Origin of the sequence: Thalassotalea sp. LPB0316, from assembly GCF_014898095.1 — a bacterium.
Lineage (GTDB): Bacteria > Pseudomonadota > Gammaproteobacteria > Enterobacterales > Alteromonadaceae > Thalassotalea_G.
Window position 1 is genome coordinate 2,941,240 of the sequence record NZ_CP062946.1, and the last position, 57,671, is coordinate 2,998,910.

General features: G+C 41.5%; 55 protein-coding genes and 1 other RNA gene (2 of these 56 only partly in view). 14 read left to right on the forward strand and 42 right to left on the reverse strand.

Annotation, left to right across the window (positions count from 1 at the left end; translation table 11 throughout):
* The 3 genes from dapB to LP316_RS13240 form a co-directional block, all read right to left on the reverse strand.
* Positions 1 to 54, reverse strand: the 5' end (the start) of a protein-coding gene (dapB, locus tag LP316_RS13230) for a 4-hydroxy-tetrahydrodipicolinate reductase (protein WP_193021619.1). It extends 753 nt beyond the left edge of the window; only the first 54 of its 807 coding nucleotides appear in the window; it begins with the start codon at positions 52 to 54; its stop codon lies off the left edge, out of view.
* Positions 51 to 494 (reverse strand): hypothetical protein, encoded by a 444-nt coding sequence (locus LP316_RS13235; protein ID WP_193021620.1) that lies wholly within the window; start codon positions 492 to 494, stop codon positions 51 to 53. Before LP316_RS13235 ends, dapB begins: the two co-directional genes overlap by 4 nt.
* Positions 495 to 568: 74 nt before the next feature.
* Positions 569 to 1,189: an FKBP-type peptidyl-prolyl cis-trans isomerase gene (locus tag LP316_RS13240; protein WP_193021621.1), complete on the reverse strand. Its 621-nt coding sequence runs from the start codon at positions 1,187 to 1,189 to the stop codon at positions 569 to 571.
* A 261-nt stretch (positions 1,190 to 1,450) separates the two neighbouring features.
* On the opposite strand from LP316_RS13240, the gene LP316_RS13245 reads away from it, so the two are divergent.
* A complete protein-coding gene (locus tag LP316_RS13245; RefSeq protein ID WP_193021622.1) occupies positions 1,451 to 2,761 on the forward strand; it encodes a Na+/H+ antiporter NhaC family protein in 1,311 nt (436 codons plus the stop codon).
* 58 nt (positions 2,762 to 2,819) lie between these two features.
* On the opposite strand, the gene LP316_RS13250 is transcribed toward LP316_RS13245, so the two are convergent.
* The 12 genes from LP316_RS13250 to LP316_RS13305 form a co-directional block, all read right to left on the reverse strand.
* Positions 2,820 to 3,629 (reverse strand): M48 family metallopeptidase, encoded by an 810-nt coding sequence (locus LP316_RS13250; RefSeq protein ID WP_226960748.1) that lies wholly within the window; start codon positions 3,627 to 3,629, stop codon positions 2,820 to 2,822.
* Positions 3,630 to 3,704: 75 nt separating this feature from the next.
* Positions 3,705 to 4,634: a sensor histidine kinase gene (locus LP316_RS13255; RefSeq protein ID WP_193021623.1), complete on the reverse strand. Its 930-nt coding sequence runs from the start codon at positions 4,632 to 4,634 to the stop codon at positions 3,705 to 3,707.
* Positions 4,631 to 5,176 (reverse strand): hypothetical protein, encoded by a 546-nt coding sequence (locus LP316_RS13260; protein WP_193021624.1) that lies wholly within the window; start codon positions 5,174 to 5,176, stop codon positions 4,631 to 4,633. Before LP316_RS13260 ends, LP316_RS13255 begins: the two co-directional genes overlap by 4 nt.
* Positions 5,173 to 5,889 carry a response regulator transcription factor gene (locus LP316_RS13265; RefSeq protein ID WP_193021625.1) on the reverse strand — a complete coding sequence of 239 codons (717 nt, stop codon included), beginning with the start codon at positions 5,887 to 5,889 and terminating at the stop codon, positions 5,173 to 5,175. Before LP316_RS13265 ends, LP316_RS13260 begins: the two co-directional genes overlap by 4 nt.
* 47 nt (positions 5,890 to 5,936) lie before the next feature.
* Positions 5,937 to 6,659 carry a spondin domain-containing protein gene (locus LP316_RS13270; protein ID WP_193021626.1) on the reverse strand — a complete coding sequence of 241 codons (723 nt, stop codon included), beginning with the start codon at positions 6,657 to 6,659 and terminating at the stop codon, positions 5,937 to 5,939.
* Positions 6,660 to 6,667: 8 nt separating this feature from the next.
* Entirely contained in the window at positions 6,668 to 7,363 is a 696-nt protein-coding gene (locus LP316_RS13275) for a spondin domain-containing protein (RefSeq protein ID WP_193021627.1), read from the reverse strand.
* A 269-nt stretch (positions 7,364 to 7,632) separates the two neighbouring features.
* On the reverse strand, positions 7,633 to 8,046 hold the full coding sequence (locus tag LP316_RS13280; protein ID WP_193021628.1) for a hypothetical protein: 414 nt from the start codon (positions 8,044 to 8,046) through the stop codon (positions 7,633 to 7,635).
* 814 nt (positions 8,047 to 8,860) lie between these two features.
* The gene (locus LP316_RS13285) at positions 8,861 to 9,247 is read right to left on the reverse strand and encodes a hypothetical protein (protein WP_193021629.1); all 387 of its coding nucleotides are present in this window, start codon (positions 9,245 to 9,247) and stop codon (positions 8,861 to 8,863) included.
* A gap of 109 nt (positions 9,248 to 9,356) precedes the next feature.
* A complete protein-coding gene (locus tag LP316_RS13290) occupies positions 9,357 to 9,842 on the reverse strand; it encodes a hypothetical protein (protein WP_193021630.1) in 486 nt (161 codons plus the stop codon).
* Between the two features lie 75 nt (positions 9,843 to 9,917).
* The gene (locus LP316_RS13295) at positions 9,918 to 10,373 is read right to left on the reverse strand and encodes a hypothetical protein (RefSeq protein ID WP_193021631.1); all 456 of its coding nucleotides are present in this window, start codon (positions 10,371 to 10,373) and stop codon (positions 9,918 to 9,920) included.
* 678 nt (positions 10,374 to 11,051) lie between these two features.
* A complete protein-coding gene (locus tag LP316_RS13300; protein ID WP_193021632.1) occupies positions 11,052 to 13,151 on the reverse strand; it encodes a M13-type metalloendopeptidase in 2,100 nt (699 codons plus the stop codon).
* Positions 13,152 to 13,710: 559 nt separating this feature from the next.
* Complete coding sequence (locus tag LP316_RS13305) at positions 13,711 to 14,331, reverse strand: hypothetical protein (protein WP_193021633.1); 621 nt, start codon at positions 14,329 to 14,331, stop codon at positions 13,711 to 13,713.
* 57 nt (positions 14,332 to 14,388) lie between these two features.
* Between LP316_RS13305 and LP316_RS13310 the strand changes: the two genes are divergently transcribed.
* Positions 14,389 to 14,784: a hypothetical protein gene (locus LP316_RS13310; protein ID WP_193021634.1), complete on the forward strand. Its 396-nt coding sequence runs from the start codon at positions 14,389 to 14,391 to the stop codon at positions 14,782 to 14,784.
* A complete protein-coding gene (locus LP316_RS13315; RefSeq protein ID WP_193021635.1) occupies positions 14,781 to 15,494 on the forward strand; it encodes an NAD-dependent epimerase/dehydratase family protein in 714 nt (237 codons plus the stop codon). Before LP316_RS13310 ends, LP316_RS13315 begins: the two co-directional genes overlap by 4 nt.
* 10 nt (positions 15,495 to 15,504) lie before the next feature.
* On the opposite strand, the gene LP316_RS13320 is transcribed toward LP316_RS13315, so the two are convergent.
* The 4 genes from LP316_RS13320 to smc form a co-directional block, all read right to left on the reverse strand.
* Positions 15,505 to 15,840 (reverse strand): DUF3392 domain-containing protein, encoded by a 336-nt coding sequence (locus tag LP316_RS13320; RefSeq protein WP_193021636.1) that lies wholly within the window; start codon positions 15,838 to 15,840, stop codon positions 15,505 to 15,507.
* Positions 15,840 to 17,891, reverse strand: a complete 2,052-nt coding sequence (gene ligA, locus LP316_RS13325) for an NAD-dependent DNA ligase LigA (protein ID WP_193021637.1) — start codon at positions 17,889 to 17,891, stop codon at positions 15,840 to 15,842. The genes LP316_RS13320 and ligA overlap by 1 nt, the downstream gene beginning before the upstream one ends.
* An 84-nt stretch (positions 17,892 to 17,975) precedes the next feature.
* The gene (zipA, locus tag LP316_RS13330; protein WP_193021638.1) at positions 17,976 to 19,178 is read right to left on the reverse strand and encodes a cell division protein ZipA; all 1,203 of its coding nucleotides are present in this window, start codon (positions 19,176 to 19,178) and stop codon (positions 17,976 to 17,978) included.
* A 13-nt stretch (positions 19,179 to 19,191) separates the two neighbouring features.
* A complete protein-coding gene (gene smc, locus LP316_RS13335) occupies positions 19,192 to 22,689 on the reverse strand; it encodes a chromosome segregation protein SMC (RefSeq protein ID WP_193021639.1) in 3,498 nt (1,165 codons plus the stop codon).
* Between the two features lie 166 nt (positions 22,690 to 22,855).
* Here smc and cysZ point away from each other — a divergent pair, with 166 nt between their 5' ends.
* Entirely contained in the window at positions 22,856 to 23,620 is a 765-nt protein-coding gene (gene cysZ, locus LP316_RS13340) for a sulfate transporter CysZ (RefSeq protein WP_193021640.1), read from the forward strand.
* 62 nt (positions 23,621 to 23,682) lie between these two features.
* Entirely contained in the window at positions 23,683 to 24,012 is a 330-nt protein-coding gene (locus LP316_RS13345) for a hypothetical protein (RefSeq protein ID WP_193021641.1), read from the forward strand.
* A gap of 85 nt (positions 24,013 to 24,097) precedes the next feature.
* Here the strand turns inward: LP316_RS13345 and yeiP are convergent, their stop codons facing one another.
* Positions 24,098 to 24,670 carry an elongation factor P-like protein YeiP gene (yeiP, locus tag LP316_RS13350; RefSeq protein ID WP_193021642.1) on the reverse strand — a complete coding sequence of 191 codons (573 nt, stop codon included), beginning with the start codon at positions 24,668 to 24,670 and terminating at the stop codon, positions 24,098 to 24,100.
* A 17-nt stretch (positions 24,671 to 24,687) separates the two neighbouring features.
* Positions 24,688 to 25,446, reverse strand: a complete 759-nt coding sequence (gene miaE / locus LP316_RS13355; protein ID WP_193021643.1) for a tRNA isopentenyl-2-thiomethyl-A-37 hydroxylase MiaE — start codon at positions 25,444 to 25,446, stop codon at positions 24,688 to 24,690.
* A 100-nt stretch (positions 25,447 to 25,546) separates the two neighbouring features.
* Between miaE and LP316_RS13360 the strand changes: the two genes are divergently transcribed.
* Both LP316_RS13360 and LP316_RS13365 read left to right on the forward strand, forming a co-directional pair.
* Entirely contained in the window at positions 25,547 to 25,822 is a 276-nt protein-coding gene (locus LP316_RS13360) for a hypothetical protein (protein WP_193021644.1), read from the forward strand.
* 186 nt (positions 25,823 to 26,008) lie between these two features.
* Positions 26,009 to 26,605 carry a Yip1 family protein gene (locus LP316_RS13365; protein ID WP_193021645.1) on the forward strand — a complete coding sequence of 199 codons (597 nt, stop codon included), beginning with the start codon at positions 26,009 to 26,011 and terminating at the stop codon, positions 26,603 to 26,605.
* Between the two features lie 92 nt (positions 26,606 to 26,697).
* On the opposite strand, the gene purF is transcribed toward LP316_RS13365, so the two are convergent.
* The 10 genes from purF to fabB form a co-directional block, all read right to left on the reverse strand.
* Positions 26,698 to 28,218 (reverse strand): amidophosphoribosyltransferase, encoded by a 1,521-nt coding sequence (gene purF / locus LP316_RS13370; protein WP_193021646.1) that lies wholly within the window; start codon positions 28,216 to 28,218, stop codon positions 26,698 to 26,700.
* A gap of 24 nt (positions 28,219 to 28,242) precedes the next feature.
* Positions 28,243 to 28,725 (reverse strand): CvpA family protein, encoded by a 483-nt coding sequence (locus LP316_RS13375; RefSeq protein ID WP_193021647.1) that lies wholly within the window; start codon positions 28,723 to 28,725, stop codon positions 28,243 to 28,245.
* Positions 28,726 to 28,797: 72 nt separating this feature from the next.
* On the reverse strand, positions 28,798 to 29,427 hold the full coding sequence (locus LP316_RS13380; RefSeq protein ID WP_193021648.1) for an SPOR domain-containing protein: 630 nt from the start codon (positions 29,425 to 29,427) through the stop codon (positions 28,798 to 28,800).
* 9 nt (positions 29,428 to 29,436) lie between these two features.
* Positions 29,437 to 30,696: a bifunctional tetrahydrofolate synthase/dihydrofolate synthase gene (folC, locus tag LP316_RS13385; RefSeq protein ID WP_193021649.1), complete on the reverse strand. Its 1,260-nt coding sequence runs from the start codon at positions 30,694 to 30,696 to the stop codon at positions 29,437 to 29,439.
* Positions 30,697 to 31,557: an acetyl-CoA carboxylase, carboxyltransferase subunit beta gene (accD, locus tag LP316_RS13390; protein ID WP_193021650.1), complete on the reverse strand. Its 861-nt coding sequence runs from the start codon at positions 31,555 to 31,557 to the stop codon at positions 30,697 to 30,699. It lies immediately after the preceding gene.
* A 277-nt stretch (positions 31,558 to 31,834) separates the two neighbouring features.
* Positions 31,835 to 32,629: a tRNA pseudouridine(38-40) synthase TruA gene (gene truA, locus LP316_RS13395; protein ID WP_193021651.1), complete on the reverse strand. Its 795-nt coding sequence runs from the start codon at positions 32,627 to 32,629 to the stop codon at positions 31,835 to 31,837.
* Positions 32,630 to 32,717: 88 nt separating this feature from the next.
* Positions 32,718 to 36,110 (reverse strand): FimV/HubP family polar landmark protein, encoded by a 3,393-nt coding sequence (locus tag LP316_RS13400; RefSeq protein ID WP_193021652.1) that lies wholly within the window; start codon positions 36,108 to 36,110, stop codon positions 32,718 to 32,720.
* Positions 36,111 to 36,341: 231 nt separating this feature from the next.
* On the reverse strand, positions 36,342 to 37,361 hold the full coding sequence (locus LP316_RS13405) for an aspartate-semialdehyde dehydrogenase (protein ID WP_193021653.1): 1,020 nt from the start codon (positions 37,359 to 37,361) through the stop codon (positions 36,342 to 36,344).
* Positions 37,361 to 38,497 (reverse strand): 4-phosphoerythronate dehydrogenase, encoded by a 1,137-nt coding sequence (locus LP316_RS13410; RefSeq protein ID WP_193021654.1) that lies wholly within the window; start codon positions 38,495 to 38,497, stop codon positions 37,361 to 37,363. The genes LP316_RS13405 and LP316_RS13410 overlap by 1 nt, the downstream gene beginning before the upstream one ends.
* Before the next feature lie 70 nt (positions 38,498 to 38,567).
* Positions 38,568 to 39,779 carry a beta-ketoacyl-ACP synthase I gene (gene fabB, locus LP316_RS13415; protein WP_193021655.1) on the reverse strand — a complete coding sequence of 404 codons (1,212 nt, stop codon included), beginning with the start codon at positions 39,777 to 39,779 and terminating at the stop codon, positions 38,568 to 38,570.
* 275 nt (positions 39,780 to 40,054) lie between these two features.
* Here fabB and mnmC point away from each other — a divergent pair, with 275 nt between their 5' ends.
* Positions 40,055 to 42,103: a bifunctional tRNA (5-methylaminomethyl-2-thiouridine)(34)-methyltransferase MnmD/FAD-dependent 5-carboxymethylaminomethyl-2-thiouridine(34) oxidoreductase MnmC gene (gene mnmC / locus LP316_RS13420; RefSeq protein WP_193021656.1), complete on the forward strand. Its 2,049-nt coding sequence runs from the start codon at positions 40,055 to 40,057 to the stop codon at positions 42,101 to 42,103.
* Between the two features lie 102 nt (positions 42,104 to 42,205).
* Here the strand turns inward: mnmC and LP316_RS13425 are convergent, their stop codons facing one another.
* The 4 genes from LP316_RS13425 to nhaA form a co-directional block, all read right to left on the reverse strand.
* On the reverse strand, positions 42,206 to 42,469 hold the full coding sequence (locus LP316_RS13425; RefSeq protein WP_193021657.1) for a YfcL family protein: 264 nt from the start codon (positions 42,467 to 42,469) through the stop codon (positions 42,206 to 42,208).
* A 15-nt stretch (positions 42,470 to 42,484) separates the two neighbouring features.
* Complete coding sequence (locus tag LP316_RS13430; protein ID WP_193021658.1) at positions 42,485 to 43,630, reverse strand: ATP-NAD kinase family protein; 1,146 nt, start codon at positions 43,628 to 43,630, stop codon at positions 42,485 to 42,487.
* Positions 43,617 to 44,213, reverse strand: a complete 597-nt coding sequence (locus LP316_RS13435) for an elongation factor P hydroxylase (RefSeq protein ID WP_193021659.1) — start codon at positions 44,211 to 44,213, stop codon at positions 43,617 to 43,619. Before LP316_RS13435 ends, LP316_RS13430 begins: the two co-directional genes overlap by 14 nt.
* Before the next feature lie 95 nt (positions 44,214 to 44,308).
* Positions 44,309 to 45,493 (reverse strand): Na+/H+ antiporter NhaA, encoded by a 1,185-nt coding sequence (gene nhaA, locus LP316_RS13440; RefSeq protein WP_193021660.1) that lies wholly within the window; start codon positions 45,491 to 45,493, stop codon positions 44,309 to 44,311.
* Between the two features lie 214 nt (positions 45,494 to 45,707).
* On the opposite strand from nhaA, the gene LP316_RS13445 reads away from it, so the two are divergent.
* The gene (locus LP316_RS13445) at positions 45,708 to 46,178 is read left to right on the forward strand and encodes an Lrp/AsnC family transcriptional regulator (protein ID WP_193021661.1); all 471 of its coding nucleotides are present in this window, start codon (positions 45,708 to 45,710) and stop codon (positions 46,176 to 46,178) included.
* 98 nt (positions 46,179 to 46,276) lie between these two features.
* Here the strand turns inward: LP316_RS13445 and dnaJ are convergent, their stop codons facing one another.
* From dnaJ to grpE, 3 genes are all read right to left on the reverse strand, one after another.
* Complete coding sequence (gene dnaJ / locus LP316_RS13450; protein ID WP_193021662.1) at positions 46,277 to 47,416, reverse strand: molecular chaperone DnaJ; 1,140 nt, start codon at positions 47,414 to 47,416, stop codon at positions 46,277 to 46,279.
* Positions 47,417 to 47,872: 456 nt separating this feature from the next.
* Positions 47,873 to 49,798: a molecular chaperone DnaK gene (gene dnaK, locus LP316_RS13455; protein WP_193021663.1), complete on the reverse strand. Its 1,926-nt coding sequence runs from the start codon at positions 49,796 to 49,798 to the stop codon at positions 47,873 to 47,875.
* Positions 49,799 to 50,027: 229 nt separating this feature from the next.
* Positions 50,028 to 50,654: a nucleotide exchange factor GrpE gene (gene grpE, locus LP316_RS13460; RefSeq protein WP_193021664.1), complete on the reverse strand. Its 627-nt coding sequence runs from the start codon at positions 50,652 to 50,654 to the stop codon at positions 50,028 to 50,030.
* 150 nt (positions 50,655 to 50,804) lie between these two features.
* Between grpE and nadK the strand changes: the two genes are divergently transcribed.
* From nadK to LP316_RS13475, 3 genes are all read left to right on the forward strand, one after another.
* On the forward strand, positions 50,805 to 51,686 hold the full coding sequence (gene nadK / locus LP316_RS13465; protein ID WP_193021665.1) for an NAD(+) kinase: 882 nt from the start codon (positions 50,805 to 50,807) through the stop codon (positions 51,684 to 51,686).
* A 137-nt stretch (positions 51,687 to 51,823) separates the two neighbouring features.
* Positions 51,824 to 53,488 carry a DNA repair protein RecN gene (gene recN / locus LP316_RS13470; RefSeq protein ID WP_193021666.1) on the forward strand — a complete coding sequence of 555 codons (1,665 nt, stop codon included), beginning with the start codon at positions 51,824 to 51,826 and terminating at the stop codon, positions 53,486 to 53,488.
* A 95-nt stretch (positions 53,489 to 53,583) separates the two neighbouring features.
* Positions 53,584 to 53,934, forward strand: coding sequence for an outer membrane protein assembly factor BamE (locus LP316_RS13475; RefSeq protein WP_193021667.1), 351 nt, complete (start codon positions 53,584 to 53,586; stop codon positions 53,932 to 53,934).
* Positions 53,935 to 54,011: 77 nt separating this feature from the next.
* Here the strand turns inward: LP316_RS13475 and LP316_RS13480 are convergent, their stop codons facing one another.
* Together LP316_RS13480 and LP316_RS13485 are read right to left on the reverse strand one after the other, a co-directional pair.
* Positions 54,012 to 54,365, reverse strand: coding sequence for an RnfH family protein (locus LP316_RS13480; RefSeq protein ID WP_193021668.1), 354 nt, complete (start codon positions 54,363 to 54,365; stop codon positions 54,012 to 54,014).
* Positions 54,366 to 54,797 carry a type II toxin-antitoxin system RatA family toxin gene (locus tag LP316_RS13485; RefSeq protein WP_193021669.1) on the reverse strand — a complete coding sequence of 144 codons (432 nt, stop codon included), beginning with the start codon at positions 54,795 to 54,797 and terminating at the stop codon, positions 54,366 to 54,368. It abuts the gene before it with no gap.
* A 127-nt stretch (positions 54,798 to 54,924) separates the two neighbouring features.
* On the opposite strand from LP316_RS13485, the gene smpB reads away from it, so the two are divergent.
* Positions 54,925 to 55,413, forward strand: a complete 489-nt coding sequence (gene smpB / locus LP316_RS13490; RefSeq protein ID WP_193023907.1) for an SsrA-binding protein SmpB — start codon at positions 54,925 to 54,927, stop codon at positions 55,411 to 55,413.
* Positions 55,414 to 55,599: 186 nt separating this feature from the next.
* Positions 55,600 to 55,951, forward strand: a transfer-messenger RNA (tmRNA) gene (gene ssrA, locus LP316_RS13495).
* Between the two features lie 262 nt (positions 55,952 to 56,213).
* On the opposite strand, the gene LP316_RS13500 is transcribed toward ssrA, so the two are convergent.
* The gene (locus LP316_RS13500) at positions 56,214 to 56,831 is read right to left on the reverse strand and encodes a hypothetical protein (RefSeq protein ID WP_193021670.1); all 618 of its coding nucleotides are present in this window, start codon (positions 56,829 to 56,831) and stop codon (positions 56,214 to 56,216) included.
* A gap of 258 nt (positions 56,832 to 57,089) precedes the next feature.
* Positions 57,090 to 57,671 carry the 3' portion of an amidohydrolase family protein gene (locus tag LP316_RS13505; protein ID WP_226960749.1) on the reverse strand. 462 nt of this gene lie beyond the right edge of the window, so the window shows 582 of its 1,044 coding nt (coding positions 463-1,044); the start codon falls outside the window, past its right edge — the gene reads right to left on this strand; the stop codon is at positions 57,090 to 57,092.

Consider the following 57,671-nt stretch of genomic DNA (forward strand, 5'->3'; position numbering starts at 1 on the left):
TAGGTTTCGACCCATACGGCCATTACACCCTAAAATTGCTACCTTGATTGTCATTGTTGTGATTCTCTTGGGATCTCAAATGTGTGTGAAAGTGAAGTATATTCAGATGCCTGATGTGAAATAACGTTACTAATTTGAAGTTTATCGCCTTGACCAACAAGGTGATACAGTGCAGTAAAATCAGTAAACATCTGATTATTGTTATCAAAAAATTGCCAGTGAATTATCACTAAAACTAACGTTGAGTTGAGTGGCTCAAAGCTCGCTTGTTTGGCCTCAACACGGGTAAACCCCAAATTTTGTAGTTGACCAAAGATATCAGTGAACTCATTTGCTAACGCACTATTATTACTCAGAATTTTTAAATCATCTGGTGTTGATAAACTGCAAGGCACCTGATAACACGCCATGGCAGCGTCAACGTCAAAATGTTCAAATGCGCGTACGTATGCCTGAAATAGTTGACCTAAATTGTTTTTACTTGCTAATTTCACTGTTAGTTATTATCTGGGGTTAATATCTGGCAAAAGCTCATTCATAAAAAAGCCGGGGAAACCCGGCTTAATCATTATAAAATATCTAATAACTCAACATCGAAGACTAATGCTGAGTATGGTGGGATAGCACCTTGAGAGCCACGCTCACCGTACGCTAAGTTATACGGAATGTATAAACGGTACTTAGCGCCAACAGGCATTAGCTGAAGTGCTTCAGTCCAACCCGCGATAACGCCACCTACTGGGAATTCAGCCGGTTGACCGCGATCGTATGAGCTATCAAACACGTCACCATTGATGAAGGTACCGTGGTAGTGTGTACGAACCGTGCTAGCCGCTGTTGGCTTTTCACCATCACCAGCTGCTAAGATTTCATATTGTAAACCTGATTCAGTAACTGTCACTTCTTCGCGTTTAGCATTTTCAGCTAAGAACGCTTCACCTTCAGCTGCTTTTTCTTTAGCTGCTGCTTGCTCTAACTCTTGTAACTTTTGAGAAACGATAGAAAATGCTTCGTTTAATGCTTCGTCGCTTACTTGGCTTGCTTCGCCAGCTAATGCATCGGCTAAACCAGCTTGTACTGCTGTTACATCGAAGTCTTTGAAAGGGTTGTTTCGCAATTGGTCACCTAATTGACGACCTACACCGTAACTTACACGTTGTTCAATTGATTCAAATTTTGTATCAGACATTATTTTTCTTCACTTAAAAATTTCGGCGCAGATCTTAGCACAATCCTAGTGGCGAATGTAGTCATTTCACCAGAAATTATCGAACTTAATCTAATAACTTATGATAACAACTTAAAACACTTTAGCCATCTAAACATCTAGATTGACACATCGTATTACGCCACTATAATGCTCACACTTTTACACCTTTGTTTAATTTTTACCTCACCGAAAAAAGATGCTACAAAGGTACGCAAGTAGATAATAGTTAATGGAAACTCGATGGCAAACCAAAATCAAAATCGCGCCAGCTTTAAAGCGCTAATACCATTTCTGGTCTTTTTAGGCCTGTTTTTAGGCACCGGTATGTATTTAACTTACCAAGGTCAAGATTTTGCGTTTTACCAACTTCCCGCCAGTATTGCGATAATACCCGCTATTTTTGTCGCGCTCTATTTAGGTAAAGCACCGATAGAGGAAAAAATTGGTCAGTTTATTCGGGGTGCTGGTCACGAAAACATCATTACCATGTGTATGATTTACCTACTTGCCGGCGCTTTTGCCGTTGTTGCTAAAGCTACAGGTAGTGTCGATGCCAGTGTTCAGTTGGGGTTAGCACTATTTCCTGAATATCTGCTGCTACCGGGTTTATTTATTGTTTCAGCCTTTATTGCTACGGCAATGGGTACGTCGATGGGAACAATCGCGGCAATCGCCCCTATTGCGTTAGGTTTTGTTGAAACAGCTGATGTTAGCCCTGCTCTAATAGCCGGTGTTATCATCTCTGGTGCTATTTTTGGTGATAACTTGTCGATTATTTCTGATACCACCATCGCCGCGACACGAAGCCAAGGCGCTCATATGAAAGACAAATTTAAAGCCAACTTTAAGTTTGCTATGCCAGCTGCGATCATCTGTTTAGTGATTTTTACTCTACTTGGCGAGAGCATTAGTTATCAAACATCAAGTGATATTGAATTTATTGGCTTGATACCTTACCTGTTAATCCTGACCTTAGCTCTGTTAGGCATAAACGTATTTATCGTATTAACTGTTGGTATTTTAACTGCGGCTTTAATTGGTTATATGACTTCAGGTTACGAAGTTTTTGCCTTTATTAGCGATATCAATACTGGGTTCAGTAACATGCAAGACATCTTCATCTTATCGCTATTTATCGGTGGTTTGAGTGCTTTGGTTAAGGCGCAAGGCGGCTTAACGGCGCTAACGCATAAGATTGAATCAATTACCCGTTCAATGAGTAAAAACAATGAGAAAAGAGCCGCCGGTATTGGTATTGGTATGTTAGCGTTTTTTACCAACTTTTTTACCGCCAATAATACAGTTTCAATTATTGTGACCGGTGATACCGCGAAAGAATTAGCAACGGATGCTGAGTTAACACCAGCGCAATCGGCGAGTTTATTGGATATTTTTGCTTGTATTAGCCAAGGGTTAATCCCCTATGGTGCGCAAGCATTGTTACTCGGCACGACCATGAAGATTTCTCCCGTTGATGTAGTGACCTACTCTTTTTATCCTATGGTGCTGTTTGTGGTTGTCTTATTAATGTTTAATAAAGCGACCAAGTAATGTGTTGGGCTAATTTGTAGGGTCAGAGTCAACTGACTCTGACCCCTAAAGTTTAAAATCACGCCTTGATAGGGTTTACACAATTAGGCTTTGCCGTTGCTTTTTTATATAGCGGGGACGAGTTACTTAAGTTACCACGCAACTCTTTAATTCGACTTTGATTTGACGGGTGAGTTGATAAAAACTCAGGCGGTTGATTGCCTCCGCTCGCTTTCGCCATGTTTTGCCATAACTTAATTGACGCTTCAGGATTAAAACCGGCTTTGGCCATTAAATCTTGACCAACGATATCGGCTTCCGTTTCATGTGAGCGGCCGTAAGGCATTAACACACCATACTCGGCAAAAATACCTAATGCTGCGATCGTTAGTGCCTTGTGTTCAACATTCATATCACCTATGGCAACACCCGTAGCAATCAAGCCTAGGCCTGCTAATTGTTCAGCAGAAATTCGCTCATTAGCATGCTCTTCAATCACGTGAGCTACCTCATGCCCCATAATTGCAGCAAGCTGGTGTTGATCTTCAGCGACTTTTAAAATTCCCTTATAAACGCCAATTTTGCCACCGGGCAGTGCGAAAGCATTAATTTGGTCTGAATCAAAGACAACAACTTCCCATTCGCCATCATGTGCACTTTTAGGTACGTGAACGGTTATAAAATCGGCAACGCATTGAACGTAGTCGTTAGTTTTCTTATCGGTACTGACTTTTTGCTTCTTTTTCATTTCTTCAAAAGATTCAGCGCCCATGGCATTGAGTTGGTTTTGGTCCATAAAGGCGATTTTGTTGCGTCCCGTCGAAGAAGTGCTGCATCCAGCGGCAGTTAAAGCAAGCAATAGTGCCGAAGTGATCAATGTGCGTTTCATGATAATCCCTAGAATCGATTCAGTCTTGGCTAATATTCTATGGCTCGATGAGGAAATTGACAATAAATTAATGGCTTATACCAATTTAAAACTAAACTCACTGCCAACACCTAATTTACTGGTCACTGAAATTTGGCTACCAAGCAGCTCGCAGAGTTTTTGACTAATGGTTAAGCCAAGGCCAATATTTTTTTGTTCACTGGTTTTCGCACTATTACTGGCTTGAAATCTGGCGTTAAAGATATTAGCTAATTCCTCTGACGCAATACCAACGCCACTATCTTTAACTGAAACCTGATACCCACCATTGTTAATGGCTAGCGCACATAGCACTATGGTTCCATTGGCCGGAGTATGGCGCAGTGCGTTATCGATTAAATTGCTAATTATTCGCTCTAGTTTATTTAAGTCACTTTCTACCATCATATAATGAGTTTCAGGCTCGAACACTAATGTGATGTTGTGTTGCTGAGCTTTCAACGCGAACTTTTCAACAATATCGTAAAGCACTTCCACTAGGTTAAAGCGTTCATTAATCACTTTTACATGGCCACTTTCAATATGAGCGAGTTCAAAAACTTGATCAATTAACTGGCGTAGTTGGCAACTATTTCTGAGCGCTGTTGCGATATAAACTTGCTCTTGCTCAGGTGTCAGTTCAGACTTATTCAACTGTAACGTTTCTAAATAGCCGTACAGTGATGTTAACGGGGTGCGTAAATCGTGTGATATTTCAGCAAGCAGTGTTTTGCGTTGGCTATCGACCTGTTGCAGTTGATTAAATTGCCGTTCAATGTGGGACATCATATCGGTAAAGATAACACCGAGTTGATGTACTTCATTTTTTGCATCATTGCGCCAATGGCTTAATGCGACATTGCTGCGATTAAAGCCCTGCTCTGTCACTAACTTCATTTCCTTATTGAGTAGACGCAATGGCGAGGTAATATTTCGAAATAGCCACAGCATTAAAATAAACAAAGCGATTAGACCAATAACGATCATGGCGATAGAGACCGCAAGCCGAGAGCTCTTTTGGCCTGCTCATAGGTATCAACGTAACGCTCGCCCGCTACAATAATGTAGAGATAGCCCATCAAAGTTGAACCACTAAAAATCGGGGTTGCTGAAAAGATTTTTTGTCGAGATGGGTGTTTAGGATCATCACCATAAACCGGCAGAGGGTGGCGATATTGAATGAGGTTATCAATGGGCTCAAGACTCACCTTCTTGCGTTTGACCAAGGCGTTATCGGCTGAGTAGGTTAAAATATTGCCCTGCTTATCAAGCAGGTAGAATTCAAATGCCGGCCCTAAGATCATCAAGGTATGAAAAAGATTATTCAGGCCGTCGTAATCATAAACGCCTTGCTGCAATACTGGGTTATCTCTCACTAGGCTGGGCGCTAGTGACAAATGCAAGCGTTGCTGAGATTCAAAGCGTGTTTTTTCCTCTAAATGTGCTCCCCAAAAATAAAATACGCTACCGATAAAAACAAATAGCACACTCAATACTACCGTGAGTTTTTGATAGAGCGATAGATTCACGCACAAACACCGCGTCGATTAAATTTATAGCCAACGCCCCAGACGGTTTGGACGATTTCAGGTTTAGTCGCATTGCGCTCAAGTTTTGCTCTTAAACGATTGATATGTGAGTTAACGGTATGCTCGTAACCACTGTGATGATAGCCCCAAACGGAAGAAAGTAGTTGCGAGCGTGAAAAGACTTGATCGGGGTGCTTGGCCAAATGATGAAGTAATTCGTATTCCGTTGCCGTTAGTTCAACCACTTCGTCTTTATAGATAACTTGGTGGGTTAAATGATTGATTTGTAAATCGCCCAAGCGAATTGATTGTTCGGTTTGCTCTGTTGATTTTAGTGTTTTAAACAGCGCTAGTTTTCTCAATTGCGCTCGAACTCGTGCTTGTAATTCACGGACACTGTAAGGCTTGCTGATATAGTCATCTGCGCCTAACTCTAGGCCAAGTACCCTATCGGTTTCAGAATCTCTTGAAGTTAACATAATAACGGATAACTCCGGTTGCTTGGTTTTGAGTTCACGACAAACATCTAAGCCTGATATGCCCGGTAACATAACATCGAGTATGACCAGATCAATGTCATGCTGAACTGCTAGTTTTAGCGCCTGCTCGCCAGAACTTGCATGAAACACCTTGAGCTGCAACTCGGTTAAATGTAACGCGACTAAATTGGCTAAATCTGGATCGTCTTCAACTAATAATACGTTTTGGTGCATGGTCACTATCCGCTTTTTATCGCAAATAGTGACCGGTTCAATAACCGTTATTGTGAGCGAGTGATCACCACTCTCATCGTTGGGTTATCAAACTTATGCGCTTCAGTAAGTACCGATGATGATAAACCATCGTCTACTGATACCACGCCTGAATGCATTGTCACAACATCGAGGATATCGTCACGCTCAGCATTGAAGCCTTCGCCGCCATCGGCAGGCCCAGGAATGGTGCCCATCATTTCACTATTTGCTTCTGTTCCTGCATCATATGAACTGGTTAATAGCGAAATACTTTCATCTAGGGCTAAATTAGCAATCGATTGTCCATTAACACCAGTAAAGGCGTCATTGGTATTAACTAACATAGTTGCCAAAGAGAGCTGCACTGGCATCGTATCTTGGATCGTTAGCTCAATGGTTGTTGAGGCTCCCGGCATCAAGATGCCGTCACTCGTTGCCGATACTAAGGCCACCGAAGTTTCTAATAAGCCACTGTTGTCACCACCTTCAGCCATCATCTCAATCGCCTCACTAGCACTTTCTCCCAAGTTAAAGAGATTACCTTCATCGTGCAGCACAACGGCAACGGGTGACATAGGTTGACCATAAGTTAGATTCGTCACCGTTACTTGATAGCTATAAATTACCGGTTCAGGTGTTGGTGGCTCTGGCGGTGTTGGCAAGTCGTTATCGCTATCAGAGCATGCACTCAATAAGACCAAGACGGAACTCAGTACACCGAATTTTAAGATATTAGGCAAGCGTTTCATAAAGCCTCCTACATCACAACAACAGTAACTTTAGCAACAGGGTTTAACCAGCGGTGCACGGTATTGTCTAAATCACTTGTGCCGCCGCTCGGGTTATCATCACCCAATACACCACGGTGAATGTGTACCATGTCGTTAGCTTCTTCTGTGGTAACGCCAGTAGCGCCAGTACCACCATCTCCACCTGGTGCAACAGGAATGCCCGGTGTACCTGCTGCGCCGCCACCATTGATAATTTCATCATTGGCTTCTGTGCCAGCATCATAAGCGTTTAGGTATACGGTATAAGTACCCGCTTCGGTTGGGATCGGCCACGCATTGAGTGCAACAAAGCCATCGTTCGTTGGCAACATCATGCCGGCGATAGATAAATACATATTACCATCGGCAGTATCCATGCTGGTCATGGTGGACGTAGCCGGCGCAAGTAAACCGCCAGCGGGGTTTTCAACAACATCAGCGCTCGCGTCATTAAGCGCCATGGCTAAACCTGAAATGTCGCCGCCTTCAGCCATAGCTTGAAGCTCAGCACTAGCTGTTTGGCCGAGTGAAAACAGCGCTACGCTATCATCGTGCGCCGCAACAATCAGCGGTGTGTAATGGATACCATTAGTGAGGTTGGTTACGGTAACTTCAAGCTGCTGCGCCATAGAGAACGGGCTTAGCGCCATTGTTGCCGCCAGTGTAAGTAATTTGCCTTTCATTTTTTATCCTTGTTATCGATTTAATGACAACTTGAGTATGAAAGGCAAATATCAAGATAAAATCACAAAATTATCACAATTTTATCACAGTAATTTTTTAATAATTTCAATGAAGTAAGGGAATAAGTTTAATTTTAATCACTGCCATTTGAACTAGCCATATGCTGACGAATTAGATCAACTCCTCATAGGTCATTTAAGCGATAAAACAATAGAGATGGTACATAACCATTTTTTAATATGGCGAAGTATTAAACCTCATAAAAAAGTTAGTTTAATTTGATAATGTTAAGACCTTGCATCAAATACCTGTAACTTTCTTTTTGGGCAGAATCACAGCTAAATGTGATTACGGTCTCGCTTTTATTGGGCGTAAATGTTGTATTTACTTCACTATATTTTTGACAAGCCGTTATTTCATAACCATCCAACAAGCCTCCTTCAAAATCATTTTCCGACACCAAAAAGAATAGCCTTTCATTAGCACACATTTGTTCCGCACACCGTTCCCACTTTTTGGTCTTGATTATTTTCAGCTCAACCCCTTCAGCCAACTTAGATTTGTCAACTTTGATTACTTCATCAATTGAATTCAAGAGTATTGATGTCTCTGTGTCTAATCCAGCCGTCATGGCAGATGTCGTGACTAGCACCAACAAAAGTACAAGAAACTTAAATCTCATTATTTAGATACTCCTCTGAGTCAACTGCATTAGAATCAACTCTCATTTTAAGGTGACCATGATCTAGTACATAATCAGGGTAGCCTTATTGCCATTAAAAGCGCTGCCGCGATTAAAGTTTAACCTGATGCGTTCGAAGGTTCGCACGCCCGCATAAACTCATTCAAATAAGTACGAACTATTGACGGCGATATTACCTACTTGGCTACAATTCAACTGACTGCTATTGTTTAACGCACGTCGAACTGCGCGTGTTTACATGTGACACACCACTACCTGGGCATCACTATTTTGTATTATTGCACTACCTAAAGCTTGTTTTTAAATACCTCGCACAAGCAGTAAACAATATAAATCATCAATGAATATATGAATAATATAGTGATTGAAAAAGCCGAGCTGAAAGCAACTGAAGCACCCGTTTCTAATGACTCATCCATCAAATAAGATCCTACGAAAAAATTCCAAATTATTAACAACAAGGCTGATATAGAAAATGATATGAGAGATACGATAAGACTTTTTAATCGTATTTCTTTTCTCCGACTAGCCAGTAAAACCAAAGCCCAAACAACTATGTAAAGCAAGAAATAGAAAATCATTTTAAAAATTGTCCTCGTAAGTTTCTAACCGCGTATGTGTATTGAATCAAAAAAGCTACCCGATGCAGACAAAGGGTTTGGTGTAGGCGTAAAGCTTCCTCAAGCTATTGATATTTATAAAATTAACTACTCACACACTGCCGAATACTGTCTATTCCTATCATTAGTATGTCTAAATCACCATTAAAGGCTATTTGTTGCGTTAATTTCAATTAGTACAACTTAAATTTCATTGAGTTTAAATATGAATTAACATCTGTACTAACACGTTGATAAGTGAGTCCTTCATTGAGTAGCACAAACTTATCTATGACTTTTAGTCGATTTACCATATAACCACCCTCTTGTTCAAATACGATACCTCCGGAGGTCATCACTATAATTCGATAAGTTCCTTCATAATCCAGAGAAAAAGCTATGGGTGTTTTTTCATTGACATAAAAGCTAGAAATAACAATCTCATCATTTGTTACTATTTCTACTTTCTCTATTGAATACGCCGATTCATTTACTAAATTAAGCCTGACATTACTTTCAAAAGAACAACGCGAAACAACAACAACTAGTATCAAAAATATAAAGTAAATGTTCTTCATCATATTTTAGTAACCGTAATCTTCAGTACTTGGAGTTACCATTAGATCTTGATTTATCTCACGACCAACGGACTGAATTAAGCAGGAAAAACAGTACTTGGTACCCCAAAATTTAGTAATCCTCAAACCATGAAGGCGACGAGCCTTGATAAAAAGCAGAGTCTATAAAAAACCACTTGTCATTAACGAGTTCAATAGCGGTTTCAATATAACCACTTTGCCAGTGTTTTCCCAACTGCTCCAACGATACTGGCTTGGTAAAGTCAATAATAGTAGGGTTGTAATATACAATAAGGAATTTATTCGTTGCCTCACCGTCTAAATTTATAAATGGCTTCACAAAAACTTTTGTTTCTTCGTCCATGAGCATGGTTCGTATATTGGATAGTTGGCTATTGAAGACATAGTCAATTTGCTCTGCTTTGCTGGCTTCCCCATTTAGTTGGAGCGCCAAAAGTTTTTGAAACGATATTTTGTCACCTCTAGCAACAATCGCCTGTAAATAATTCGCAAACTCTTCAGGATTTTTGCTACATGCACCTGCCTGAATAGAAAAAGTGATGCATAACACATTAATAAAAATCAAAAATTTATTCATTATGACCTCTTAGCTCAATCTAAAAATTACCCATAGGATCTGCCCCTACACCGTTTTTTCTGTTCACAGCATTGGCTAAGTAAAACTTTGCTTTCGTCGCAATAAAAGTAAAATAACAAAGGCAAGTGATATTCCCAGAACTACTGAAGCACTAAAAGAAACAACAAAAGCAGTGGATACAACAGAATAGGTCAAGTAAAAAACTAGCGTTGGTACTTTTAACTGTAAGCCTTTAAAGGCTATAAAATTAGTTATTAACAATACTACCATTATCAACTTTACAGCTATCAGTGATAATGATTCATCGCCTTGTTGCCGAGTCGTCTGGTGGTATTCATCTTGTTTATTAATTAATTGCTCGAATTCACTTTGTGAAAGGTATTCTTTTTGACTTTGGCTTTCATAAAACTCTGCGTAGTCAGATGGTACTAAAGATAAAATTTCTGAACTAATATAGTTAGTTGCCCATAAAATAAAGTAAGAGACGAGCATAATCATCAATAGTTGAGTTGTACCTTTATTAATACCCATAACCAAGTGTCCTCCTCAAAAACAAGCTTAAATACTCCGCCGCAATTAGGGTAATTTTGGAGGCCTCCTCTAAATTTGATGGGTTTGTTGTCCGTTAGTGCTTTTTCGCTCTAATTAGATGGTGATGTAATACTGCCCACAATAATAAAAGCGATTACAGAAATACCTGATAGCAAACCAACTTGTGATATCAACCATATATTTTTTGTAGGAAAGTTTTCTCGATGAATAATAACCAAAGCAATTAGTAGTATTAATGTTATTAACGAATTGCCCATCTGGTAATGGCCAATTGTTCCGTAGCTTGACAACATTAAACTTACGCAAATCTTACATAACAAACTAATTAATAATGTATTCGCAGCGATATACGTCAAAGATTTAACTAGCTCTGCATTAGTTTTTATTAAATTAATAACTAAGCACGTGAATAAAACTAGTAGAATTGAACCATAAATTAATTCATAAAGCCCCCCTCTCCAATAAAATATGAAGAATAATAACGTTATTCCTTCACTTACACCTGTTATCAGCAAACTACAAATAACCAAGCAAATTAGTATTAAAGATGTCATGCGTGGAAACTGTTTAAAATGTTTTCTTAAAAGCATGAGCGTTTAATCCTATTTTTTGATTTTTCAGCTCTTTCGATAAAATCCATATTTCGTATAAAAGTCATCACCACAGCGCGACCCGTTTTTCTGGTGCAAGGTATTGTTTATCCGTACTTTCAACCTCAAAAGCATCATAAAAGTCAGGTAGGTTCATCATGACACCAACAACACGGAAACGCGATGGACTATGTTCATCATTAAACGCCATGCGGGTTTGTGTATATGACATAAGTTTTTCTTGCCAAGACTGCGCATGGGCGATAAAGAAACGCTGTTGCCAAGAATAACCATTGTCAAATGCTAGCGAGGTGTCTTTATTGACAAGTTTAAATGCCTCAAAGGCGACTTTCAGACCAAAGAGATCAGCAATATTTTCATTCAACGTGTCCTTACCTTGAACATAAATCCCAGATCTTATTTGGAAATTACCATAAAGCTCGATGAGTTTATTATTTTGCTTTTCGATATAAGCCCTATCTTCTTCAGCCCACCAGTTAGCTTTGTTACCATCTCCATCATAGAAGCTAGCAGGGCCGAATAGAGCGTGACCTATCTCATGACCAATTACTGAGCCAATTCGAGCGTAAAGCACAAGTGGAGTCATTTGTTGATCATACATAGGCGGCTGTAAAAAGGCTGCTGAAAGTACAATGTCATTATCAGACACATTGTACCTAGCTTGCACCCATTGTGGTGCCTTTTGCCATGTCTTGCGCTCGACTGGATTACCAATCTTTTCAATATCTTTAGCGTAACGGTATTGCTTTAACGCGAGCATATTTCCATGTAAATTCTCGGAAGATAACTCAAGGCCACTGTAATCGGCAAACCCGCCCTCGTCGGGGTAACCAATTTTAAAGTTGATTTTAGTTAACTTGTCTTTTGCATTTGTCTTGGTTGATGCCGACATCCATTCAAAATCATCAATAACATTAGTCGTCGCCTGCAAGATGTTTTCAGTTAAGGCTTTAATTGCACCTTTTTGCTCGGGAGAAAAGCTATTTTCTACATAGAGCTGGCCTACCAACTCACTAAGGTGGTGGTTAACAAAGCTAACGGCGTGTTCCTCGCGTTTTTCTCTCTTTTTTTCCATCTTCCATCTAGGGTAAAACAACGCATTTCGATAATACTGCTTTTGATAAGCTTCAGGTAAATATGGTATCGCGTTATCTATCGTCAAAAATGTGAGATACATTTTCCAATCGCCAACCGAAATATCATCTATATATTTGCTGAGCTTTTTGAAATAGCCAGGATCGGTCACAATGATCTTTTCAGCATTTTCTAAACCCAGAATGGTCAACACGTTTCGCCAATTAATTTCGCCTTTCCACGCGGCAATTTCATCTGGGGTATGGGGAAAGTAAAAATTTTTGTAGTAATATTCTGGATCTTTTTGTCGCTGCTTATAATCAATTTTTTTATTAAAACTGACTAACTCCGTTTCAATTTCTATAATTTCTTCAGTATTTTCTTTTGCGTCATCTATACCCGCTAGCTTTTGAAGTTTTTCAACATAGGTCGAATATTTTTCGATTGAGTACTCCATTTTTCTTTTCGCGTCATGCGTAGTGTAATCGTACATACCAATGTTTAATTGCTTTGGGCTTAAATAAGCAACGTTCATACTTCTATCGCCTTGGTCTCGGCCTACTGTCACCTCAAACAAATACGCTGCGCCTTCGGGTACTTTAGCCGCTATAAAGTTGATTACATCAGCTTCGGTTTTTATCGCCGCAATTTTTTCCAGATCTTGAGTAAGTCCGGTTAATCCCTTGGCCTCCAGTGCCTCTATATCCATATAACTTTGATATAGTGCACCAATAACATTGTGTGTAGGCTCGGTGGTGTCGCTCATTGTGTTCGCCGCATCTTTTATTAAAAGAGCCACATTGTCTTCCGCCAATTGATTCACTTCAGCAAAAGTCCCCTTATATCTCTCCTTGAGGGTCGCTTTATTGTTTTCTAGCCAAATACCATTACTGTACTTGTAAAAATCATCTTGGGGTCGAATTAAGGGATCAATAGATTCAAGGTCTAGCTCGTGAACTGCAGGCGATTCTTCGTCAGTTAAATCTTGTGGTTTATCTTGAGCAGATAGTTGATCACCATAGCAATTTACCACTACTAACATGAACACCATAAACACGGTTAATTTTTGCATATATACTCCATTATTAGACCTATTTCTCAAGCTAGCTAAAGCGAATACTCTCTATCACTGCCTTTAGCGTGCCGAAGCCACGCTTGATTACTTACCCTTATCAGTAGCTGTTTACAAAAATAAGCTTTTAAAACAGCAGATTAGTGTAGATACATTTTTATAACAGTTATTAAACAGAAAACATGTAAAGACATGTAAAGAAATTAAAAAGGAATTCAATCAAGCGCCTATCCGTTGGGCACTTTATGAGGGTAGTTAATTTTTATTAGCAAGATAACGGGTGATATTTAGCTCGAAAAAGGAAGGCAATCTGCTTAATATTAGTCAGTTCATCATATTTTTAGATGCCGACGTGTGCCCAACATCATTCAGTTAAGTATGTTTTTAGATTCCGACCTTCGTCGGAATGACTCATAATCGTAGAAATGACTCATAATCGTCGGAATGACTCATAATCGTTATATCGGCGAATGCCTGCATGGATGCAGGCAAGTAACACGATGCAGGAGTGATTGTCGAGGCCGGTATATCATTTCCCAAGTTAACGACAATTAATGAATTAATTTTTTAGTAACGTGTCTCGGCCTTTACCGCGATCGTAAACGTCACTTTGGTTGAAACCTAAAGTAACGTGAAAATCTTTGTGGCCGAGTTTAACTTGTTGCCTAAAGTATTGCCCCTCAGGTGAATGAGCAACCACGTAATAGGCGGTATGCTTGTCATTAGATACGCGTCCTAAACCGAGCAGTTCCACTGCTATCCCCTTGGCTAAATCAAGTTTACTGGTATCAATGGTTTGATATTCATAAGGATTAATCAGCGTTAAATGAAAGCTATAGTGATCTCTTGCTCCTTGGTTTTGCCGAAAGGTATCATAGTCATCGCCTAAGTGTGTTTTCATTTGGGCGAGGTACTTATCAACTTGTGCCTGAGAAATCCTGCCGCCTAGGTAAACCAAGCCGCTATTATCTTTTAATTCAACGGGTTTAATGGTCAACCAATGGCTGAAGTTTTTATCCTCTGAGATAGAAAACACCTTTTCACTGTTGTCTTTAAGTGCTCTAGCAATCGGCTGTTCTTGCTCTTGGCTGTGTGTTTGGGTCTTTACCTGTCCAATCACTGAATAGCTAGTCAGTACGATCAACGCCGTTAATGTCGCTGATAAAAGTCGATATGTCATTTTAAACATCACCAATCCATTATATTATTGCGCATTATTTATCAAAAAATTGAGTTTATGTTGTCTGCGCTTTGGTTCTCACCAGAACACTATCACGATATCGCCCAAAAATACTACCCTAAACGCTGGCACTTGCTGTGGTGGAGTTTTTTATCTTTTGTACTGTTTGCGGCTCTGGAATATCAAATCGCTAATCAAACGCCAACACCGCTTATTTCCTTGGCGCTATTTATTTTGTTTTTTGCCCTGCAAGCGCTAGTGCTTGGCGCATTTTTGTTTTTCTTTAAAACCCTGCCGTCAAAGCAGTTTAGTGCACAGCAGCAATCGCTAGCCTACCGCTTTTACCGTACCATTGAATGGGCTGAAACCCTATTATTTAGTTTTCTTTTGCCCCTGCCAGCACTAGGTTTTGTTTATGCCACTTTGATGATCCTAACTAGGGCAACATCATGAAAGTACTTATATTCGGCGCCAGTGGCTTAACTGGCAATTCGCTGGTTGAGCAATTACTTGACCATCATGCAGTTAGTGAAATTCATCTAGCGTTAAGAAAACCGCTAAATGCGATAAAGCAAAACGACAAGCTTCACACACATATTGTTAATTTTAATCATCATCACCAGCTCACTGAGTTAATTGAGTCGCACAAGGTTGATGTGATCTATTGTGCATTGGGCACAACCATTAAAAAGGCAGGTAGCCAAGCGGCGTTTAAAGCCATTGATGTTGATTTAATTAGTGCGATTGGGCGCGCCGCAATCGCGTCAAACCACTGTCACAGTTTTTGTATGATAAGTGCGCTTGGCGCAGATGCCAGTAGCTCAGTGTTTTACAATCGCTGTAAAGGGCTAACCGAGCAAAACATCATTGAAGCATTGCAGCAAACTACTGGCAAAAATTTAGTGATTTGTCGGCCGAGTTTACTTAGTGGTCATCGAGCAGAGTTTCGCTTGGGCGAACATATTGCCAATGTAATTAGCCGGATTTTGCCATTTATCTATACTGGCCGTTTGGCGAAGTACAAGCCTATTGCCGTGTCTACCTTGGCAAGCGCGATGATTAACGCCACCTTAGCTCAGCCACATAGTAACGATACCACCACAGAAAGTAAGCTAAGCATTATTGAAAATGATGCTTTACATAGATTAGGACAAGCGCATTAGGCCATGAATATTAGATATGGCGCTGTTTTTGTGCGTACATACCAAGGCCTGTGAAGATAACAAAATGCACTGGCACCAAGTACGCCAGTGGCACTTTTGCTAATTGCTGATGCAAAAGCCCAGTTAACCATACCGTTGCTAAGCCGTAGCCGAACGCGCAAACTACGACAAAGGCAATGGTTCGAACGACAAAGTGATACCTTGAGAACATCTTCTTAATATGGCTGTTAATTTGATTACCAAATAACACTAACAAGGTCGCAACAATCGCCATTGCCGCTTGATATTGATAGGGCTTAAACCATGCGCCGAGTTCAATCAGCGCATTGAGTACAACACTCGTCATTATAAAACCTGATGCGCTTTTAAAAGTGCAATTAAATCATCTTCACTGAGTACTTTAACCCCTAAAGATTGCGCTTTCGTTAATTTTGAGCCCGCTTTTTCGCCAGCAACTAAGTAGTCGGTTTTTGCTGACACACTGCCTGAAACTTTTGCGCCAAGGCTTTGTAGGTGAGCTTTGGCGTCATTACGCCCCATTTGGCTTAATGTGCCGGTTAATACGTAGGTTAAATCAGCGAGTGGCTGCTCGTCTGCCGACTTAACTTCAATACTCGGCCAGTGAATACCGCTGGCTAATAAAGCGTCAACCACTTCATTATTATGCACTTGAGCAAAGAAACTGACGATATTTTTCGCAACAACACTACCAACATCATTAACTTCAATGAGCTGTTCTGTACTGGCGTGGCGAATCGCTTCAAAGGTTAGAAAGTGTTGGGCTAAATTACTCGCCGTCGTTTCACCCACTTCGCGAATACCCAGCGCGTAAATAAACTTCGCCAAGGTCGTAGATTTACTCTCATCTAAACCGCGAATCAGTTTTTGCGCTGATTTTTGGCCCATGCGCTCTAATGTACTCACTTGAATTTCGGTGAGTTGATACAAATCAGCCGCGTGCTTTATCAGCTTTTCATCAACTAACTGTTCAACTAATTTATCGCCTAGACCGTCTACGTCCATCGCTTTTCTTGAAGCAAAGTGTTTTATCGCTTCTTTTTGTTGCGCGCCACAAAACAAACCGCCCGTACAGCGCAACACTGCTTCGTTTTCTGGCCGCTCAACGGCAGAGTCACACACCGGACAAGTGCTAGGAAAAACAATATCTCTGGCATTATCAGGGCGTTTAGCAACAACGGCATTCACTACTTGTGGAATAACGTCACCGGCGCGTCGAATGGTGACGGTATCGCCAATTTTAATACCTAAGCGATTGATTTCATCTTGGTTGTGTAACGTTGCATTACTGACGGTAACGCCGCCAACATAAACCGGTTTAAGGCGAGCAACTGGCGTGATTGCACCGGTGCGCCCTACTTGAAACTCGACATCTTCTAAAATAGTTAATTCTTCTTGCGCAGGAAATTTATACGCCATAGCCCAGCGTGGTGCTTTGGCAACAAAACCGAGTGATTTTTGCTGCTCGATACTGTCAACTTTTAATACCGTACCGTCAATTTCATAAGGTAAGGCATCGCGAGCATCAAGAATACTTTGATAAAACGCTTGGCACTCGTCTTCATTTTGCAAAAGCTTCACTTCTGGACACATCGGTAAGCCAAGCGATTTTACCAAGGTTAAGCGTTGATAATGACTGTTTGGCAACACGTCCTCAGATAAGTCATTGCCGTCGAGATCGCCAACGAAACCTAGGCCATAGGCGTAAAACGCCAAGTTACGCGATGCCGTAATTTTCGAATCTAATTGACGCAAACTGCCTGCTGCTGCATTTCGCGGGTTAGCAAAGACCTTTTCACCTTTTTTAACGGCATTGGCATTAAGCGCTTCAAAACTCGCTTTTGGCATAAATACTTCACCGCGCACTTCCAGAACTTCGGGTAAATTATCACCGCGAAGCTTCAATGGGATACTTTTTATCGTGCGAATATTCTCGGTAATGTTTTCACCTACACTGCCGTCGCCACGGGTTGCCGCTTGCACCAAGATACCGTCTTGATAGCGCAGGCTAACTGCTAAACCATCAAGTTTAGGTTCAGCACAAAACGCTATCTGAGTAGACGTTTTTAAACGCTCTTTAACCCGTTTAATGAACGCCTGCCACTCTTGCTGATCAAAGACATTATCAAGTGATAACATCGGTATTTGATGAGTCACTTGTGAAAATGCTTTAAGTGCTTCACCACCGACTTTTTGGCTCGGTGAATCGGCGCGTTTTAACGCAGGGTGCTCATTTTCCAACGCCGTTAGCTCGCGCATCAAGCGGTCGTACTCAATATCGGGTACCGTTGGCTCGTCAAGCACGTAGTATTGATAGTTGTAGTCGTTTAATAAATTGGTCAGGGTTTCAATACGATCAATTATCGCTTGGTCAGACATAGGGCTTTCTCAATAAATGGCTGCAAGGCTATAAAGCTAGAAGGCTGAACTGATAAATTCCCTCTAGCTTTCAAGCGTTATGGCTTATTTTTGGGCAATGCGATGCTTGCGATCAAACTCGCGAATTTTCGTCATGTAATGTTGCTCGGTTTGAGCGGTCATAACACAGCGTTTATCGTCAAGAATTTGGGCATTAAATTCACTCGCAAGGTGACGTGCTGCTGCGAGCATTTGATTAAACACTTCAAATGGATCACCGGCGTTTGGCAGGGTCATAAATAAGCTAACCCCTTGAGTGGCAAAGCTTTCCATTGTGTCTAAATCAAATGTACCAGGGTTCAGCATATTAGCTAGACTAAAGGTGACTTTGCCATTACCAGCGTTATCTTGATGGCGATGGAAAATGTTCATGTCACCGTATTTTAGGCCTAACGTGAGTAGCGAAGGCAATAACGCAGCGCCTGACATTACATGATTTTCAGGCATCACCACGGAGATGATCAACACTTCTGGCTCAATATCCACTTTTTGTGGTTCAGCCGGCGCAACTTTCGGCTCTTCAACTTGCTCTAACTCAAAAGGCTCACCAAATGTCGGCTCTGGTTTACTGGCATCCAATTCGTCAATATCACCAAAATTAAACCCCATTTGATTGCGTTTAAGCGCTTCTTTTTCCGTTTTAGCAACTTTGGTTTTCTTGGCCGGTTTCGCTTTCTCAGCAGCAGCTGGCTTTACCTTGGGTTGGGTAACTGGCGTTTCGTAAAGGGGCTCAAGCGCGATAGTTTTTTCGATATTTTGCGAGCGTTGCTGATCATCAGCAGGCTCAAACGACTGGCTCGAGTAATTGGTTACTGGCGCTTGTTCATTGTTTTGTTCAAGGTTTTGTTCAATAACAACCTCTTCTTCAACACGCGGTGGCTGATACGCACTGTCGTCTTGGCTTTGCTCAAGTTCAACGTGATGTTGCTTTACCGCAACATCTTGCGGCAGTGGTTCGTCATTAAAATTTGGCGCAGGTGCTGGTTGTAATGGAATTTCGTCATCTTGCGGCGGGTTTTTGATCTCGCCAGTTAATGCACTGTGTTCAACAACTCTTGGCGCACTAACGCCGTATTGGTCAAATCCGCTTTTATCGAGAATAGGTTCTTCACTACTTATTGGCTCATCTGAGGTTTTAAGCTTATAAGGATTTTTATTTTTTCGGATAGTCCACAAGCCATGAACCAAAATAGCTCCGATGACAACAGCACTGATAATAATTAATGCATTTCTGAAATTATCTTCCATCGTATCGCCTTCGTTATGATAATTCTGCCATTGCAACAGCTTCGTCAATATCAACAGCAACCATGCGTGAAACACCCGGTTCATACATGGTTACGCCAGTTAACTGCGAAGCCATTTCCATGGCTATTTTATTATGTGATATATAAATAAACTGAACGGTTTGAGACATTTCTCTTACCAAATTACAAAAACGGCCAACATTGGCATCGTCTAACGGCGCATCCACTTCATCAAGCATACAAAACGGAGCGGGGTTCAGTCTAAAAATTGCAAAAACTAATGATAAAGCGGTTAGCGCTTTTTCTCCACCCGATAATAGATGAATTGTGCTATTTTTTTTGCCCGGTGGTCTTGCCATGATAGTTACCCCAGTGTCGAGTAGGTCATCGCCAGTTAATTCTAGATATGCACTACCGCCACCAAAGACCTTTGGAAATAGTTGCTGGAGATCATGGTTAACCTGCTCAAAGGTCGATTTAAACTTAGCGCGTGATTCTCGGTCGATTTTGGCAATCGCCCCTTCTAACGTTTCTAGGGCTTGATTTAAATCACTATCTTGCTGATCGAGATATTGTTTACGCGCTAGTTGTGCCTCAAACTCATCGATAGCTGCTAAATTAATCGCGCCTAAGCGACTAATGTCTTGCGCTAAGCGGTTTATATTTGCCTGCCAAAGCGATTCTTTTGCATGACTTGGCATATTCGCTTTAATTTGCGACAAGCTCATATGCTCTGGAATAGCTTCAAGTGCTGTTTCAGCCCTTAGCTGATAGTTTTGTTGGTTGATATAAAGCTTATTGAGGCTTTCTTTATCGCGCTCTATTTGGCTAAATATTTGCTTTTTATCTTGCTCGCACTTGGCTATTTGCTCTGATGCGCCAGCTAATAATTGATGTTGTAGAGCTAGTTTTTCTTCCAGTTGATGTAATTGCAATTGCAGCTCAGTTAATGCCTGCTCGTCAGTGCTCAATGGCTGAGTGAGATTGTCTTGCTCGAAACCGACTTCTTGCAATTGTACAGACAAGCCATGTAGTTGTTCTTCTAGGCGCAGCTGATGTATTTGCGCTGATTTTTGCTTGGTTAGCGCGGTTTCGAGTGTGACCTTATGTTCGTGATGCGTTTGTTGCAATTCAAGGAATGCCTGTTGCTTTTGGTTCAACGCATCGTTAACCGCTTTGCTTGCTTGCTCCAAGGTATTGAGATCGATATCGCCTTGCTCTTGCAGCTCGTCTTGTGAATAGATTAATTCACTTAGCTGTGCTTCAAGTTCTATCAGTTGTTCGTCAATCTGCGCTAGCTGCTCTTGCGCTTGTTCAGCTAATGTAAGCTGATGGCGGTAGGCCTGTTGATTAAGCGCTAGGGTTTGTTTAGCCGAGTTAAGCTGCGCATCGGTATCAATTAACTGCTGCTTTATCTGGTTCAATTGTTGATCAGATTGGGCACACGATTGAGTCGCTGCTTGATGCTCATCGTTCAAACGCTCTAGATGCTGGTTTAGCTGAGTTAACTGCTCATCGATTTGGCGAAGTTGATGTTGCTTGTCTAGGACATCAGGCGTGTTTTGCAGTTGGCCAACAGAAATAAAATTTGCTGAAAGCCATTTGCCAGATGGTGTGATCAACGAGTCGCCGTCAACCAAATTATTTACCTGCGCTGAAAGCTCGCTACTGCGGGTAACGAGTTGAATGTGATTGAGCTGACTAATTAACCATGGAAAGAACTCAATACCATCAATTTTACTGGCAAGGCTATTGGCCTTTACGGGTATAGGTTGTGAGGATTTTATCAGCAATTGATAGTTATACTGGCCGTCAAAATCGGTTAGTGACGTGATGTCATCAGCCGTGATTTGTGCTTCAAGATATGGCGCTAATACTTTTTCTGCCGCTACAAGCCATGTTTCATCAACGCGAATATGTTGATAAAGCTTACCCATTAAGGTTATCTGATGGTTAGTCAACAGCTCATCAAGCGAGTTGTCATCGTCACTTATAGCAAGTGATTGGCTTAATTTTTCAGCTTGTTGGCTCAACTGACTAATTTGCCAGTTAGCTTGTGTAATGCTTTGCTCAATATTGGTTGCGTTTTGCCTTAAAAGCCTTGTTTGCTCGCCGTGTTGAGTCAACTCTTGTTGCCTTGAGGTTTGCAGCGCAGTTAATTGTTCAACCAGACTCGCTTCTTGTTCGATCAGCGTATTTAACTGCTGCGAGTCTTCTTGTTGTAGTTTTTGTGTGAGTTGTCTTTGTCGCTCTAAAAGCTGTTGCTGTTTAGTTTTCGCGTGTTCGATGTTTACTTGAAGTGACGACTTTTTAACCGCCTGTTGCTGTGCCTTCTGTGCTTGAGCTTGATAACGCGCTTGAGCATCTTGGCTCTGTTGTTTCAATTGACTAATATCATCGTTTAACACGCCTAAATCAGCTTTACTTTGCTCTACCAAGGGTGAAGTTTTCTCGATAATTTGTTGCAAAGATGATAGCTCACTCAGCTCTTTAGCGAGTTGTTCATCGAGTTGTTGATGACGCAATTGATGCTTGTCACGCTCTTGGCTCAATACCTTTAATCGGCTAGTGGCGTGTTTAATATTTTGCTCTAAACGGACAACTTGCGACGATAATCGCACTTTTTCGCTTTGCAGGGCTTCCAACGTTTGCGACTGTTCACTGTTGGCCGTGCGAATCTTACTAATTTGGTTATCAGCGGCGATTTGGTCGAGGACCAACTGCTCAATTTGTTGTTGTAGCTGGTTAATTTTCGTTTGTTCAGCTTGGGCTTGTGCTTGGTATTTTTGATGGCGCAACAAGGCCAGCTCAGCTTTAAACGTGCGCTCTTGGCTTTTTAATGTGCGAAAGCGTTTAGCCGCTTGCGCTTGTTGATCGAGCTTTTCAATTTGTTGGCCAAGTTCAAAGCGAATGTCACTTAATCGCGCTAGATTTTCTCGGGTGTGCTTAATTCTGTTTTCGGTATCTCTGCGGCGCTCCTTATACTTTGAGATACCCGCGGCCTCTTCAATAAACACCCTTAGCTCTTGCGGTTTCGACTCTATCAGCCGAGAAATAGTACCCTGTTCGATAATCGCGTAACTACGCGGACCAAGGCCGGTGCCCAAAAATATGTCGGTAATATCTTTGCGACGGCATTTACTACCGTTTAAAAAGTAACTATTAATGCCCTCTCGATTCACCACCCGACGAATAGAAATTTCATTGCGATCTGCAAGGTGTTGCGCCAGAGAATCTGAGACCGTGTTATCTGAATGCTCAAAAATCAATTCAACACTGGCTTGACCAACGGGTTTGCGCGATGCTGCGCCATTAAATATGACATCGGTCATAGCATCGCCGCGCAAATTTTTTGCCGAGCTCTCGCCAAGTACCCAACGCACCGCATCAATAATATTTGACTTACCACAACCATTTGGCCCAACAATCGCGGTCATTTGCTGGACAAATGGCACTTTAGTTGGCTCGACAAACGATTTAAAACCGGCAAGTTTTATTTGCTTGAGGCGCATGTAATATTAAGAACCCAAGTTGATTTTATTATTGGAATTATCCCAGTACTTTATCAAACTTATATGTACTTTGTAACAAGTCTGCACTGTCGCATAAAATTTTATTCTTTATAATGACCTAAATCAGGAGTTTGGTTCAGATATCAAACAATTATTAGGAGTTTTCATGGCAGTAGCACCTTACAAAAAACAAACAGCGACATCGGGGGCAGGATATTTCCTTGCAGGCTTTTCATTAATTCAATCTAAAGGAATTAAACGCTTTGTTTTGATCCCGTTGCTAGTTAATCTGATTTTATTTTCCATCGCCTTTTATTTTGTCTTTCTCGAGCTCGATCACTATATTGCCCAACTAACCGGTTGGTTACCGGAAATGCTCAACTGGTTGAGTTTTATCATTTGGCCAATTGCTGTTATGACCGTGTTAGTCGTTTTTTCGTTTATTTTTAGCGCTGTAGCAAACTGGATTGCCGCACCTTTTAACGGCCTTTTGGCGGAAAAGATGGAGCTTATTTTAACCAATCAACCGATTGGAGGTGGCGGGTTAGCCGATGTTGTTAAGGATATCCCTCGTACCTTAAAGCGCGAATGGCGAAAGCTTATTTATTATATTCCACGCGCACTCGGCTTTTTAATTTTGTTAATGGTGCTGCCATTGATAGGTCAGATATTGTGGTTCTTGTTTGTTTCGTGGATGATGGCAGTTCAATATAAAGACTACGCTTTTGATAACCATAAAATTGCCTTTGAAGAAATGCGTAGAACGCTCAATCAACACAAAGGTCTGAGCTTTAGTTTTGGTATTACTGTCGCCGTATTTGCGATGATCCCTGTCTTGAACCTAATTGTCATGCCGGTTGCCATTTGCGGCGCAACAGCCCTCTGGGTTGATAATTATCGAGCAGATTATCTTCATGGCAACTACGAATAAGTTGACCGAACAAACCATTGATCATACATTGTCGGCTAAAGAAGTATTTTTAGGGATAAAGCATGAAAAATTTAGCGAGCACATTAGCGATTTTAACCAGCTTATATGTGCACTGTGCATTTGCACAAGGGACGACAATTGAACTCCCGCTGATGGAAGATGCGCGTGTATTCTACCAAGATACAGCAAAGCTTCCCTATGTTGCTAACTTTTACACGCGCTCGTCACAACAAGAAATTGTTGCATTTTATCGCGATAGCTTAGGTGAAGTAACCAGCCAGGAAACTAAGCGCGGTCGTTTAACCTTGCACTTTGCTAATGCCGATGTTCAATATCGCGTAGTCATTTCTCAGCAAAACAATATGCGCCAAGTCGATATTATTGCTCAGTAAACTTAGTTGTTTAGTGGTAAAAGCAGTAACAAAAAAGCCAAGTCAACGACTTGGCTTTTCCATACTTAATGGGTGAATAAATAAATTATTTATCACCACGGCCCATAAACTTTGATTCTGCAGTGTTCACTTTAATCACATCACCGGTTGAAATATGCTCAGGTACTTGCACGGTTAAACCGGTTGATAACACAGCCGGTTTAGTACGCGAGGTTGCCGATGCGCCTTTAATTGACGGATCGGTTTCAACAACTTCTAGCTCAACGCTTGATGGCAATTCAAGTGCAACCGCGCTACCGTCAATAATGATGACTTGAATACCGGTTGTTTCTTCATTGATAAACAATAACTCGTCGGCAATTGCCTCTTTATTTAAGTTATAGGGGGTGTAATCTTCGTTATCCATAAAGACATATTCATCGCCATCAATGTATGAAAACATCACATCACGACGGGTTAAGTCAGCTAATTTAAGCATGTCGACGTCTTTAAAGGTTTCGTCAATTTTAGCGCCTGTGACGACATCGTACATTCTCATACGGTATAGGCTACCACCTGCTCGGCCTTGCGGCACGGAGCGACTAATATCCTTGATCATAACCACTGAGCCATTGTGCTCAATTGCGGTATTCTTTTTTACTTCACTTGCCTTTGGCATGTTATTTCCTCTAACGATTATTCTGGCGCACCACTGTGAAACTTAAAATCACGATCTGGGGTGCTAATTAGTTGTGCTTCTAACTGACCGAAGTAGTTTACTCTTGCTGAAATATCGCCACCGGCTATTTGCTCGGCAAGCGCTAAATAATCTTGATAATGACGCGCTTCACTGCGTAGCAATGAGACATAGAAATTGTTCAGCTCATCATCCAAATACGGCGCTAATTTAGCAAAACGCTCACACGATCTCGCCTCAATATATGCGCCAATAATTAATTTATCAATTAAGGTATTTGGCTCATAGCTAGTAACGTGACGTATCAGGCCTTTGGCGTAGCGACTTGGCGTAATGGAATAATACTCAATACCGCGATTATCCATAATTTCTAATACTTGATAAAAATGGTGTAACTCTTCTTTGATGAGTAAAACCATTTTATCAATCAAATCTTGGCCATACGGCGAATCGCTTTTAGGGATGATCTGCTTCGATAATTTATTTTTATTGGCTAAATCTGCAAGAGAGCCTTGCTTTTTATAAATAAATTGTTCGTACGGCGCCAACCACTCGAGTAAGGCATCGCCGCTTTCTTTATCAACGGCATACTTGCGAATTAAGTACATAGCCGTTTGCGCAGCTTTTAACTCACAGATCATATGATCAATGAGCAGCACTTCTAAATTTTCTGGCTGTTTTGCTTTTTCTATCCAAGCATCAGGCGTTTCACATTGAAGAAACTGCTGAATTGGCTCAAGTAAACGTTGGTGTGACATACAATGACTACGATTTTTTAAATTGCCGCTATTTTAAAAGGCAAAGCACAAGCTTTCTAGTGTAAAATGAGTTTTATCCGATCTACATCAGTAAAGCCCGATGAATAAAGACGTTAAAAAACTGCTCAATGAACATCAACAACTGATCCACAGTGAATCCAAAAAGGTGACTTCGCACGTACAAAGAGACGATGGTGACTGGTTTGTTAACACTCTAATGCTCGAAGGAGTTGATTCGCCGTTTAAGTATAAGCGCAAGCAGCCTTATCGATCGCTTAAAGGTTCACGGGTTAATTTAACTTATTATCGAGCGACAGAAGTAATCGCTGGTTTTGAGATGGAATACATGAAGGTTGTTAGAGTAAAAACCTTATAAATAGTACGTTTTTTAATCAATCTTTTGATTTAGAGCATCTTTTTTGATTATTTTGCAACCAAGTCTTGACGAATTAATCACCATACTTCATAAATTAAATAACGACGATAAAAAAAATAAATGTCGTTTGACGGGCAAATAAAAATCTATTTTGCCAATTATGGGGAATTGTATGAGGAAGGTATTATGTTACTAAATCACATCTGGGGCTTATATGCTCATCCTAAAGAAGAATGGCACACAATAGAAAAACGTCATGAAAGTTTGACGTACTCGCTAACGCACATCTTAGTTGTCGCGTTGATTCCTTCAATCTGTGGTTATTATGCCGCAGCGCATATCGGTTGGTCTATCGGCGCAAACGATACCATTAAATTAACAGAGCAAAGCGCTGCCTATATGGCGGTGGGTATGTACGGCGCATTAATTGCCGGAGTATTCGCGCTTGCTTATTTAATCCACTGGATGGCAAAAACATTTGACGCTAAGCCAGACTTTGTACAATCGCTTGAGCTTGCAGCTTACACGGCCACACCATTGTTAATGGTTGGTGTGGCGGCGCTATACCCAGTGCTATGGTTTGTCGCTTGTGCCGGCATACTCGCAACTTGTTATTCAGTTTACTTACTGTATTCAGGCGTGCCGATTATGATGAATATCCCTGAAGAAAAAGGCTTTATCTACTCGAGCTCTGTTGTTACTTGCGGTTTAGTATTACTAGTAGGCATTATGGCAAGTACTGTTATTTTATGGAGCTTGGGCTTTGGTCCGGTATTTACTTAGCAGGTAAACGCATTAAATCTCCCTGTTTTGTTGATTGTTGAAAATGCAAAGGGCGCTAAATATAGCGCCCTTTTTATTAGATTAATTTAAGGTTATGAACCTTCACCTTCGTTGTGCATATCAATGACTGATTCAGCATTTTTATCGGTTTGCTCTTTAGATTCATCGTTGCGCGCAGCATCCAACTTCTCTAAATAACCTTGGTCGATATCATTAGTAATGTACTGACCGGTAAACACCGATGATTCAAAATGTTTCACTTCAGGGTTGGCAAAACCTACCGCGGCAGTTAAGTCTTCAATTGATTGATAAATCAATTTGTCTGCACCAATTAATTGACATATATCTTCGAGTTCACGACCGTGAGCAATTAATTCGTTAGCACTTGGCATATCGATACCATAAACGTTCGGGAAGCGAACTTCCGGCGCTGCTGAAGCAAAATAAACTTTCTTGGCGCCAGATTGACGAGCCATCTCAATAATTTGCTCTGATGTTGTACCGCGAACAATTGAGTCATCAACAAGTAAAACGTTTTTGCCTTTAAATTCAGAACTAATAGCATTTAGCTTACGACGAACCGATTTTTTGCGCTCTGCTTGACCCGGCATAATAAACGTACGGCCAATATAGCGATTTTTAACGAAGCCTTGGCGGTAAGGGATATTCAACTGCTGAGCGATTTCTAACGCAATGTCACATGACGTTTCTGGAATTGGGATCACGACATCAATATCGATGTCTTCCCATTCGCGAGCAATTTTATCGCCCAAGCGCTTACCCATTTCTACGCGTGATTGATATACCGACATTTTATCGATAGTCGAATCAGGGCGAGCAAAATAAACGAATTCAAATAGACACGGACTATAAACTGGATTTTGCGCACATTGTTTTGAGTGAATATGGCCATCTTCTGAGAAGTAAATCGCCTCGCCTGGTGCAACATCGCGAACAAATTCAAAATCACAAGCGTCAAGCGCTACTGACTCTGAAGCCACCATGTATTCTACACCCGTTTCAGTTTCACGTTTACCGAACACTAATGGACGAATGCCATTTGGATCGCGAAATGCAACCATACCGTGACCGATAATTAAGGCAACAGTAGCATAACCACCACGAATACGGTTGTGAACATTTTCAATGGCCGTGAAAATGTTATCTGGTGTTAAAGACAAGGCATCTACTTGATGTAGTTCATGACCTAAAATGTTTAACAGCAACTCTGAATCAGATGTCGTATTGACATGGCGTTTTGCCGTAGTAAATAACCACTCTTTTAACTCACTGGCATTGGTTAAATTACCATTGTGTGCCAATGAAATACCAAAAGGCGAGTTGGCATAAAATGGCTGAGCTTCAGATGAGCTTGATGTACCCGCCGTTGGGTAACGAACATGGCCGATACCAATGTTGCCCTGCAAGCGCAACATATGGCGCGTGTGAAAGACATCTTTAACTAAACCGTTGGCTTTTCTTAGCCTAAACATGTTGTCGCTAATGGTAACAATACCCGCCGCGTCTTGGCCACGGTGTTGTAACACCGTTAATCCATCATATAAAGATTGACTTACTGGTGTTTGACCAACAATACCAACAATACCACACATGACATTTCTCTCCGCCGAACCCTACTAGGATAAAAAACTTGATGTTTGCTTCAAATATTCAAAAAACCACTCAATAACTAAATCAAACTCTGGGATCAATTGTGACGACTGCCACCAATCGGTATTGCTTGCTGGGGTAAAGGCATCCATAAAAAACAACACAGCACTCGAAATTAGTACACCGCGAAGCGCACCAAAGACCAAGCCTAATATTCTATCTGTTCCAGAAAGGCCTGTTTTCGTGACAAGCTCGCCAATGAGATAGTTTATTAGAGCGCCGAGAATAAGGGTTGTTATAAAGAGGATGGCTATAGCCGCTGCATTGCGCAACAAAGGATCTGAGATGTTAGTTAAAAGAGTCGCTAAGTTTGAATAGAATTGACTTGCAATAAAAAATGCCGACGCCCATATAATGAGAGATATCGCTTCTTTGACAAAGCCCCTCACTAAGCTAATTAGCGTTGATATGCCAATCACCGCCAAGATGGCATAATCTATCCAAACCATAAATCGAATAATCTCGTTACTTATGAGGCGCGCATTCTATCAGAACGCCACTGCTAAACCTAACCTTTTTTGTTATTTTGTTGGGCTGTATTTGGCAATTTTTCCTGTCACATTTGCAATTTTAGCTAATTCAGGAATTTGTTTTTCTAAATTTGATTTGTTGATATCCGGCCCGACGAACACTTTGGTTAAGGTTCTATTTTTAGTTTTAACCGGTTTAGTAAACACGACGTAGCCAGCGTTGGTCAGCTTTTTTACTAACTCATCGACATTTTTTTTCTTGCTAAAACTACCTAACTGGATAACCCAGGCGTCGCCGGTAACATTTTGCTTGATGGGCTCAACACTTTGCTCTACTTTTGGCTCAGCACCGAGTTGCTCAGGCTTTGCCATCGTAGTGATAGTCAATGTCTCACTTGCTTGTATCGTTTGATTTGTATCACTTGAGTTTTGAGGCAACTCGGGCTCATCATCTAGCGCTTGTTCATCTTCAACCACTTCAGGATTATCAATGATATTGAGCTTTTGTTCAGGAAATTCTTTTGGTGTTGTGACATTTTCAACCTTTGGCGGTTGTGGAATCACATCAAACTGCTCTTGATAGGTTTTCTTTTTGCCGTCTAACAAATCAGGTAAAAATATAATGGCTGCCGCTGCAACAATTACCGTACCAACAATACGATTTTGAAATGGTGTAGACAAAAAAAACTCCTAAACATATAACTTGCGAACTTCTGCTACGGTAAAAAATGATCCAAAAACTAAAATCAAATCATTGTCTTCCGCTGTTTGTAATGCCATTTTAAATGCCTGTTCGACATTGTCAAAACAATTAACGTTTTGCGCCCTATCAGATAATGTTGCGGCCAGTTCACGTGCTTGTGCACCTCTTGGAACCGCTAGATTAGTTAAATACCAGTGAGCGATGTGTTCTTCAAACAAGGATAACGTACCTTGAATATCTTTGTCCTTGAGCATACCCACCACGCAGTGTAGCTGATTAAACTGATAGCGCGATAATGCGGCAACTAAATGACGAGCTGCATGAGGGTTATGAGCAACATCAAGCAGTACCTGGGGGTGTTGTGCGACTAATTCAGTGCGGCCAACAACCTGAGTTTGACTTATCACTTGATTGATAAAATCTTCATCGAGCGACAATTCAAGGTGCCTTAGCACCGTTATAGCGGTGGCAACGTTATCAAGCGGAATATTGGGTAAAGTAAGATGGTTAAAAGTGCATGCTTTAGTTTGATATTGCCAAGCTTGTTGATTAACTTCTACGTTAAAATCCTGACCGCGATAAAGCGCTTTTGCACCGATTGACGCAGCGTGCTCAACAATAGAATGAATTTTGCGCGGCTCCCCTACCACTGCAATCTTATCGCCTCGCATAATACCGGCTTTTTCAAAGCCTATTAGCTCTTTAGTATTCCCCAAAAATGCTTGGTGATCTAAATCGATACTGGTGATAACGGCAATATCGGCATCAATAATATTAGTTGCATCTAATCGCCCACCTAACCCTACTTCTAAGATCACGATATCAGGCTCGATTTCTTGGCAAATCATTAACGCCGCTAATGTCGTGTACTCATAATAAGTCAATGAAATATCACCACGAGCTTGTTCGATGCGCTCAAAGGCTTGAATTAGCGGGGCATCATCAATATCAGCTTTATCAATTCGCAACCTTTCATTAAAGCGCTCAATGTGAGGGGATGAATAAACAGCTACGCGTTTGCCTTTTGCCAATAGCGCATTTTCGAGAAAAGCACAGGTCGTGCCTTTTCCGTTAGTGCCAGCAACCGTTATCACCGTAGATGCGCCCAACGATATTGCTAAACGTTCGGCGACTTGATTAATACGCGTTAGGCCAAGGTCGATTTCTTGGCTGTGAATAGATTCTAAATAAGAAAGCCAATTATCAAGTGAGGCATTTGATAATTGGCTTGGTAATGGTTTGGTCATTTATTCTCTGATCGGCGACGGTTGGCCAGTAAGCTTTGCCAATAAACGCGCTAAAGTATCACGCATTTGACGACGATCGACAATCATATCAATCGCACCTTTTTCTAATAGAAACTCACTGCGCTGAAAGCCTTCTGGTAATTTTTCACGAACCGTTTGCTCGATAACACGAGGACCAGCAAAACCAATAAGTGCTTTTGGCTCAGCAACGTTAATATCACCCAGCATAGCTAAACTTGCTGAAACACCGCCCATTGTTGGATCGGTTAATACGGAAATATACGGCAAGCCTTTTTCGCTCATTTTCGCTAGTGCCGCACTTGTTTTAGCCATTTGCATCAACGACATCAGCGCTTCTTGCATACGTGCACCACCACTTGCTGAAAAGCAAACTAATGGCAAATTATGCTCTAAACACACTTCGACTGCAGCGACAAAACGCGCGCCAACGACAGAGGCCATTGAACCACCTAAAAAGGCAAATTCAAATGATGCCGCAACAACAGGCATTCCGTGCAATTCACCACGCATTACCACGAGTGCATCTTTCTCACCTGACACTTTTTGTGCCGAGCTGATACGATCTTTATATTTTTTAGAGTCCTTAAACTTTAATACGTCTTTTGGCTCGAATTGCTCACCGATTTCTTGACGGTTATTGGCATCTAAAAATGTTTCAAGGCGTTTACGAGCACTAATGCGCATATGGTGATCACATTTCGGACACACACTCATCGCTCTTTCTAGCTCAACTTTGTATAGCATCGCATTACATGATGTACACTTAGTCCAAACACCTTCGGGAATATTACTTTTTTGTGTAGTTTTAGCTTTTGGGAGAATCTTTTCTATCCAGCTCATAATTCTTTTTAGCCTATTGCAATAAAATACGATTGATGATGTCTGCTTTTTTGTTTATACCCAATGAGTATATTTAATCATCAACCAGATAAAACAGTATACATAACCGTGAATTAAACCATAGATAGCGAGTAATCAGTTACAAAAAACTGGTCTGTTTTGTTCTTTATTCAACAAATGATGCCTTGATGCGAGCTCAAGTTACCTCAAAGTCAACGAGCCACCGATTGTAGATTTCAAACACAACCTAAGTCACTCCATCCAAGCAGTCTAGAGTTTAGCCTATTTGATCTGGCAAAAACAGAGGCCCTAAAGGCCTCGTTGGCAGTTCAAATGTTTCAGGATATGTAACATCGACAAAATACAAACCGCCAGCTGCAGCAGTCATTCCTGCAACGCATCGGTTTTTAGCTGCTAACACTTGTTGCATCCACTCAACCGACTCTTGCTTTTTACCGACGCGAATCAAGCTTCCGGCAATGTTGCGAATCATGTGATGAAGAAACGCATTGCCCTTAACATCAATAACAATGTAATCTTGCAAACGATGAACCTTGATATGTTCGATCGTTCTTATCGGTGACGGCGCTTGACAGTGAACAGTGCGAAACGAGGTAAAGTCGTGGGTACCAACCAGTGCTTGAGCCGCTTGGTGCATTAGCTCGTCATCTAATGGGTCGTGGACGAAGCAAAGACCCGAAGTTAAAATCGCCGGACGAAATAATGCATTGTATATCACGTACCGATAACGGCGAGAGGTCGCGCTAAAGCGCGCGTGAAAATCTTCAGGGACTTGTTTTACCCAAGAAATAGCGACATCTGATGGCAAGTTAGTGTTTACGCCTAGTGTCCATGCTACATCTTTTCTGATTTTTGTCGTATCAAAATGGACAATTTGATTGGTCGCATTAACACCTGTATCTGTGCGCCCTGCACACACCACCTCGACGGGTTCATCTGCTATTTTAGATAAAGCAAGCTCAAGTGTTTCTTGAACACTAGGTGAATGTTTTTGACGTTGCCAGCCGCAGTAATTTTTACCGTCATACTGCACGCCTAATGCATAGCGCATAAATACCTCCGTTAGATTCGGAGGCGCATTATTACTAATTTTAATGCGCTTGCCAATGCTAATAACTCGACTAATTCAAATAACTCGACTAATTCAAATTATCGAGTAACTGCTGAGCTTCAAACTGCTGTTGAGCATCACCTAGTTTGATGACGTCTTGTAAAATAACTTCGGCATTCTCTTCATCACCAATTTCTATATAGACTTTAGCGAGGTCTAACTTAGCGGCAACACCATTGCTGTCCTCGTCATCAATATCGGTATCATCGCCGGCAAATTCAGGAAATTCATCAAGGCCAACATCAATATTTTCTTTTCGATATTGTTCTTCGTTTTCTGAGTCAAGCGACTCTGAAAGCAAGCTGTCAACTGAAACAAAGTCTGCCGGCTCTTGATCCTCTTCATCAAGCGCGACCAGATCATCGCCAATATCGAGATCGGAGATAACATCTTCAACTACTGGCTCTTCACTGTTACTAGGCTTGTTTTCTTCTTCGATATTCGCCAGCAATTCGTCAAAATCTAGGTTATTTAACTCTTGAATATCTTCTATTTCGCTTGCTTCAGCAACCTCTTCTTTAGGTTGAGGCTCGCCGTCACTTAGCAGATCAGCTAATACATTAGAGTCAGTAAAGTCAGGTGTTAGTTCAATGGGCTCTTGGTTTTCTGGCACTGCGCCTTCACTGAGTAAATTTGCCAGTGTAGACTCATCAAACGGTGATTCGACTTCTTCTATCTGCTCGGCAACATCATTAATCAAGTCATCTTCTGCTTGGCTATCCTCAGCCGCAACTTGTGCTAAAAGCTCATCAATATTGAGTTCTTCATCATCATCCAAGTCGTCTTGCTCTGTGCTCTGCTCATCAAGTGAGCTATCGTCAAGCTCGTCACCTAAATCAAGTAAGTCATCAATTTCATCTTGATTAGGCTGCTCTACTTCTTCAACTTGAATCGACTCTAGAATATCATCGACATCTAAAACTTCTTGATCTTCAGGCTCTGCGGTATCTAGCTCATCTGAAGCTACTTCAGTCTCGTTTGCATCGGTTTCAGCTGCGCCAATATCACTAAAGTCCATGGTTAAAAACTGACCGACAGTTTCCTGAGTAAAGTTTTCAATATCTTGGCTATGACTACCTACTTGCGCTGTATCTGATGCTACTTCTTCAATAGGTTGGTTATCATCAGCGGTATTTGCCGGCATCGGTTCGTCAAATGTCGACAGTAAAGCGTCAATATCATTTGGATCGGTTAACTCAACACTTGCATTAGCTGGTTGTTCGCTTTCCAATGCAATTTCATCAATTAGTGCGTCGATATCTTCTGGCTCGGCAACTTCTTCGCTAGCTTGCTCATTTGCAACGCCATCTAATAACGCATCAATGTCATCTGGATCGGCGACTTCTTCGCTAACTTGTTCATCTGCAACGCCATCTAATAACGCATCAATGTCGTCTGGATCGGCGACTTCTTCGCTAGCTTGTTCATCTGCAACGCCATCTAATAAGGCATCAATATCGTCTGGATCGGCGACTTCTTCGCTAGCTTGTTCATCTGCTACGCCATCTAATAACGCATCAATGTCGTCTGGATCGGCGACTTCTTCGCTAGCTTGTTCATCTGCTACGCCATCTAATAACGCATCAATGTCGTCTGGATCGGCGACTTCTTCGCTAGCTTGTTCATCTACAACGCCATCTAATAACGCATCAATGTCGTCTGGATCGGCGACTTCTTCGCTAGCTTGCTCATCTGCAACTTCATCTGCAACGCCATCTAATAAGGCATCAATGTCATCTGGATCGGCGACTTCTTCACTTGCTTGCTCATCTGCAACGCCATCTAATAAGGCATCAATGTCGTCTGGATCGGCGACTTCTTCGCTAGCTTGTTCATCTGCTACGCCATCTAATAAGGCATCAATGTCATCTGGATCGGCGACTTCTTCACTAGCTTGCTCATCTGCAACGCCGTCCAATAACGCATCAATGTCGTCCGGATCGGCGACTTCTTCTGATTCACCTGCTTGTTCGTCTTTTGCTTCTGGTTGCTTTTTGCCTTCAACCACATCGTTAACTTCACTTAGCAAAGCGTCGATATCGTCTTCGGTATTGGCAGGTGTTTCTTCTTCGTCTTTATCTGTGCTTAAGCCACCAAGTAGGTCATCAAGCATGTCTTGACCTAACTCACCACCGTCTAATACTTCGCCTTCATCACTGTCAGCTGTTTGGTCTAACATATCATCAATGTCATCACCGGCTAGTTCAGTGGTGTCATCAAGCGGTTGATCGTCACCTAAATCATCAAGGGAAATATCTTCTAAATCGTCGAGATCATCATCTAAATGAATAACGTCATCATCAAGCAGTTCATCATCTAAATCATCAAGATCATCGGAGAATAATTCGTCACCACCTAGGTCTGCTTCACCTAAGTCACTTAACTCATCGTCTTCAGCCAAATCTATCGCTAATTCGTCATCAAGTGATAGTTCGCCGTCAAGTGCCAATTCATCTGCAGGAGCATCTGCGACGGCCGGTGTTTCTGCTGCTTTTTCGGCTACCGGAGCAGCTTGTTCGGTTTTGGATTCTTCCCCTGAATTTTTGCGGCGCATTAAAAAGAAGGCAATTAATGACACAACTAATACCGCAGGCACAGTTGCAACTAAAATGGTAAACCAAATACTCGACATAAAGCTGCTCTCTTCAAGTGCTGCTTTTTGCTTCTCAAGCATCAGCTCCTGCTCACGGGCATTGGCTTTATCTAGTAATTCTTGCAAAAGTTTAATTTGGCTATCCATTTGAGCCTTGATTTCGTCACCTTTAGCAACTTGTTGCTGCATTTCGCCAAGCTGCTGACCGAAATTTGATAATCGCTGTTTGAGCTTTTCGTCTTCCTGTAACAGAGCCTGTAAACCATCTATTGAATCTAATACGTCATTTTGAATGGTTTCTAAGCGTTGCACTTGACTTTTGCCAATATCTTCAAGCTGTTGATTAATTTCGCTTTTCGCTTGCTCTAAATCTTGTTTTTGCACGACATTTGCCGGTGCCGCCTTTTTAGCGACAACTTTTGGCGCTGCCTTAACTTTCTTTTCCCAAATACTGTCGTCATTGTCAGATTTTGCTTGGGCTTGAACGGGATCTATTGCTGCTATTTCATCGTAGGAAGGAACTTTTAAGTATTGTCCATTAACAAGGTGGTTAAGGTTATTCTCTTTGAAAGCTTGTGGGTTTTTTAGGTAAAGCGCCTGCATGACTTGGTAGACAGAAAATCTCGGATCTGGGCGAACCATTAAGGCAATTTTCCATAAGGTGTCAGCGTTGGTAATCGGACCGTATTGCTTGATCACTGAAGTATCTGATGATTTTGGACCACGTATCTGAACGCCGGCTTCTTGCGCAGCAACACAGAGTGAACCTAGGGTCAACAAGCTACCCAGTAACAAAGGCAATAAACGCGAACTAAGTGTACGATGCATTAAGGCTTTCCTAACTCTTATTATATGCGCCAAATAATTGGCTTTATTAGTAAAATTTTAGTCTAACTAAAAGCTTAGCAAACTTTGTTCCAATTATATCTCGATAACTAAGATAGTGAAGAGCTCCTCACTTTTTATTAATTACAGACATAAAAAAACCCATTAGGCACAGCCTAACAGGTTTCTAGTCTATTCTCATCGTCTTTTAACGCATCTAACATGCGTAATACACTAAGAGAGATAATCGCGAATAAGTAGCTCTGCGATCTGAATACTGTTGGTTGCGGCACCCTTTCTAACGTTATCGGCAACAATCCACATATTTAAACCATTATTATGACTAATATCTTCACGAATACGGCCAACAAAGGTTTCATCCTTGCCGCTAGCTTCACCTATCTGAGTTGGGAAGTCTTCATCATTTTCACAAACCACCAAGCCTGGCGCTTGTTTTAACAGCGCTTTGACCTCTTCAGCGCTAATTGGCGAACTCGTTTCTAGGTGAATAGCTTCACCGTGACCAAAGAATACTGGCACACGTACCGCCGTTGGATTAACCAACACATTTTCATCGCCTAAAATCTTCTTGGTTTCCCAAACCATTTTCATTTCTTCTTTGGTGTAACCATTTTCTAAGAAAACGTCGATTTGTGGGATCACGTTAAAAGCGATTTGACGAGAGAATGCTTTTGGTTCAATCGGCTTGCCTGACAGTAAATCAGCGCATTGTTTGGCTAATTCATCCATCGCGGCTTTACCTGCACCAGATACTGATTGATAAGTTGATACATTAACACGCTCAATACCTACCGCATCGTAAATTGGTTTTAAGGCCACCATCATTTGAATCGTTGAACAATTTGGATTGGCAATAATATTGCGATTGCGATATTCAGCGAGTGCTTGAGGGTTAACTTCAGGTACAACTAATGGAATATCTGGGTCGTAACGAAACTCTGACGTATTATCAATAACGATACAACCAGCTTCACCTGCCATCGGTGCATATTGTTTTGAAGTCGCACCGCCAGCTGAAAAGAAACCAATTTGAGCGAGACTCCAGTCAAAGTTATCGGCGTCTAGCACTTCGATGCTCTCACCGTTAAACTCAATAAATTCACCAGCCGAGCGTGAACTTGCTAACGGGTATAGCTTATTAATTGGAAAATCTCTTTGCGCTAAAATTTCAATTATTGTTTTACCAACTAAGCCTGTTGCGCCTAATACGCAAACATCGAACTTCTGTGCCATTATTCTTCCTCTTGTTGCACATATTGACTAAAACCAAGTTGATACAGCGAATCAGACTTGGGACTGCTAGGTGTGATTACCGACAATGAAGAAAACTCCCTGCGAGCGGGGTATGTTTTGCGTATTTTATCGAAACCACACGAATGAATTTGTTGACGAAATATAGCATCGTCTCGCCTTACATCGTAAACCATTTTAACCAAGGGGTTTAGCAAAATTTCATTGATTGACTGATTTATTTTTACCTGCTCAAACATTGGCTGAGGTAAAAACGCTTTTAGTGATTTACTCACAGGTTTACCAAGCTCACGACATAATGCCTGATAGAGCATTTCTGTGCCACGTGCTTTTCCTTCTAAGCTATAACCTGCGATATGAGCGGTCGCGATATCCGCATGCTCAATCAGTGGCAGTAGAATATTTGGCTCGTTTTCCCAAACATCTAAGACTAATGAAAAGCCAGCACCCGCTTGTTTTAACGACAGTAACGCTTGATTATCAATAACTTCACCTCGACAAGCGTTAACCAAAATCTGATCATCGCGAATTGACGCTAGTCGGGTTTTATCAAGTAAGTGGTATGTCGCGTGCTCGCCACTCATGGTTTTGGGCACGTGCAGCGAAATAATGTCGCAAGCCAGTACCTCGTCTAATGATGAAAATTTACGCGTGTCACCTGCTTGCTCTAAAATGGGATCATGGAGCTTATAATTAATGCCTAACGCCGATAATTTTTCACTTAAACGGCTACCGGTGTTGCCAGCACCGACAATACCCACGGTTTTATTCAACAGTGAAAACTGCCCTTGCTCGGCTAAGACAACTAATGCGCTAATAACGTATTCAGCCACTGACACCGCATTGCACCCTGGAGCTGAAGTAAAGAATATATTGCGCTTCGCTAAATACGCCAGATCGATGTGATCAAAGCCAATCGTCGCCGAGCCGACAAACTTCAAACGCTTATTGCTGCTAAGCAATGCTTGATTAACGTTGGTAATTGACCGAACTAACAAAACATCAGCGTCAGCTAACGCGTGTGCGCTAACATCTCTACCACTAAATGGAATAACCTCACCAAACTCGCTGAAAAACTCACGAGCAAATGGCATGTTTTCATCAAAATAAATTTTCAAGGTAAACTCTTGGCAAAAAAATGGGGTCAGAGTAAAACGACTCTGACCCCATATTATCTTAAAATAGCGGTTATTTGTATTTTTGTAATACTAGTGTTGAGTTAGTACCACCAAAACCAAAGCTATTTGACATCACAGTGTTTAACTCGGCTTCACGAGTTTCAGTGACGATATCTAAACCTTGAGCTTGTTCATCTAACGTTTCAATGTTAATTGATGGAGCAATAAAATTATTTTCCATCATTAAAATTGAGTAAATAGCTTCGTGAACACCAGCCGCGCCTAGCGCGTGACCAGACATGGCTTTAGTTGCACTAATTGCAGGTGATTTGCCGCCAAATACTTCTTGAATAGCGCCAAGCTCTTTGACGTCACCTACCGGTGTAGAAGTACCGTGAGTGTTCAAGTAATCGATTGGCGCGTCAACGTCCTGCATTGCTAGTTGCATACAACGAACAGCACCTTCACCCGATGGTGCAACCATGTCGTAACCATCTGATGTTGCACCATAACCAACAATTTCGGCGTAAATATGGGCGCCACGTGCTAATGCGTGTTCAAGCTCTTCCACAACTACCATACCGCCACCGCCAGAGATAACGAAACCATCGCGATCTGCATCATAAGTACGCGATGCTTTTTCTGGTGTATCATTGTATTTTGTCGATAATGCGCCCATACCATCGAACATCATCGCTAATGACCAATCGACTTCTTCACCACCACCAGCAAACACAATATCTTGCTTGCCTAATTGGATAAGTTCGGCTGCGTGACCAATACAGTGGGCACTTGTTGCACAAGCTGAACTGATTGAATAGTTAACACCTAAAATTTTAAACGGAGTGGCTAAACAAGCAGAGATTGTGCTCGACATCGTTTTTGGTACCGCATATGGACCAACGCGCTTAACGCCTTTTGAACGCAATGTATCAGCCGATGCGATAACGTTTGCTGAAGATGCACCACCTGAGCCCGCGACAATACCGGTGCGAATGTTCGACACTTGCTCTGGTGTAAGGTTTGAATCTTTAATGGCTTGTTCCATTGCTACGTATGCGTAACCTGAAGCATCACCCATAAAACGCATCGCTTTGCGATCGATATGATCTTTTAATTCAATATTAGGCTTACCCCAAACTTGGCTGCGCAGACCTTGTTCATCAAAGCTCTCTGAACGAGTAATTCCTGAACGGCCTTCTTTTAAAGACGCTAATACTTCCTCGGTATCGTTACCTAAACTTGAGACAATACCTAAACCTGTTATCACGACACGTTTCATTTATCTAAACCATCTAATTATTAAAATCGGCGATATGATAGCGAATTTCGCATAAAAACTGGTCTATCCAGTGTACACTTGTACACTGAACAACCAAATATCACCACCTAGTAAAAGTGAAATCGTAAAATAACATACTTTTGAACCAATAACTTAGGCTGATTTATTATTTCGCGTGATTTTTTTTCATGCCAATTAATTTATTTCTATGCGGCGCAATCAAGGACGACATCAGGTACAATTCTTGGTAGTACATTTGCTTTTTATATTTGTCCATGACTGATCACAAAACAACACAGGCTCAAAGTAACGACAAGGTCGTATTCCAACAAGACGGTTCGCCATTTTCAGCGCAGTTTGATGATATTTACTTTGATACCCAACACGGTTACAGCCAAAGTGACGACGTATTTATTCAGGGCAATAATATTGAGGCTAGATTATTAGCTAATAAGTCTCCATTGGTCATTGGAGAAACCGGTTTTGGTACGGGCTTGAACTTTTTTATCACCCTCAAATATGTCGAGCAAGCCATTACTAAACACGGGGATAAAACCCTACCCTTGACCTTTATCAGTGTTGAAAAGTACCCATTAAGCGCTGAGCAAATTCAACAATCATTGCAGTGTTGGCCTGAATTTAAGCCATTTGTTGATGACTTTTGTCAGCAATATGACAACAGCAATACAGACCAATCTATTCGTGAGTTTAGGTTGTTAGCAGGTAAAGTAACACTGATTTTGATATGTGATGACGCAAGCAAAGGTTTTGCCAAACTCAGTACCAATATCAAAGTATCTCGAAAGCAAAATAACTACTTAGTGCCAGCGATCAACGCTTGGTATCTTGACGGTTTTTCGCCAGCAAAAAACCCAGAGATGTGGAGCCCTGAGTTGTTTGGACAGATTGCTCGCTTGTCAGATGATAACGCAAGTTTATCGACTTTTACCGTGGCTGGTTTTGTCAAAAGAGGCCTGATCAAGGTTGGCTTTAGACTCGAGAAAAAAACAACCGTTGGTCGCAAAAATAAGAGCTTAAGGGCGAAGTTTCAACAATCACCTAACTCGGGTCAGGGCTATTTACTGCGACCACACAATACTAAACCAACGAGAGTGGCGATTATTGGCTCGGGTATTGCTGCTGCGTGTTTGGCCTATAAACTGACCCGTGAAAACATTCGAGTATGTATATATTGCCAAGACGATGAACTTGCCCAAGGTGGATCGAGTAATGCTATTGGCGCGGTTTATCCTCTACTACACCAAGAAAGAGATGACATTAGTGAGTTTTACCATCAAGCGTTTATTACCGCCTTGGCTTTTTATCATCAAGTAGCAGAGCAAGGAGTCGCGTTTGATCATCAATGGTGTGGCGTTTTAGACTTAGCTTTTAAACCGGCGTTAGCCAAGCGCTTAATCAAATTTGATCAAATAAACGCTTGGCCACGCGATATTATTCACACGGTAAATGCTCAGCAAGCCAGTGAACTAGCTAATATGCCACTAGAACACGGCGGGTTATTTATGCCTCAAGCCGGTTGGGTTGCACCACAACAACTTGTGCGAGCGTTATTTGGCGCAGCCTTAAATACAGGCTATTTAAAGGTTAAAACCCAATGTGACATCGAGCAATTGCAACCAACCGACGATAATACTTGGCGCTTGCATTACGGCAATAAAACGGATGCGGCTAGTACGGTCGTGATGTGCGGTGGTGCGCAAACGTCATTATTGGCGCCATTTGATCAACTCCCCGTCTATCCCGTGCGTGGGCAAGTTAGTTCAATGAAAACAAACGATGATATAGCTAAATTATCAACGGTTATTTGTCACAAAGGCTATTTAACGCCAAAAAACAACGATATTCATTGTATTGGCGCTACGTTCGACAAAGATGATCGGGATATCCAATCGCGTACGCAAGACGATGATTACAACTTGGCAATGTATCACCAGTCGCTAACTACCTTTCCTAAATGGCAAAAACACGATGTGGTAAGCAGTAAAGCTAGGCTGCGATGTATGTCGCCAGATCATATGCCAGTGGCTGGCCCTATGCCCAAAACAGAAGAATATTACGCGCTTTACCACCATCTAGAGAAGGATAAAAACTGGCGAGTTGATACGCCAGCCCCCTACTACCCCAATTTGTATGTATTAACCGGCCTAGGTGCCCGAGGTTTGTGCTCTGCGCCATTGATGGCGGATATAATAAAAGCTGATATTTGCGGCACACCTTACCCTGTTAATAGTAAAATGCTGTTTAACCTCGCGCCAAATCGCTACATCTTAAAAGACATTATCAAAGGTAAATTCAAGCGGTAAGGCGGTAAGGCGGTAAGGCGGTAAGGCGGTAAGGAATCTGACCATACAACCTTTCAGCGTTCAAGCCTTATAGCGCATAAGCATTGCCCCCAAAATTGAGTTTTACTTAAAAATAGGTTGCAGTGATAACCAATAATTATTAACGATTGTTTGATCTTGCGGCGTTAACTCTGTTTTGTTGTTAATCAGTGCTTGGGTGACTTTTTCGGCCAGGGCTTTTGACGGTGTTTGTTGCTCGTCACCAAAGTTCACCGCCTCTAAGGCAATAAAGCCTTTAATATAGCTTGAGGCAAACAGGGTGTCAGGATCTGCATCATTAAAAACGAGCTCATCAAAATGCTGATATAAATCGGTAAGGGTATTCATGATTAATTCTCTTATTTATTCAGGGCTAGCAACCGGGTATAGGACCTGATCATTATAGCCAGTAGTAACTTTCATTAAGCCACTTAATTCCTGATCAAGTACTTGATCACCTGTGTCTGCGATTAACGGGCGATGGTTTAACGCGGCGATTTTAGTTTTTGTCGCGATAACGATAATATTTTCTTTGCCGATTTTACGGATAACACGAGGACTCAATTGTTGATTACCTCGGCCGAATATATGACCCTGACCACCAATTAATGTGATCACCAACTTTGGTGGTTGCTCGCCATTTTGGTCATCATAGTCGTTGAGTAACTGCCAAAGCTCAGGCTCAGTAATATCATTGGCGACTAATGCCTGCTCACGAACAACATCGACACCTAATAAGGTATTTTCTAAACCAAGCTCTTCCATTAAAAATGCTGTTGTCGAGCCAGAGCCGATAACAAATAGTTGCTCGTCCATTTGATTGATAACATCAGCGGCAATATCTTGTAACACCAACTCGTCTGATTCTTTACCACCAGATTTTACTGCTTGAACATAACGCAATTCACACGGTACGCTCATTTCACCATAACGCTTGGCTTTGACCACGCCTTCGCGAAATAAACTTTCATCGATGTCCATAACATCGGCGTCTGTTAACGTGACAAGCTCATTAGTTACCATTTTTTCAATCACGCGTCCCGCCGCTTTTGGTGTAACCGCATAAACACCTGAGTGTATTTTACAGCCTGCAGGAATACCTAAAACAGGAAAACTGTCACCTACTTGGCTACAGACATTTCGAGCAGTACCATCACCACCAGCAAATAGCAGTATATCAATGCCCTCTTCAATCAGGGCATTTACTGCTTGTTCAGTATCCGCTGCTGTTGTCGGCTGATTTTTTGCCTGATAAACAACACGTGTTTCAAAGCCCAACGACTTAGCACTGTGCTCGCCCATTTCTTGGTCTGCGGTAAAGAGGCAAATCTTATCTTTGTATGGCAGTAAAATTTCTAACGCTTGTTTGGCTCGCTCATTGGATTTAGCGGTTGCACCCAGGGCTATCGCTTGTGCTGCAACGCCCTCTCCATCGCTACCTTTTAGCGCGACACTACCGCCAATACCCGCTATTGGGTTAACTAAAAAGCCAAGTTTAAACTTCTGCATCACAAACCTCTGGGTAATTATTGCGTTGATTGTGTAGCAATTGATCTTGCTCAAAAGGGGTTAAAAAATGATTTGGGTTAAGCGGTAATTTAACCTGATAAAAGTTAGCTAGAGCCTCAATAAACAGTTGGCCTCGCTTTGGAAAGCCATTGGATAAATACTGCTTAACCTGCTCAAAAACTTTAAGTTTAAAGCTATTGGCATCGGGTTCAAAATCACCGTTAAGATTATCTACTGAGACATTAAACGGTTTATTTGCCGCGACGCAAAATGCCCACTCCAATGCTTGTGGTTTTATTTCAACCGACTCAAACAATGCTTGTTGCTGATGATTTCGGCCATCAGGTTCATACCAATAACCAAAATCGACTAACTGCCGACGAGCTTCGCCAGCAATACACCAATGTGCAATCTCATGTAAACCACTAGCAAAATAGCCGTGAGCAAAGACCACTTGGTGGTAGTCACAATCTTTTGTAGCAGGCAGGTAAATGGGCTCATTACCGCCTTTAACTAGGCGAGTATTAAAGCTTGGATAAAAGGTTTGATCAAAAAGCCTGATTAAGTCCTGATATCGATGCATGACCTGTAAAACCCGACAACGAAAAATTTGGCGCTATAGTAACGAAAAACGGCGATGGATGCATCGCCGTTTAGTATTTTAATTAAATTTACTCGCTACTCTTTGTTTTCTGGTAAGTCCTTCACTGATGACTTGATAACAAAATAGCCGAGTAAACCTGAAATGAGTGAGCCAATTATAATACCAAGTCGATCTTGGAAAATAAGGTTATCACCGGTTTGCTCAAACGCTAATGACCCTATAAATAAACTCATCGTAAAACCGACACCACATAATAACGATGCACCGTAAAGTAAACGCCAGTTCATGGCTTCTGGCAATTTAGCGACACCTAGCTTGATCATTACCCAGCAAAAACCAAAGACCCCGATTTGTTTACCAATAAACAAACCTAAAATAATCCCTAACGGTACCGGAGAAAGGACCTCATTTAAGCCCACCCCTGATAAGTTGATACCGGCATTAGCGAAAGCAAAGATAGGCAGAATAATAAACGCCACCATTTCGTGTAAATTGTGCTCTAATGATTTTAATGGCGATGGTTCGTCACCTTTACCTTTGATCGGAATAAACAAGGCAAGCGCCACCCCAGCTAACGTTGCATGTACACCAGATTTTAATACTGCCACCCACAAAACAACCCCGAAAAATATGTAAGGTGAAGTACTAGTAACCCCGCGCTTATTCATAATAAACAAAGTGGTAAGTACTACTGTTGCAATCACGAGCGAGGTAATAGATAACTGCTCTGTGTAAAATAAAGCAATGACGATTATCGCACCGAGATCGTCAAAAATAGCTAACGATGTTAAAAACACTTTTAGCTGCAATGGCACGCGAGAGCCAATCAGTGACAAAATCCCTAAAGCAAAAGCGATATCGGTTGCTGTTGGGATCGCCCAACCATTAATCGCATCGGGATCTTGGTAGTTGAGCATTGCATAAATTGACGCAGGAACTAGCATACCGCCAATCGCACCGATTGCAGGTAAGGTAATTTGGCCCGGCTGTGATAAATCACCTTCTAAAAATTCGCGTTTAAGTTCTAAGCCTACAAGGAAGAAAAACAATGCCATTAGGCCATCGTTGATCCAAAGTAATAGTGGTTTTGCTATCTCAAAGCTACCAACGGCTACCTTTACTGGGACGTCGAGTAATAAAGCGTAGTAAATATTCAATGGTGAGTTAGCGATAATCATCGCTAGTACGGCTGCGAACATCAGTAAGATGCCACTTGCCGCTTCAAGCTTTAAAAATGACTGTATTGTTTTTAGTGCCATTTGATCCTTCCGTTACTTAGTGATACTTCCGTCTGACAATAGACATATTATGTCGATTCTAGCCGTTGTTAATGATTAAATATAGGGTTAATTACCAATTGATACAAAATATAAATCGGAAAAGTTTTGTTTGTTCGAAAATAATTCACTGCGCGCTGGAGAGTTAATCTCAATCAAGTTATGATTACTCCCTAACACGGAGAAAAATAACTAGATGAAAAAGTTAGACGAAATTGATTTACGCATATTAACAATATTATTTGCTGATGCTGATATTACCAACAAAGAATTAGCCGGCCAGATAGGTATTGCCCCTTCAACTTGCCTTGAGCGGGTTAAGCGCATGAAGCAAAGCGGCGTAATAAAAAATGCTTTTGTCGACATCAACTTTAAAACCCTAGGTGGTAACATTGAAGCGATCGCCGCGATAAGATTGCAACCGTACTCAGAAGAAATTGTGAACCAGCTACGTGACGACCTACTCAAATTGCCTGAAATTGTTAGCCTTTATCATATGGGTGGCAATTACGATTATTTCATTCACATGTCGGTCAAGGACTCTGAGCATTTACGTCGCTTTGTTTTTGAAGCGATAACCTCACGAGATGAAGTACAAACCGTTGAAACCTCATTAGTATTTGAACATAGTCGCAGTGGGGTGCTGCCCAACTTCAGTGAAGAATAACTTTTGCCGATCAGCATAGTGCTAAATAGATAAACAAAAAGCCCAGCTATTATGCTGGGCTCTTTCTTCTATTAAACGTAATTTATCAGTAATAACAATTACGATTTTAAGTCGTCAAAGAACTTCTTAACACCGTCAAAAAATCCGGTTTCACGCGGGCTATGCTTTGCAGTGCTCTTGCCCATTTTCTCGTCTAATTGACGTAACAGATCAGCTTGATCACCAGATAAGTTTACCGGCGTTTCAACAACCACTTTACACATTAAGTCACCCGTTACACTTGAACGTACTGACTTAACCCCTTTACCGCGTAGTCGGAACATTTTACCGGTTTGCGTTTCTTTCGGGATCTTTAACTTAACTTTACCACCTAACGTGGGGACTTCGATCTCACCGCCAAGTGCTGCTGTCGTGAAACTAATTGGCACTTCACAATATAAATGGTTTTCATCACGAACAAAAATAGGATGTTCTTTAACATTAACCTGAACGTATAAATCACCTGCTGGCGCACCATGCTCACCGGCTTCACCTTCACCAGATAGACGAATTCTGTCGCCAGTGTCAACACCTGCTGGGATTTTGGCATTAAGCGTTTTGGTTTTCTGAACACGACCTTGACCATGACAAGCATTACATGGATCAGAAATCACTTTACCTTGGCCATTACACGTTGGACATGTTTGCTGAACGGCAAATAAACCTTGACGCATTTGCACTTGGCCATGACCATGACACGTAGAACACGTTTTAGCTGATGTGCCCTTCTTCGCACCACTGCCGTCACACGGCTCACACGCCACATATGTTGGTACTTTGATGTCAACCGACTTACCTTTAACGGCGTCTTCTAAACTCATTTCTAAGTTGTAACGCAAGTCGCTACCTCGGCGCGCACGAGAACCACCGCCACCGCCACGACGACCGCCGCCGAAGATGTCACCGAATACATCACCGAAAATATCACCGAAGTCTTGGCCACCACCAAAACCGCCACCGCCCATGCCGCCTTGTTCAAAAGCTGCATGACCATATTGGTCGTAAGCTGCGCGTTTTTGCTCGTCACCCAATACTTCGTACGCTTCTTTAACTTGCTTAAACGTTTCTTCTTTTTCCTTATCACCTTGAGTACGATCAGGGTGATATTTCATCGCTAAACGCTTATAAGCTTTCTTAATTTCGCGTTCTGAAGCACCTTTTTGTACTCCAAGCGTTTCGTAATAATCACGTTTTGACATAGATATTTCTTACTTCACTTATTTGATGGATATCAATTTGTTTAGGTATTTATGGCTAAATAACTAAACAAATTAAATCCTTTGTTCAAAGATTCCGGTCTAAAACACCACCGAAATGACCAACCTCTTCATGAGATTGCGGCTTAATACACTGCCGGAATGACGAACTTCTTCATGAGATTCCGCCTTAACACACTACCGGAATGACCAACCTGTTCATAAGATTCCGGCTTAATACACCACCGGAATGACGATAGTCGAGGTATTCCTTTACATAACAAAGCGCCGAAACCGACGCTTTATCAAATGATTGCAAAGTTTTAAGTTTGAATATTAAGGACTTAAAACTTTAAGCTAGAGGGCTTTAGTTCAAGGCGAAGGCGCAGAGCGTGGTTTATCACGTGAGCACCTTCAACGCTGAAATTAAGCTCTCTAGCGACAAGGTTTAAGTTCGACTTACTTGTCGTCTTTAACCTCTTCAAACTCAGCGTCAACAACGTCATCGCCAGCTTGACCTGCATCCGCTTCTGGCGCTACGCCGTCTGCTGCACCACCTTGAGCTTGTGCTTTAGCTTGAGCAATTTCCATTAACTTAGCTGAAGCTTCGATTAACGCTTGTTGCTTAGCATCGATTGCGTCTTTGTCGTCGCCTTTAATCGCCACTTCTAATTCGCTAATTGCCGCCTCGATTTTCTCTTTGTCTTCTGCTGGTAAGTCATCACCGGCTTCAGTAATTTGAGTTTTCGTTGCGTGTACCATGCCGTCAGCTTGGTTACGAGCAGTGACTAACTCTTCGAACTTAGCATCAGCATCAGCATTTGCTTCTGCGTCACGTACCATTTGTTCTACTTCATCGTCTGATAAACCAGAAGACGCTTTGATGGTGATCTTTTGCTCTTTACCTGTGTTCTTGTCTTTTGCCGACACGTGTAAGATACCGTCAGCATCGATGTCGAATGTTACTTCGATTTGCGGCATACCGCGTGGTGCTGGATCAATACCTTCTAGGTTGAACTGGCCTAACGACTTGTTCGCACTCGCTTGCTTACGCTCACCTTGAATAACGTGAACCGTTACTGCCGCTTGGTTGTCTTCCGCTGTTGAGAACGTTTGTGATTGCTTAGTCGGAATCGTTGTGTTCTTCTCGATAACTTTAGTCATCACGCCACCCATTGTCTCAATACCTAGAGATAATGGTGTAACGTCTAGTAATAGAACGTCTGTTACGTCACCTGATAATACACCTGCTTGAACCGCTGCACCTGAAGCTACTGCTTCATCAGGGTTTACATCTTTACGAGGCTCTTTGCCGAAGAAGTCAGTAACCACTTTCTGTACTAATGGCATACGTGTTTGACCACCAACTAAGATAACGTCTGTAACGTCAGAAGTTGATAAGTCAGCATCAGCTAAAGCAGTTTTTAACGGCTCTAACGTTGCTTTAACCATATCTTCAACAAGTGACTCAAGTTTTGCACGTGTTACTTTGATGTTCATGTGCTTAGGACCTGACGCATCAGCAGTGATGTATGGCAAATTAACATCAGTTTGCTGCGCAGAAGAAAGCTCACATTTTGCCTTTTCAGCCGCTTCTTTTAAACGCTGCATTGCTAATGGATCTTTTGTTAAATCCATGCCTGAATCTTTCTTGAACTCGTCTACTAAGTAGTTGATCAAACGGTTGTCGAAATCTTCACCACCTAAGTGAGTGTCACCGTTTGTCGCTAATACTTCAAACGTGTGCTCGCCGTCCATTTCGTCAATTTCGATAATTGAGATATCGAATGTACCACCACCTAAGTCGTATACTGCGACAACTTTATCACCTTTTTGCTTGTCCATACCGTAAGCAAGGGCAGCTGCTGTAGGCTCGTTGATAATACGTTTAACGTCTAAACCAGCGATACGACCAGCGTCTTTAGTTGCTTGACGTTGAGAGTCGTTAAAGTATGCAGGTACAGTGATAACCGCTTCAGTAACTTTCTCACCAAGAAAGTCTTCAGCCGTTTTCTTCATTTTCTTTAAGACTTCAGCAGAAACTTGTGGTGGCGCCATTTTTTCGCCTTTAGCTTCTACCCAAGCATCGCCGTTGTCGGCTTTTACAATACCAAATGGCATGATGCCAATATCGCGCTGAACTTCTTTATCTTCAAAGCGACGACCAATTAAACGCTTGATAGCAAATAACGTGTTTTTAGGGTTGGTTACTGCTTGGCGTTTCGCTGGTTGACCAACAAGTGTTTCACCATCGTCTGTGTATGCGATGATTGAAGGAGTTGTACGGTCGCCTTCAGCATTTTCAATTACGCGTACTTTGTCGCCGTCTAAAACAGCAACACATGAGTTAGTTGTCCCTAGGTCAATACCAATAATTTTGCCCATCTTTAGGATCTCCGAATTTCTTTAAAAAAGTTAAATTGCTTAGTTGATTTAGTTAGTGGGGTCAGTCGAAATGCTTTTCAACGTTTTTTTTAAAAAAATTGTAATTTTTAGTAAAAATTTAATTGTGGTGAAAAACTTTAGCGCCATGTCGCTAATATTCTTGATACCTAGCATTTAAACCGACAAAAAAGCCGAGCTATGCTCGGCTTGTTCTGCGTGCAAATGTTAATTACGCTTGCGTATCTACCGCTGGTGCTTTTGATACCATGACCATTGCAGGGCGAATTAAACGACCATTTAATTCATAGCCTTTTTGCATCACTGCAATCACGGTATTTGGCGCAACACCAGGTACTTCTTGCATTGACATTGCTTGATGTAACTCAGGATTAAACGGTTGGTCTTGTGGATCAACTGCCGTAACACCTGATTTCTCTAGTGAGGAAATTAAGCCTTGGTAGGTCAACTCAACACCTTCGTACATTGCTTTTTGTGCTTCGTCTTCTTTGTCGATGCTTTGAAGAGCACGCTCTAAGTTGTCAACCGTTGTTAACATTTCACCAGCGAACTTTTCTAAAGCAAATTTACGCGCTTTGTCGACATCTTGAGCGGCGCGGCGACGAATATTATCAACTTCAGCTTTTGCGCGAATCACACTGTCTTTTTGATCTGCTACCGTGCTTTGCGCGGCTGCAAGCGCTAACTCTAGCTCGTTGATTTTTTCTTGCTCAGGGCTAAGTACTTCAGCGTCCACTTCTACAGCTTGTTCTTCAACAGCCTGCTCAGTTTCGTTTACTACTTCTTCATTATTTGCAACGTCTTGTGCTGCTTCGTTTTGCGTTGACTCGTTAGTCATGGAGAACTCCAAGAAAAATACTATTGCTGCTAATTATGGGGATCAGATTTTAGGATTCAAGCAAATTTTTATAAAAATGTCCGCTTTACAACTGACGGAATTGGAGCGACACTTCGTACTTTAGGCAACTACTTGATCCCTTTGTAAAAGATGACAGCACTGTATAAAACGATAGGCCTGATTGGTAAACCGCATCACCAGGGCGCAGAAAAAACAATCACCACCTTGTGTGAGTTTTTAAGCCAAGCGGGTTACCAAGTGTTAATTGAAGAAACCGTTGCAAATACGATTTCACTGCAAAATATCGTGATCGCATCGCTAGTTGATATCGGTGAAAGAGCTGACCTTGCCATCGTTATTGGTGGCGATGGCTATATGCTAGGTGCTGCCCGCGTGCTTTCTTGTTACAACATTGGTGTGATTGGGGTTAACCGCGGTAACTTGGGTTTTTTAACCGATTTATCACCCGATAACGTGATTGAACCATTAAAGCAAATCTTAGCGGGTGAGTCTTATTCAGAGCAGCGCTTTTTAATTGAAGCTGAAGTGTATCGCCACGGTAAACTAAAAAGTTCAAACTCGGCGATGAACGAAGCGGTTCTCCACGCTGGTAAAGTCGCCAATATGATTGAATTTGAAGTCTATATCGACAACAAATTTATGTTTAGTCAACGCTCTGATGGCCTAATTATTTCAACACCAACGGGGTCAACTGCTTATTCGATGTCTGCTGGTGGGCCAATATTAACACCTAATTTAAATGCGCTATCATTAGTGCCGATGTTTCCTCACACTCTCACCTCACGGCCAATTGTGGTGGACGGCGATAGTGAATTAAAGCTAGTACTGGCGAATGAAAACTACGAAAACTTGCAAGTGAGCTGTGACGGTCATGTAATTCTTGCCGTTATGCCTGGCGATGAAGTTTACATTCGCAAAAGTCCAAACACATTGCGCCTGATACACCCTGCCGACCACAACTATTTAAAAGTGCTGCGTTCAAAATTGAGTTGGGGCAATAGACTTTATTAACTTTATTAACTTTATTAACAATAACTTAGTTATAAAATCGATAAAATTAATTAAAAATTAAACAAACATTATTGCTAAACAGCAAAATACTGTATAAATTATCAGTAATTAAATTTTAGCCTTTGGTGTTTGAAGCTATGCTAACGCAATTAACCATCACAAATTTTGCTATTGTTAAACAACTCGAATTAGACTGGCGCTCGGGTATGACCACCATTACTGGGGAGACCGGCGCAGGTAAATCTATTGCCATTGACGCCTTAGGCTTGTGCTTAGGCGATCGCGCAACCACTAATGTGGTGAGGCCAAACACGCCCAAAGCCGATTTAAGTGCAACGTTTGACATTAAAAATAACACCAATGCCAAACAGTGGTTATTACAGCATGATTTGATCTGTGACGACGACTGTATTTTGCGCCGAGTTATTTCAAGCGAGGGTCGTTCAAAAGCCTATATAAATGGCTCACCAGTTCCTTTAACACAACTGCGTGAAATAGGCCGTTTACTGATCAACATTCACGGCCAGCACGACCATCAACTGATCGTAAAAGCCACTGAGCAAAGAAAACTTCTTGATGGTTATGCCAAACATCAAAACTTACTTGATGACGTTAGCTATTATGCGAAGAAGTGGTCAGCACTTAGTAGTGAACTCGAAACCTTAAAAGCTAGCCAAACTCAGCGTGAAGCTGAGCAACAATTACTTCAATATCAAGTTAAGGAGCTCGATGAATTTGCCATTACAGAAGGTGAATTTGAGACACTTGAAAACGACTATAAAAAATTCAGTAACTCACAAAGTATCCTCCAAGATAGCTTGTTTGTTTTAGAAGGCACCAGTGAAAATGAGCAATTTAATGTCCTTGATGTTTTGCGCCAAAGTGTTGATCGTTTATCGCAGTATGCCGATCTAGATCAAGATATCGCGAATATATCAAACACCTATCAAGAGGCACTGATCCAGCTTGAAGATGCTTGTCAAGATTTACGCCATTTTCACGACAGGTTAGAGCTTGATCCTGAGCAGTATCAGCTAATTGAAGATCGTTACTCCAGTGCAATCAACCTTGCGCGTAAACATCAAGTTGCGCCTGAATCATTGCATGTAAAACACCAAGAGCTACAGCAAGCGTTAGCCAATATTTCTGGCGACGATACAAGGCAAGAGCAAATATATCGAGAATTAGACGCGACAAAAGCTGAATATGATGAAGCCGCTCAAAGGTTACATGAGTCAAGACAAGTAGCAGCAAGCCAGTTAAGCCAATTGATCACCCAAAGTATTCGAGAGCTCAATATGCCACATGGCCAATTTAGTGTTGCAGTGACAAAGAAACCATCAGAAACACTTAATGGCCAAGGCAGTGATGAAATTGTTTTCTTGGTTAGCATTAACCCTGGTCAAGCCCAAGAGGCGATGCACAAAGTGGCATCTGGCGGTGAGTTATCGCGCATTAGCTTGGCGATGCAAGTAATTTTGGCTGACAAAGTCACCTCGCCTGCGCTAATTTTTGATGAAGTAGATGTTGGTATAAGTGGCCCAACTGCCGCCATGGTTGGTGAAAAGCTAAAGCAGTTAGCAAAAAATACCCAAGTTATTTGTGTAACCCACTTACCGCAAGTTGCCTGCAAGGGCCATCAGCAATACTTTGTCGCTAAGTTAACCGATGGCGAACACACAGAAACTACGGTGACGGAACTTAGCAAGCAAGCACGAGTCCAAGAGATTGCTCGTTTACTGGCGGGTGATAAAATATCTGAACACAGTTTAGCCAATGCTACAGAGCTTTTGGCAAGTTAACACCGCACTGTGTAAGGTTTATATAAAAAAGTTTTGTAACGATCAGCATGCTTGGGTATGATGCCAAGCTAAATAATAAAGGATAAGAAGTATTCATGCTGTTAAGAGTATCTGTTATTGCACTGACGCTATCATTAAGTGCTTGTTCAAATTGGGTTTATCGAATTGACATTCCACAAGGTAATTACCTTGAGCAAAAGGCTATCGACCAATTGCAAATAGGCATGACAAAAGAGCAAGTAAAATTTGTTTTAGGTAGCCCAGTAATTGTTGACACTTTTAAGCCAGATGTTTGGCATTACGTTTACGAGTTTAATTCAGGTAAAGACAAAAAATTAGACTTCAAAAAACAATTTATCTTAACCTTTAAAGACGAGAAACTCGCAAGCGCTGAAGGTGATTTTGAAGTGCCAGAATCGTTTTACACGCCAATGGAAAATGGTTAGAGCTAATTGAGCTACAGACAAAAAAAACGACGCATTAGCGTCGTTTTTTTATGACTAATAATACTGATAGTATACTGCTATTCTTTGTTATTACCACGAAGCGGGTTGACTCGACCGCCTGTTACTTTATCAGCCCTGCCATCGGCTTTAGCTTGCTCTGCGCGACGCTTTCGCACTTCTTTCGGATCTGCAATCAAGGGGCGGTAAATCTCAATTCTATCGAGATCTTTTACCTGCTCAGATAATTTTACGCTGCGATTCCAAATACCGACGTTATTCACGCTCAAGTCTATCTCCGGAAAAATATCCAAAATCCCAGACTCATGAATAGCTTGCTCTACATCGATACCTTCAGCAACACTCACGGTAAGTAGTTCTTGTTTTTTCGGTGTTCCATACACTACTTCAACTTGGATCGTAGAATTCCCCACTTAGCTATATACCTCTTTTGCACGTTTAGTAAATGCTTGTACCATGTTATTGGTGATGTGATTAAATACTTTACCAAAAGCAAAGTCGAACACCTTGCTCGAAAATTCATAATCAATCACAAAGTCAATTTTACACGCGTCATCAGATAACGGTGTTAATTGCCACGCCCCTTTTAAGTATTTAAATGGACCATCAACTAACTCAAGCGTCACCGTTTCGTTTTTGGTATAGGTATTATGCGTAGTAAACCACTTTTTAACACCGCCTTTGGAAACTAACAGTGAAGCGGTCATTGAATTATCATCTTGTTCAATGATTTTACTGTCAGCACAATCTGGCACAAATAACGGATAATTTAAGACATCATTGATCAGTGTAAACATTTGCTCGACACTGTGCATAACTAATGCGCTACGATTAATGGTTGGCATTTTCACTCCTACAAACACTAACGCAATCATACCAAAGCACAATTCAAAGCGCATTAGGTGAAAAGTTATTTCTAATTGAAAATTAGTGATTTCATTGGAAAAATTTCCACCGTATAATATCGCTATTATGGCAAAGAAAAAATCAAAAAAATCGACTAGCAACACCATTGCACTTAATAAGAAAGCTCGCCACAACTACACCCTAACCGATAAATTCGAAGCAGGTATGAGTTTACAAGGCTGGGAAATCAAGAGTATTCGCGATGGCAAAGTAAATATTTCAGATTGCTACGTTCATATCAAAGACAGGGAAGCTTATTTAGTGGGTGCTGAAATCATGCCACTAAAAATGGCTTCAACCCACGTGGTTTGTGATCCAACCCGCGCGCGTAAGCTATTACTCAACAAACGAGAGTTAGATAAACTTATCGGCGCGGTGGAGCGCGAAGGATACTCATTAATTGCAACGGCAATGTATTGGAAGAAATGCTGGGTAAAACTTGAGTTTTATTTAGGTAAAGGTAAGAAAGCGCATGATAAGCGCGCCGATGTTAAAGACCGAGAATGGTCAGTTGACAAAGGTCGTATCATGAAAAACAAAAACCTTGGCAAATAAATTAAATAACCGGACACCGATTTTTTTACAATCAAAAACAGTAAGTTAATTATTCAGTTAACTTACTTTTCAATCAAATTGGCGAAAATCCGGCCAAGCGAAATTTAATATGCTATTTTGTACTTGCTGTCTAAAGTGATAAGACATAAAATGACAACGTAAACTAACACACGTTAGTAGCGACTTGGGGCTGATTCAGGATTCGACAAGATTCACGAAACCCAAGGTGCATGCCCAGGGGCGGTTGGCCTGGTAAAAAGCCGCAAAACTATAATTGCAAACGACGAAACGTTCGCACTAGCAGCTTAATGCTAGCCATCCTCTCAAAGATTCGCCTATAGTCTTGAGATGCCGATGGTCACCCCATGTAGGCTAGCGAGGGAAGCACGCTTGAGGCTGAACCGCGAAACCGTATCAAGCTCACCATGACGAAGCCTGTCGGTTGGCGTCTAATTGGCTAAATAAATAATCGACTAAGCATGTAGGACCGAGGATGTAGGTTTTTTGGACGCGGGTTCAACTCCCGCCAGCTCCACCACCTTCCAAAACAAAGACGCTCTAGGGCGTCTTTTTTTATATCCAACGTTAATCAACTATCACGATAGTTATCCCATTGCTTTTTCGCCCCGCTATTCGACCTGTTAAAACCATTCAGCTAAGCACCATTTGGTAGGCCAACAGATCTATTAAACAAAAAAACCGCCAGAATAACTAACTCTGGCGGCTTCTGATTATCAAAGGCTTGCGTATTCATTGATTGCTAATCATCAATAACAGCGCTCTTGCATAAATTATACAGACTAATAAAGTTGTACGTGTTTATTGGTGTAAAGGTTAAACATGACCCCCAAAACAAGCATGTTTGAGCGTTCTTGACCAATCCCCTGTGTAAAACGAATAACAGGCTTTAAGCGAGTATCATTGATGTATTTAAAACTATAAATTACATCTGCTTCGTGCTTACTTCCAAAGCCAATGTCGACCCATTCCCCCTTATTGTGTCGATACTGCAAATTAATGCTGTGGCCGTTATTCAAAACCTGTGCATGACTTATATAATTACGAGATAAGAACGATTCGCCATCACTTTTTTCATAACGGTGACCTACTGATGTAATAGAGCGTGGGCTTGTTTTAAAGTTAACTTGCCCCTGTGCACGATATCGATCCTCGACATCATAATATTTGTAATCTTGAAATATCGTTGCACCAACAGTAAAACTGTACTCTTTGTCGTTATCAAAGGTATAACCAATGCCGTACTCGCCAATACCAAGTTCGGTAGTTGTACCAATATAGGTATAGCCATTATCACCTAGATTGGTAGATAAAATAAGTTTGTGCCAGGTAGTGTCGATAACATCAGCCTTTGCCACTGTGCTCACGATCATAACGATGATTAAAAACAACCTTTTCATTAGGTTCACTCCATTTACTTACATCAGGTGTATACAATTATTTAACAAAACCTCTGTTAAAGTCTGTCGTTAAAATGTTTACTTTGTGTAACTAGCATTTTAAACACGAGCTAATCTGAAGTTGAAAAGGCGAAATAAGCAATAATATTAGAACGTTAGTAACTATCGATAAAGATAAACAGGCCTAATTGAGCGCACAAAAAAGACGCTCTACGGCGTCTTTTTTATGCTGATTTTATTTTTAATACAGTACCACAGCTATGTCCCTAGCCACGCAAGGATATTGCCAGACATCATCTGCTGTTTCTGCTGATCTGAAATTACGCCTTGCTTGGCTATTTCATCTAATAACACGCCTGGGTAGCAACCTTGCACCGTTTCCATTTCACCTAATGGGTAAGGGTCGTCAACCCCCCAGAGAATTTGACTACTGCCAACGCGCTTGATCATCATTTCAAGTGTCAGTGGATCGTGTACTAGGCTATCAAAATAGACATTACTGGCTTGCATTGTCATATTGGGATTATGCGCATCAGGAAATAGATCCGGACGCCCCATAACACCTTGATTTACTCGTGCAATATTGGCCTGAGCGAGCATTGCGCCATGGGCAAAACACGTACGTACGTTAGGGTATTTTTGCGCAAAACCTTTAAGAGAGAACATTAAAAAAGTATCAGCGGTTTGGGCCATCATCCAAACTAAATGATTTCGCCAATAAACATCCTGTAAATTGACCATTTTGCCAGCATCATAAGGATGGATCTCAACCGCGAGTTGATATTTATCAGCTAACTGCCAAATTGCCTCACAGCTTTCATCAGCAACACTTACCCACTC

Excerpts from the sequence above, each read along its gene's own strand:
- LP316_RS13240 (WP_193021621.1), bottom strand. The coding sequence starts at position 1,189 with ATGTCTGATACAAAATTTGAATCAATTGAACAACGTGTAAGTTACGGT.
- LP316_RS13245 (WP_193021622.1), top strand. The coding sequence starts at position 1,451 with ATGGCAAACCAAAATCAAAATCGCGCCAGCTTTAAAGCGCTAATACCA.
- LP316_RS13250 (WP_226960748.1), bottom strand. The coding sequence starts at position 3,629 with ATGAAACGCACATTGATCACTTCGGCACTATTGCTTGCTTTAACTGCC.
- LP316_RS13255 (WP_193021623.1), bottom strand. The coding sequence starts at position 4,634 with ATGATCGTTATTGGTCTAATCGCTTTGTTTATTTTAATGCTGTGGCTA.
- LP316_RS13265 (WP_193021625.1), bottom strand. The coding sequence starts at position 5,889 with ATGCACCAAAACGTATTATTAGTTGAAGACGATCCAGATTTAGCCAAT.
- LP316_RS13270 (WP_193021626.1), bottom strand. The coding sequence starts at position 6,659 with ATGAAACGCTTGCCTAATATCTTAAAATTCGGTGTACTGAGTTCCGTC.
- LP316_RS13275 (WP_193021627.1), bottom strand. The coding sequence starts at position 7,363 with ATGAAAGGCAAATTACTTACACTGGCGGCAACAATGGCGCTAAGCCCG.
- LP316_RS13280 (WP_193021628.1), bottom strand. The coding sequence starts at position 8,046 with ATGAGATTTAAGTTTCTTGTACTTTTGTTGGTGCTAGTCACGACATCT.
- LP316_RS13285 (WP_193021629.1), bottom strand. The coding sequence starts at position 9,247 with ATGATGAAGAACATTTACTTTATATTTTTGATACTAGTTGTTGTTGTT.
- LP316_RS13290 (WP_193021630.1), bottom strand. The coding sequence starts at position 9,842 with ATGAATAAATTTTTGATTTTTATTAATGTGTTATGCATCACTTTTTCT.
- LP316_RS13295 (WP_193021631.1), bottom strand. The coding sequence starts at position 10,373 with ATGGGTATTAATAAAGGTACAACTCAACTATTGATGATTATGCTCGTC.
- LP316_RS13300 (WP_193021632.1), bottom strand. The coding sequence starts at position 13,151 with ATGCAAAAATTAACCGTGTTTATGGTGTTCATGTTAGTAGTGGTAAAT.
- LP316_RS13305 (WP_193021633.1), bottom strand. The coding sequence starts at position 14,331 with ATGACATATCGACTTTTATCAGCGACATTAACGGCGTTGATCGTACTG.
- LP316_RS13310 (WP_193021634.1), top strand. The coding sequence starts at position 14,389 with ATGTTGTCTGCGCTTTGGTTCTCACCAGAACACTATCACGATATCGCC.
- LP316_RS13315 (WP_193021635.1), top strand. The coding sequence starts at position 14,781 with ATGAAAGTACTTATATTCGGCGCCAGTGGCTTAACTGGCAATTCGCTG.
- LP316_RS13320 (WP_193021636.1), bottom strand. The coding sequence starts at position 15,840 with ATGACGAGTGTTGTACTCAATGCGCTGATTGAACTCGGCGCATGGTTT.
- ligA (WP_193021637.1), bottom strand. The coding sequence starts at position 17,891 with ATGTCTGACCAAGCGATAATTGATCGTATTGAAACCCTGACCAATTTA.
- zipA (WP_193021638.1), bottom strand. The coding sequence starts at position 19,178 with ATGGAAGATAATTTCAGAAATGCATTAATTATTATCAGTGCTGTTGTC.
- smc (WP_193021639.1), bottom strand. The coding sequence starts at position 22,689 with ATGCGCCTCAAGCAAATAAAACTTGCCGGTTTTAAATCGTTTGTCGAG.
- cysZ (WP_193021640.1), top strand. The coding sequence starts at position 22,856 with ATGGCAGTAGCACCTTACAAAAAACAAACAGCGACATCGGGGGCAGGA.
- LP316_RS13345 (WP_193021641.1), top strand. The coding sequence starts at position 23,683 with ATGAAAAATTTAGCGAGCACATTAGCGATTTTAACCAGCTTATATGTG.
- yeiP (WP_193021642.1), bottom strand. The coding sequence starts at position 24,670 with ATGCCAAAGGCAAGTGAAGTAAAAAAGAATACCGCAATTGAGCACAAT.
- miaE (WP_193021643.1), bottom strand. The coding sequence starts at position 25,446 with ATGTCACACCAACGTTTACTTGAGCCAATTCAGCAGTTTCTTCAATGT.
- LP316_RS13360 (WP_193021644.1), top strand. The coding sequence starts at position 25,547 with ATGAATAAAGACGTTAAAAAACTGCTCAATGAACATCAACAACTGATC.
- LP316_RS13365 (WP_193021645.1), top strand. The coding sequence starts at position 26,009 with ATGTTACTAAATCACATCTGGGGCTTATATGCTCATCCTAAAGAAGAA.
- purF (WP_193021646.1), bottom strand. The coding sequence starts at position 28,218 with ATGTGTGGTATTGTTGGTATTGTTGGTCAAACACCAGTAAGTCAATCT.
- LP316_RS13375 (WP_193021647.1), bottom strand. The coding sequence starts at position 28,725 with ATGGTTTGGATAGATTATGCCATCTTGGCGGTGATTGGCATATCAACG.
- folC (WP_193021649.1), bottom strand. The coding sequence starts at position 30,696 with ATGACCAAACCATTACCAAGCCAATTATCAAATGCCTCACTTGATAAT.
- accD (WP_193021650.1), bottom strand. The coding sequence starts at position 31,557 with ATGAGCTGGATAGAAAAGATTCTCCCAAAAGCTAAAACTACACAAAAA.
- truA (WP_193021651.1), bottom strand. The coding sequence starts at position 32,629 with ATGCGCTATGCATTAGGCGTGCAGTATGACGGTAAAAATTACTGCGGC.
- LP316_RS13400 (WP_193021652.1), bottom strand. The coding sequence starts at position 36,110 with ATGCATCGTACACTTAGTTCGCGTTTATTGCCTTTGTTACTGGGTAGC.
- LP316_RS13405 (WP_193021653.1), bottom strand. The coding sequence starts at position 37,361 with ATGGCACAGAAGTTCGATGTTTGCGTATTAGGCGCAACAGGCTTAGTT.
- fabB (WP_193021655.1), bottom strand. The coding sequence starts at position 39,779 with ATGAAACGTGTCGTGATAACAGGTTTAGGTATTGTCTCAAGTTTAGGT.
- mnmC (WP_193021656.1), top strand. The coding sequence starts at position 40,055 with ATGACTGATCACAAAACAACACAGGCTCAAAGTAACGACAAGGTCGTA.
- LP316_RS13425 (WP_193021657.1), bottom strand. The coding sequence starts at position 42,469 with ATGAATACCCTTACCGATTTATATCAGCATTTTGATGAGCTCGTTTTT.
- LP316_RS13430 (WP_193021658.1), bottom strand. The coding sequence starts at position 43,630 with ATGCAGAAGTTTAAACTTGGCTTTTTAGTTAACCCAATAGCGGGTATT.
- LP316_RS13435 (WP_193021659.1), bottom strand. The coding sequence starts at position 44,213 with ATGCATCGATATCAGGACTTAATCAGGCTTTTTGATCAAACCTTTTAT.
- nhaA (WP_193021660.1), bottom strand. The coding sequence starts at position 45,493 with ATGGCACTAAAAACAATACAGTCATTTTTAAAGCTTGAAGCGGCAAGT.
- LP316_RS13445 (WP_193021661.1), top strand. The coding sequence starts at position 45,708 with ATGAAAAAGTTAGACGAAATTGATTTACGCATATTAACAATATTATTT.
- dnaJ (WP_193021662.1), bottom strand. The coding sequence starts at position 47,416 with ATGTCAAAACGTGATTATTACGAAACGCTTGGAGTACAAAAAGGTGCT.
- dnaK (WP_193021663.1), bottom strand. The coding sequence starts at position 49,798 with ATGGGCAAAATTATTGGTATTGACCTAGGGACAACTAACTCATGTGTT.
- grpE (WP_193021664.1), bottom strand. The coding sequence starts at position 50,654 with ATGACTAACGAGTCAACGCAAAACGAAGCAGCACAAGACGTTGCAAAT.
- nadK (WP_193021665.1), top strand. The coding sequence starts at position 50,805 with ATGACAGCACTGTATAAAACGATAGGCCTGATTGGTAAACCGCATCAC.
- recN (WP_193021666.1), top strand. The coding sequence starts at position 51,824 with ATGCTAACGCAATTAACCATCACAAATTTTGCTATTGTTAAACAACTC.
- LP316_RS13475 (WP_193021667.1), top strand. The coding sequence starts at position 53,584 with ATGCTGTTAAGAGTATCTGTTATTGCACTGACGCTATCATTAAGTGCT.
- LP316_RS13485 (WP_193021669.1), bottom strand. The coding sequence starts at position 54,797 with ATGCCAACCATTAATCGTAGCGCATTAGTTATGCACAGTGTCGAGCAA.
- smpB (WP_193023907.1), top strand. The coding sequence starts at position 54,925 with ATGGCAAAGAAAAAATCAAAAAAATCGACTAGCAACACCATTGCACTT.
- LP316_RS13500 (WP_193021670.1), bottom strand. The coding sequence starts at position 56,831 with ATGAAAAGGTTGTTTTTAATCATCGTTATGATCGTGAGCACAGTGGCA.